Genomic DNA, 55,388 nt, shown 5'->3' with positions numbered 1-55,388 from the left:
TCGTTCTTGTTCGTGTCCACCGAGGACGCCGTGAACGTGTCGCCCATGGTCTTGAGCGCCGAGCGCACCACCGTGCCGGGCTCGCCCATCTTCGTGCCTTCCGGCAGCTTGCGCACCGGCGAGGCGAGCGAATACACGACGAGATCGACCTTACCGCCCATTTCCTCGCGGATGATCTCGATCGCCTTCGCGCGCGTCTCGTTCGCGAACGCGTCGCCGTTGATCGACTTCGCGAAGAGACCCGCCTCGCCTGCGGCCTTGTCGAACGCGTAGGCGTTGTACCAGCCGGCCGTGCCGGTCTTGGTCTCGCTCGAGGGCTTCTCGAAGAACACGCCGAGCGTGGCGGCACCATGGCCGAACGCGGCGGTGATGCGCGAGGCCAGGCCGTAGCCCGTCGAGGCGCCGATCACGAGCACGTTCTTCGGACCGGCGGCGAACGTGCCGCTGGCCTTCGTGATGGCGATCTGTTCTTCGACGTTCTTCGCGCAGCCGACCGGATGAGCGGTGGTGCAGATGAAGCCACGGACCTTGGGCTGGATGATCACGGGTTATCCCTTCGACGCAATGAAGGGCCCATTGTAATAAAGGTCGTGGACCATGCGCTTCCGCATGGAGCGCGGGACGACCCGCATAAAAAAAAACCCCTCCGAAGAGGGGTTTTTTGTTACATGCGGTCCTGGGCGATCTTTATCTCGGTACGCTTCTTGAGCGCCTCGATGTATTCGAGCGTGGCGGCCTGGGCCATCGCGTCCATCATCTGGCCGCGGAGCGCGTCGCGCTGCGCCTTCTCGACCTTCGACGGATCGCCGTCCACGACCTTGTTCACGGCGACCAGCGCGTAGGTGCCGTTGCCGGTCTGGACGGTCGTCCAGGCGGGCTTCCCGTCGACCGGATGCGGCAGCGTGAAGGCCTGCTGCAGGATCGCCGGCGACACGTCGGTGATCGACGCGAGCTTGCTGCGCTCGAGACCGGCCAGCGTGCGCACCGGCGCCTTGGCCAGCGCGGCCACATCGCCACCCTTGGCGAGCTGCGCGGCGATGTCCTCGGCCTGCTTCTTCGCCTGCGCGTCGACGCGCTCGTCGAGGATGCGCTGGCGAACGGCGTCCTTCACGTCGGCCAGCGCCTTCGGCGCGGCCGCGTTGTGCTTCGCCAGATGCATGACGACCGCGTCGCCCTTGCCGAGCTGCACGAGCGAGGAGTTGTTGCCCTGCGCCAGGACGTCGTCCTGGAACGCGGCCAGCGCGAACTTCGGATCCGACGGAATGCCCTCGCCACCCTCGCGACCGAACAGCGGCGAGGTCTTGATCTCGAGACCGAGCTCCTTCGCGGCCGGCTCCAGCGAGCCCGGATTGCGCTCCGTGAGATCGGCGAGCTGACCGGCGCGCTCGTTGTACAGACGCTCGCCCTCGTTCTTCGCCCAGTCGGACGCGAGCTGGCCGCGCACTTCGGCGAACGGCTTCGCATCGCCCTCGCGGGCGTCGCGCAGCCAGATGATGTGGTAGCCCTCTTCCGGCGAAAGGACGGGTTCCTTCGTGACTTCGCCCTTCTTCATGCCGAACAGCGCGGTATCGAACGCCGCGTTCGCGACGCCCTTCTCGAGCCAGCCGAGGTCGCCACCCGTGCGCTTCGAACCCAGGTCGTCCGAGTTTTCCGCGGCGAGCTTGGCGAAGTTTTCCGGCGTCGCTTCGGCGGCGATCTTCTTCGCCTTGTCGAGCGCGGCCTTCTGCTGCTCCGGCGTGGCGTTCTTCGGCACGTTGATGAGGATGTGCGACGCCTCGCGCTGCTCGGGCTGCGCGTAGCGTTGCTTGAACTTGTCGTAATAGGCGTGCAGCTGCTCGTCGGTAGGCTCGCCCACCTTCAGCTCCGACTGCTTCACTTCGAGGTATTGCACCGACACCTGTTCGGGCGCCGTGTAATCGGCGATGTGCGACTTGTAGAAGGCGTCGATGTCGGCATCGGATACCGTGGCGTCCGTCAGCGAGGGACGCGGCAGTTCGACGAAGCTCAGGTCGCGCTGCTGGAGACGGAGGCGGAAGAACGCGTCGACGTCGGCATCGCTGACCAGCGTGGTGTTCGAGATCGCCTCGGGAATGAGCTGCGTCGCGAGCGACGCGCGCACCTTCTGCTCGTACATGCCCGGGCTCATGCCCTGCATCGAGAGGATGGCGCGATAGGCCTCGGGGCTGAACTGGCCGTTGACCTGGAAACCCGGATCGCTGCCGATCGCGCTGCGCACGCTGGCATCGGCGACCGTGAGGCCGAGGTCGATGTTCGCCTGCTGCAGCAGCTGCTGGCTGATCATGCCGTCGAGCACGCGCTGCTTCAGTTCCGGCTTTTCGAGATCCGCCGCCGTGAACGGCGACTGCGGATTCTGCGCCGCCTGCTGGCGCAGCTCGTTCATGCGATTCTGCCAGTCCTGCTGCGAGATCTCGTGATCGCCTACCTTCGCCACGTACGTGTCGACGTGCGAGACGAAATACGACTCGATGCCGAAGAACGCGACGGCAAACACGCAGACACCGAGGACGATGGCGGCAGGCCATCCATGGATCTTGTTGCGCAGGGCTTGCAGCATGATGCGACTCGCGATGGTTGCACCGGTAACCCTTACCGGCGATCGATAAAACAAAGGCGCCACGCGGGCGCCTTTGTGGATGACTGGCGGAGTGGACGGGACTCGAACCCGCGACCTCCGGCGTGACAGGCCAGCATTCTAACCGACTGAACTACCACTCCACTTTCCGTTGGTGGGTGCTGAGGGGATCGAACCCCCGACCAGCGCCGTGTAAAGGCGACGCTCTACCGCTGAGCTAAGCACCCCCGACGGCAAGACGGATTAGTTTACGTGATCCTTGAGCGCCTTGCCAGCGGTGAAGGCCGGGACCTTCGACGCCGGGATCTTGATCTCTTCGTTCGTGCGCGGGTTGCGGCCGGTGCGCGCGGCGCGGCTGCGCAGCTTGAAGGTACCGAAGCCGACGAGGGCAACGTCTTCGCCCTTCTTCAGAGTCTCGGACACCACCTTGATCAGGGCATCGAGCGCCTTGCCGGCGTCAGCCTTCGAGAGCTCTGCCATTTCTGCGATGGCGGCGGTCAGGTCGGTCTTATTCATTACGTAACTCCCTTCATAGGTAATTCGAAGCGCCGGTCGGCGATTCATGGCGAAGACGTCAGGTCGCAGGTGCCGCGCCGATTCGGCATGGCGAATGCAACCCCGCGATCCAGCGCGCCCTTGCGGCGCGGGCGAAGGCGGAGCCGACTTTATACCAGCGCCCTCCCCCCATCGCAATACAAGGAATACCAAGGCTTTCAGGCCATATGCATGGTCTTTGGAGGCTTGCGCGCGACGTCGAAAAGGATTATCGCGGCGTATCGATGACAGGACGACGAAAACGAAAAGGGCGCACTTGCGTGCGCCCTTGTTCGTGACACGAAACGATGCGGTGTCGTTACGTCAATGCGTCAGCGACGGCGATGCCTTGCCCTTGCCACGCTTGCCCTGCGTGCGCGGCACATCGACCTTCTCGCCGCCGTTGCCGGTTTTCGCCTGTCCGATCGGGCGCTCCAGCGCGAGATCGAGTACCTCGTCGATCCACTTCACCGCGTGGATGTCGAGCGAGCCGGTGATGTTTTCCGGCAGGTCGACCAGATCCTTGCGATTCTCCTCAGGGATGATCACCGTGGTGATGCCGCCGCGATGCGCCGCCAGCAGCTTCTCCTTCAGGCCACCGATGGGCAACACGCGACCGCGCAAGGTGATCTCGCCCGTCATCGCGACCTCGGATCGCACCGGCACCTTCGTCAGGGCCGACACGAGCGCCGTGCACATCGCGATACCCGCGCTCGGACCGTCCTTCGGTGTCGCACCCTCCGGCACGTGGATGTGGATGTCGAGCTTCTCGTGGAAGTCCGGCTCGATACCCAGGCCCGCGGCGCGAGCGCGAACGACGCTGAGCGCGGCCTGGATGGATTCCTTCATCACGTCGCCCAGCTGGCCCGTGTGGACCAGGCGACCCTTGCCCGGCACCACGGAGGCCTCGATGCTCAACAGGTCGCCGCCGACCTGCGTCCAGGCGAGGCCGGTGACGAGACCGACTTCGTTCTGCTGCTCCGCGCGACCGAAGTCGAAGCGGCGCACGCCCAGGTAATGATCGAGGTTGCCGCCGTCGACGTGCACGTGGTCGGGCGCGAGCGCCTTGCCCTTCGCCGCCTTCGCCGGCTTCTTCACCTTGGCCTTCGCCTGCGCGGGCACCGTGCCCAGCGCGATCTCCTTCACCACCTTACGGCAGATCTTCGAGATTTCGCGCTCGAGGTTGCGGACGCCCGACTCGCGCGTGTAGTAACGCACGATGTCGCGCAGCGCGTCTTCGCCCACCACCAGCTCGTCGGCCTTAAGACCGTTGGCCTTCAGCTGCTTCGGCAACAGGTACTTCTGCGCGATGTTGAGCTTCTCGTCCTCGGTGTAACCGGGGATGCGGATGACCTCCATGCGATCGAGCAGCGGACCCGGAATGTTCAGCGAGTTCGCGGTGGCGATCCACATCACTTCCGAAAGGTCGAGGTCGACCTCGAGGTAGTGATCGTTGAACGCGTTGTTCTGCTCGGGATCGAGCACTTCGAGCAACGCCGACGACGGATCGCCGCGGAAGTCCATCGACATCTTGTCGATCTCGTCCAGCACGAACAGCGGGTTCTTGCTGCCGACCTTGTTGAGGTTCTGCACGATGCGACCCGGCATCGAACCGATGTAGGTGCGGCGATGACCGCGAATCTCGGCCTCGTCGCGCACGCCACCCAGGCTCATGCGGACGAACTTGCGGTTCGTCGCCTTCGCGATCGACTGGCCGAGCGACGTCTTGCCCACGCCGGGCGGACCGACGAGGCACAGGATCGGGCCCTTCATCGTGTTCACGCGCTGCTGGACCGCGAGGTATTCGAGGATGCGCTCCTTGACCTTCTCCAGCCCGAAGTGATCGGCGTCGAGGGTTTCCTGCGCGAGCGCGAGGTCCTTGCGCACCTTCGTGCGCTTCTTCCACGGCACGCCCACCACCCAGTCGAGGTAGTTGCGCACCACCGTGGCCTCGGCGGACATCGGCGACATCTGCTTGAGCTTGTTGAACTCCTGGCGCGCCTTCGCGAGCACGGCCTTGGGCATGCCGGCGCCGTCGATCTTCTTCTGGAGTTCCTCGATCTCGTTCGCGCCCTCCTCGCCCTCACCCAGTTCCTTCTGGATGGCCTTCATCTGCTCGTTGAGGTAGTACTCGCGCTGGCTCTTCTCCATCTGCGACTTCACGCGGCCGCGGATGCGCTTTTCGACCTGCTGCAGGTCCATCTCGCCGTCGACCAGGCCGATGAGGAGCTCGAGGCGCTGACCGACGTCCGCGGTTTCAAGCACGCGCTGCTTGTCGGCCATGCGGACCGAAAGATGGGCGGCGATCGAGTCGGCCAGGCGCGACGGATCGTCGATGCCCGAGAGCGTCGCCAGGATCTCCGGCGGCAGCTTGCGGCTCTGCTTGACCAGCTGTTCGAACAGCGAGACGAGCGAACGCGACACGACATCGAGTTCGCGCTCGTTGTTGCTGTAGATCGGCTCGATGACGTGCGCGCGGCCGCTCATCATGCCGGCCTCGTCTTCGAACGCGTCGATCTGTACGCGCGACTGCCCTTCGACGAGCACCTTCACGGTACCGTCCGGCAGCTTCAGCAGCTGCAGAACGCCCGCGAGCGTGCCGACGTTGTGCAGGTCGGCGATGGCCGGATCGTCGATGTCGGGGCTCTTCTGCGCGACGAGCAGGATCTGCCGTTCGCCTTCCATCGCGCGTTCGAGCGCGCGCATGGACTTGTCGCGCCCGACGAACAACGGGATGACCATGTGCGGATAGACGACGACATCGCGCAAGGGCAGGACCGGCAACAGGTCCAGCTCGGATCCGCTCGTGGTTTGGCTGCGATTCTTCGCCATGTTCTTGGGGTTTCCCTCGGATGGATGGGGCTCGCCCCGACACTGCGCCGGAGCCGCCATACACGTCAAGTGGTGGTTCGCGAAGGAACGATCAAGGGAGACGCGAGAGCGCCCTCGCAAAGAAAAACGGCCCCGGCGCCGAGTGGACGCCGGGGCCGCCATAAGGGGCCTTGGACGACGCGATCAGGCCGCGTCGCCACCCTCGCCCGCGATGCGCTGCTGCTGAAGGTTGCCGCGGTAGATAAGGTAAGGCTCAGCCTGACCATCGATCACGGCGTCGTCGACCACGACCTTGCTGACATGCTCCAGCGAGGGCAGTTCGAACATCGTGTCGAGCAGCACCTGCTCCAGGATCGTGCGCAGGCCGCGCGCGCCGGTCTTGCGCTTGAGCGCGCGACGGGCGATGGCGGACAACGCTTCCGGACGGAACTCCAGCTCGGCGCCTTCCATGTCGAAGAGCTTGCGGAACTGCTTGGTGACCGCGTTCTTCGGCTCGGTGAGGATCTGCACCAGGGCGGCCTCGTCGAGCTCGTCGAGCGTGGCGACCACTGGCAGGCGGCCGACGAACTCCGGAATCAGGCCGAAACGGACCAGATCGGCGGGCTCGACTTCCGAAAGCGTCTTGCCGACGTTCTCCGTGCGCTCCTTCGAGCGGACTTCGGCCTTGAAGCCGATGCCCGTGGTCTCCGAACGCTGCTGGATCACCTTGTCGAGGCCCGCGAACGCGCCGCCGCAGATGAACAGGATGTTGCGCGTGTCGACCTGCAGGAATTCCTGCTGCGGGTGCTTGCGACCGCCCTGCGGCGGCACGGAAGCCAGCGTGCCTTCGATCAGCTTCAGAAGCGCCTGCTGCACGCCTTCGCCGGACACGTCGCGGGTGATCGACGGGTTCTCGCTCTTGCGCGAGATCTTGTCGATTTCATCGATGTAGACGATGCCGCTCTGCGCCTTTTCGACGTCGTAGTCGCACTTCTGCAGAAGCTTCTGGATGATGTTCTCGACGTCCTCGCCCACGTAACCGGCTTCGGTCAGCGTGGTGGCATCCGCGATCGTGAACGGCACGTTGAGCAGGCGCGCCAGCGTCTCGGCCAGCAGAGTCTTGCCCGAACCGGTCGGACCGATCAGGAGGATGTTCGACTTGCCGAGTTCGACCTCGTCGTTCTTCTGGCGCGATTCCATGCGCTTGTAGTGGTTGTAGACCGCGACGGAGAGCGCCTTCTTGGCGCGCGTCTGGCCGACCACGTACTGATCGAGGGCTTCCATGATCTCGCGCGGCTTCGGAAGGTGCGTGCGACCGGAGGCCGCCTTTTCTTCCAGTTCCTCGCGGATGATGTCGTTGCACAGTTCAACGCACTCATCGCAGATGAACACGCTGGGGCCTGCGATCAGCTTTCGCACTTCATGCTGGCTCTTGCCGCAGAAAGAGCAGTAAAGAATCTTGCCGCCGTCGTTGGAACGGCTCTGCCGCTCGTCGCTCATGCTTTGGGCCCTACTGAGAATCCAGGTGCGCTTTGAGAATAGCACAGCGCTCCGCCCCGGGAATGAGGGGCGAAGTGCCGGTTTTCACAAGCGAAAAGTACAATCAAGCTGAACGGACGGTATCGACCAGACGCTTGTCGAGCACCGAGTCGATCAGGCCATAGGCCTGGGCTTCCGCGCCGCTCATGAAGCGGTCGCGCTCGGTGTCGCGGGCGATCTCTTCCACCGTCTTGCCGCTGTGGTGGGCGAGGATCGCGTTGAGACGCTCACGCATGGTGAGGATCTCGCGCGCGTGGATCTCGATGTCCGTCGCCTGGCCGGAAATACCGCCCGCCCACGGCTGATGGATCATGATGCGCGAATGCGGCAGCGAGTAACGCTTGCCGGCCGCGCCCGCGGCGAGCAGGAGCGCGCCCATCGAGGCCGCCTGGCCGATGCACATCGTGCTGACGTCCGGCTTCACGAACTGCATCGTGTCGTAGATCGCCATGCCCGCGGTGACGGAACCACCGGGGCTGTTGATGTACAGGCTGATGTCCTTGTCCGGGTTCTCCGACTCGAGGAACAGCAGCTGGGCGACGATCACATTGGCCATGTAATCGTCGACCGGGCCGACGGCGAAGATCACGCGCTCCTTGAGGAGGCGCGAGTAGATATCGTACGAACGCTCGCCACGCGAGGTCTGTTCGACGACGATGGGCACCAGGTTGAGGTTCTGGATCGGAGCCATGGACATGGGGTCTCTCCTTCGTGTGGGGCCCGGTTATTGCCAGCGAACGGCGCTCAGGCGCCGATCGGCCGCATCACTTCGTCGAAGCTCAGGTTCTGGTCCGTGGTCTTGGCGTTGTCGGCCACCCACTCCGCCACCTGGTCTTCCATCACGCGGTTCTGCAGTCCCTGCATCAGTTGGGGGTCGCTGTTATACAGTTCAATGACCTTTTCCGGCTCTTCATAGGTGGAGGCAATCGCCGCCAGCATGTCGCCGGTGCGCTTGCGGTCCAGACGGAGCTCGTTCTTGCGGGCGATCTCGCCCATCAGGAGCGCGGCGATCACGCGCTTGCGCGCGAACGGCAGGGCCTCGGCCACCATCTCCGGCGACGGCTGCTGGCCGCGCGGGAGGTTGCCGGCGGCGAGGCTCTGGGCCTCGGCGTTGGCCATGAGTTCCGGCACGTCGAGGTCCGGGAAGGCGCCGGCCAGCTTTTCGGCCACTTCGGACTTCAGGCGGGCCATCACCGTCGCCTTGAGCTCGCGCTCGAGGTTGGCGCGGACTTCCTTGCGGAAGGTCTCGATGTCGCCGTCGGCGACACCGAACATCTTCACGAAGTCGGCGTCGACGGCCGGCAGGTTCGGCTCCTGCACCTTCACGATCTTCAGGGTGACCTTCGCGGTCTTGCCGGCGAGGTCCGGATTGCGGAAGTCTTCCGGGAAGGCGACGTCCTGGACCAGGTCGTCACCCGCGGTGCGGCCGGTCAGGGCGTCGTCGAGCGCCTTGAACAGGGTGCCCGAACCCAGCACGCTACCGGCGCGCTCGAGGCCTTCGGCCGGGAAGCGGTAGTCACCCGCCTCGGCGGAGTATTCGAACATCACGAAGTCGCCTTCCTTCGAGGCGCGGCTGACTTCGTCGAAGCTGCGACGCTGCGTGCGCAGGGTCTCGATCATCTTGTCGATGTCGGCGTCGGTCACTTCGGCCTTCGGACGGGAGATCTCGAGGGCGGCGACGTCGATCGCCGGGAATTCCGGCATCACCTCGAAGGTGGCCGTGTAGGCGATCTCGCCGTTCTCGGCGTTGCCCGTGGTGTCGACGGACGGGTTGGCGATCGGCTGGAGCTTCTCCTGCGTGAAGGCCTCGCGCAGCGTGCTGCCGATCAGGTCCGACAGCGCCTCGCCACGGACCTGCGCGCCGAAGCGCTGCTTGATCACGTTGGTGGGCACCTTGCCCGGACGGAAGCCCTTCAGGCGCACCGTGCGGCCCATTTCCGCGATGCGCTCGCTGACCTGCGTCTCCAGACGCTCAGCCGGGAACTTCACCGTGAGCTTGCGCCCGAGCTTGCCGACATTCTCAACCGAAACCTGCATGACCTCTCCTGAAACCACCACGGACGTGGCGCGATGGCGACCATCCGTCGCCGTAACCGAACACAAGGGCTCCACCGCATGGGCCGGGGCGATGGCCGCGACCTGCCTCCCGGCGGTGAAAAACCCCGCAAATGACTGCCCATTCTACGTTTTGCCTTCACGCCGCCGCAACCTGCCTCAGCCGGGTGCCAGGCGCCTCGGACCGGCCCCTTCGACCGCCAGCCGATCTTCCGGATTGGCGAGGGCGCAGGCCTTGAGGGACAGGCAGCCGCAGCCGATGCACCCGGTCAGCCGATCCCTCAGTTCGGTCAGCTGGGCGATCCGCTCCTCCAGCTCCGCACGCCAGGCGGCGGACATCGTGGCCCAGTCCTCCACCGAGGGCGTACGCTGGTCCGGCAGGCACGCTAGCGCCTGTCGGACCGATTCCAGCGGCATGCCGACACGTTGCGCGACCCGGATGACGGCGATCCGGCGGAGCACGTCCGCCGCGTAGCGTCGCTGGTTCCCGGCCGTCCTGAGACTGCGGATCAACCCCTTGCGCTCATAGAAATGGAGAGCGGACACCGCAACCCCGGAGCGCTTCGCCACCTCGCCCACGCTGAATTCCCTCATCGCTTGACCTGAACATTAGTTGAGGTTGCATCGTGCCCCTTCCGGAGTCGATGGGCAACCGTGCGAGACTCCCCCTCCCCCAAGGAACCCGAATGAACGTGGGCACGTCCGATCCAGACCTCCTCGCCGACGCCGGCGCCGCGCGCGCTCCGGGCATCCTCTCGCCTCCCTACCGGGCCGCGACGGTCGGCATGGTCGCGTTGATCTCCCTGATCGCCTTCGAGGCGCTGGCGGTGACGACGGCCATGCCGACCGTCGCCCGTGAGCTCGACGGCCTGCGCGCCTACGCGCTCGCGTTCGGCGGCGTCCTCGCGACGAGCGTGATCGGCATGACCCTGTCCGGCCGCTGGAGCGACAGGAAGGGGCCGGCGCCCGCCATGTGGACGGGGTTGGCCGGCTTCGTGATCGGGCTGCTCATCGCCGGCTTCGCCCGCGACATGCCGACGCTGCTCATCGGCCGGCTGGTCCAGGGACTCGGCGCCGGCTGTCTCTCGCCCGCGCTGTACGTCATCGTCGGGCGCCTTTATCCGGACGCACTGCGGCCGAAGGTCTTCGCGGCCTTCTCCGCGGGATGGGTCGTCCCTGCCCTGATCGGTCCTGCCGTCAGCGGCGCGATCGTCGAGCACGTCGGCTGGCGCTGGGTATTCCTGGGCGTGCCGCTTCTCGCGGTGCCGGCCGCGGTCGCCCTGCGCGGTGCCCTGCGTTCGCTCGCCTCCCCGGAGGGCGCGGACGCGGACGCACCCGGCCGCATGGCGTACTCGATCGGGGCGGCGGTCGGCGCCTGCCTGCTCTTCGTCGCGGGCCAGGAACAGGGGTGGAAAGTCGCGGCCATTCTCTTGCCGGCCCTGGTCCTGCTCCTTTACTGCGGCCGCCGTCTTCTGCCGGCCGGTACGCTTCGCGCCGCGCGCGGGCTTCCGGCCGTCGTCGCGCTGCGAGGTGTCGCCGCCTCCGCGTTCTTCGGCACGGAGGCCTTCCTGCCCCTCGCGTTCTCGACGCAACACGGCCTCTCGCCGATGTGGGCGGGCGTCGCGATCAGCGTCGGCGCGATCGGCTGGTTCTCCGGCTCCTGGTATCAGGGGCACTACGCGAAAGTGTCGCGGCGAACGCTGCTCGTGCGCGGCACGGCGCTCATGGTGATCGGCAGCACGATCGCCGCGCTCTGCACGTTCGCGTGGATGCCGGTGATCGCCTCCGTCGCGGGCTGGCTGCTGACCGGTCTCGGCATGGGCATGCTCTACGGCACCGTCGCGGTGCTCGCGCTGTCGATGTCGGAGGAACACGAGCAGGGCAGGAACAGTTCGGCGTTGCAGCTGTGCGAATCGCTGATGGTCGCGACCACGCTCGCCATCGGCGGCTCGTTGTTCGCCGCGCTGCTCGCGACATCGCACACCGCGGCCTTCGTCGCGAACTTCGCGATCACCGTGCTGCTCGCGGTGCTCGGCACCGTGGTGGCGCGGCGCGCGGTGACCTGAGCGCCGCCGACCTCGGGCCCGCGTGTTTCGCGATGGTGCTCCAGAACCAAGGATGCCCCTGACTCCGAATCAACACACATGCGCACACACATGTCAGGGCGGCATGGCATCGGACCGACAGCCTCGCATCGCTAAACTAGCGCGCCACGCAGTTTGCCTGCGGTGCAACCGCTGGAAAGAGTTGGTAGGCTAGGAGCGACCACATGGAAGAGACACGAGCAATGAATGCCGACGACATCGACGAGATCCACGCGAACATTTCGAAGACCATGGCCGAGACGATGAAAATCGGCGCCGAAACCGCGAAGATCCAGGCAGAGTCCCGTTACTACCCGGTCGTCGCCTTCGGCGCGATCATCGTCAGCGCCGTCGGCGCCGCCACCGCCATCATCGTCAAGCTTTTCTTTTACGCGGATTCGTAAGGGATGGTGCGAGAGGCGGGACTCGAACCCGCACGGGTTGCCCCGTCAGAACCTAAATCTGGTGCGTCTACCAATTCCGCCACTCTCGCGCGCCGCGTCATTCTAGGCGCGTGGGCCGCACCGGTCCACTGCGCCGGCTGGCGGGAGCGTCAGGCCCGGCAACCCGCCAGAAGATCCAGATCCGGCTTGTAGAGCGTCGTCCTCACGTCGAAGAAGCCCAGCAACGTGTGGAACAGATTGTCCTGGCTCGCGGGCTGGGTGCGTCGCCGCTCCATGCAGTCCAGGCGCACGCCGCTGTCGCGCACCCAGCCGGGAGAAAGCCACATCAGCATCGGCACATGCTTCTGCTGGCTGGGCGCCGTGTCCCAGTCCGCGCCGTGCAGGTAGATGTCGTGCTCGCCGAGCGATTCGCCGTGGTCGGAGAGGTACATCATCGCGCTGTCGACGTCGGGCACCGCCTTGAGGGTGTCCACGACGCGCCCGAGGATGTGATCCGTGTAGAGGATCGTGTTGTCGTAGCTCGCCACCGCCTGCGCGTACGTGCAGGTCTGGACCTCGCCCGTATCGCAGCCCGGGCCGAACACGTTGAACGCCGCCGGATAGCGCTGAAAATAATCCGGGCCATGACTGCCCTTCAGGTGCAGCACCAGCAGCGCCGGCGAGCGCATGCGCGCGAGGCGCTCCGGAAGGTCGGTCAGGAGGACATCGTCGAAGCAGCCCTCGGCGTCGCACAGGCCCGCGACCCTGGCGTTGGTGAGGTCGTCGTTCGGTACGCGAGCGCAGACGTCCTTGCAGCCTTCGTCGTTGTCGCGCCAGAAGACGTCGACGCCGGCGTGCTGGAGCACGTCCAGCGCGTTCCAGTGCGATTTGGCTACCGGCTTGTCGAACTTCGCACGCGTCATGTCCGAGAACATGCAGGGCACCGAGATCGTCGTCGCCGTGCCGCACGACCAGGTATCGCTGAAATAGATGGCGCCGGCGCGCTTCATCTCCGGATTCGTCTCGCGCCCGTATCCCTGCAGCGACTGATTCTCCGCCCTCGCCGTCTCGCCCACCACGAGCACGACGACGCGCTTGCGGCCGCTGGTCGTCGGCGCGAGCGTCGCATCGGTGCCGATCGGCGTCATGCTGCGCTTCGGCCGGAAGACGTCGCGCTGCAGGTAATGAAAGGTGCCGCTGAGCGCCGCATACGGATTGAACACTTCATACAACGCGCGATGGTTGCGCTCGAAGTACACGTAGTTGCGGCCGGCCAGCATCGACGGCACCACCATCAGCAACGCGGCGCCAAGCACGATGGCGGCGCGCTGACCGAGGCTGCGCCACATCGGCGGAAAACGCACCGGCACGAGGAGGACGAGCACCGCCGGCAGCACGCCGAACGCGAGCATCCAGCCGACGGAGCCGAACGTGACCAGCGCGAGCGCTTCCGCGCGCTGCGTCTCGAAGATGCTCTGGATGACTTCTTCGTTGAGGTGCACGCCGAACGCGTCGGCATAGTAAGCGCTCGCGGTCGCGACGAGGATGAGCAACGCGAGGATGGGCTTGCCGATGCGCGGCCACGTCACCAGGGCGAGGGTCAGCACCAGGTTGCCGACGAGCCGACAGCAAACGGTCACACTCAGCAGCCAGAATCCTGGGGTGCCGCGCGATGCGGCCAGCGCGTCATGGACCTGCGTCCACAGCTCCCGGTTGAGCACCGTGAGCATGTAGAGGGCCACGATGGCCCCAAGCGCCCAGGCGGGCACGCCACGCCGCGCGGCGCGCATACGGCTTCGCCCTGCCGACAGGGCGGGCGAATGGGTGTGGATCGACATCGGGCAACTCGTTCGCCCGGCACGTTCGCGGGCAGGTCAAAGGCGTGGAATAAAGGGGCCATCATGGGCTCGCACGCCTTTCCGGGAACTGTCCTGCGCCCGTGCGTATCCGCCTCAAAAAGAAAAGGCGCTCAGGTTTCCCTGAGCGCCTTCGAATTGGTGGGCCGTGTAAGATTCGAACTTACGACCAATTGATTAAGAGTCAACTGCTCTACCAACTGAGCTAACGGCCCGTTTGAAACTTGCGTTGTAAGTGGGGTGGACGATGGGACTCGAACCCACGACATCCGGAATCACAATCCGGTACTCTAACCAGCTGAGCTACGCCCACCATAAAACACCATCTGGCGCGCCCGACAGGAATCGAACCTGCAACCGTCGGCTTAGAAGGCCGATGCTCTATCCGGTTGAGCTACAGGCGCAGGCACTGTACGTAGAACGCCAATTGGTCGGGGCAGAGGGATTCGAACCCCCGACATCCAGCTCCCAAAGCTGGCGCTCTACCAGACTGAGCTATACCCCGAACTTCAAGCACCATCCCGATTTACCGGGGTGTAGCCTTCAAATGTTACGGGTCAAACTCAAGCCCGTCAATCCGTATGAACACACCACACTTTCAACTACCGCGACCGAAGCGTTACCGCCGCGGCCTTGCTTAAAGATGGTGCGCCCGGAGAGATTCGAACTCCCGACCACCAAGTTCGTAGCCTGGTACTCTATCCAACTGAGCTACGGGCGCACACTTTAAACCTTTGACCCGGTGACTAATGCCGCGAAGCGTTAGCGCCGTGCCGAGAAGCGGAATTATTCAGATATCGAGGGTGTGCGTCAACACTTTTCTGAAACTTTTTTTCTCGCGGATGTAACAAGCGTTGCGAATAGCCGTCCGAATGGATGCATTCGCGAGGTCGCATTGCCGCGATGTCGTCGCGAGCCTGCCCGCTGCCGCGGGATCTCCGATGCGATCGGCTCCCACCGGGCTGGGGCGAGTCTCCGCTCCATAACTAAGAAGGGCGGCCCGTGGCCGCCCTTCCCGTTTACAGCTGCGTGGCCGGCTTGCCGACCTTGTCCGGCGCCGAGCCGGCGTCACCGCGCGGGGGCGGCGGCGGGGTCGGACCCGGCTTCTGCCAGTCGACCGGCGGCCCCGGCTCACGACCGTTCATGATGTCGTCGATCTGACGTGCGTCGATCGTCTCGTACTGCAGCAGCGCGTCGGCCATCACGTGCAGCTTGTCGATGTTGGTGGTGAGCAGGTCCTTGCTGCGCGCGTAAGCGCGATCGAGGATCGTGCGCACCACTTCGTCGATCTTGCGCGCCGTCTCGTTGGACACGCTCTTGTGCTGCGTCACGGAGCGGCCGATGAAGACCTCGTCTTCCTCCTCGCCGTACGTGACCGGACCCAGTTCGTCGGACAGGCCCCACTTCGTGGCCATGTTGCGGGCCATCTTCGTGGCGCGCTCGATGTCGTTCGACGCGCCCGTCGTGACCTTGTCGTGACCGAAGATCAGTTCCTCCGCCACGCGACCGCCATACAGCGAGCACAGCTGCGATTCGATGGCGACCTTGTTCATGCTGTAACGGTCGCCCTCGGGCAGGTACATCGTCACGCCCAGCGCGCGGCCGCGCGGGATGATGGTGACCTTGTACACGGGGTCGTGTTCCGGCACCAGGCGGCCGATGATCGCGTGGCCCGCCTCGTGATACGCCGTCAGTCGCTTCTCTTCGTCGTTCATGGCCATCGAGCGGCGCTCGGTGCCCATCAGGATCTTGTCGCGCGCACGGTCGAGGTGGCTCATGCGCACTTCGCGGGCGTTCTCACGCGCGGCGAACAACGCGGCCTCGTTCACGAGGTTCGCCAGGTCGGCACCCGAGAAGCCGGGCGTGCCGCGCGCGATCGTCATCGGTTCGACGTCCGTCGCGGTGGGCACCTTGCGCATGTGCACCTTGAGGATCTGCTCACGGCCCTTCACGTCCGGCAGGCCGACCACGACCTGGCGGTCGAAACGGCCCGGACGCAGCAGCGCGGGGTCGAGCACGTCGGGACGGTTCGTCGCCGCGATGACGATGATGCCCTCGGTGCCTTCGAAACCGTCCATCTCGACGAGCAGCTGGTTGAGCGTCTGCTCGCGTTCGTCGTGACCGCCGCCCATGCCGGCGCCGCGATGGCGGCCGACGGCGTCGATCTCGTCGATGAAGATGATGCAGGGCGCGTGCTTCTTCGCCTGCTCGAACATGTCGCGAACGCGGCTCGCACCGACGCCCACGAACATCTCGACGAAGTCGGAACCGGAGATCGAGAAGAACGGCACCTTGGCCTCGCCCGCGATCGCCTTGGCGAGCAGGGTCTTGCCAGTACCGGGCGGGCCGACCATCAGCACGCCGCGCGGAATCTTGCCGCCCAGCTTCTGGAACTTGCCGGGATCGCGGAGGAATTCGACGAGCTCGCCGACCTCTTCCTTGGCTTCGTCGCAGCCGGCGACGTCGGTGAAATTGACCTTGACCTGGTCTTCGCCCTGCAGCTTGGCGCGCGAGCGACCGAAGCTCATGGCGCCGCGGCCGCCGGAACCGGCCTGCATCTGGCGCATGAACCAGATCAGCACCGCCACGAAGATGATGATGGGCAGCCAGTTGAAGACGAGGCCCAGCAGCGAGAAGCCGTTGTCGGCGGGCTCCTGGCGAAGTTCGACGCCCTTGTCGCGCATCTGCTTGACCAGATCGCTCGTGGACAGGCCCACCACCGGCACCACGGTGCGGTAGGAGCCGCCGTCCTTCAGCTTGCCGGTGATTGTCGGCGGTGCCGTCGAGGTGATCGTGCCGCTCGCGACGTTGCCGTTGTCCACCTGCTGCGCGAAGGTCGTGTAGGACATGTCCTGCGACGAGCCGCTATGCGGGTTGAAGGTCTGGAACACGGTCAGCAGGACCACCGCGATGATCAGCCAGAGCAACAGGTTTTTTGCCATCTCGTTCATGCGCGGTTCTCGCCAGGTTGCCGGGACGCGGACTTCAGGCCGGTCGCCAGCGCATAGACCTCTCGCGAACGGGCGCGGGAGGCCTTCGGTTTACGCATCGTCACGCGACTGAAGTCCGCGCGCAAGTTCTTCAGGTACTCGTCGAACCCCGCCCCCTGGAACAGTTTCACCAGGAACGACCCGCCCGGCTTCAGCCAGTCGAGGCTGAACTGACGGGCCAGGTCGCAAAGGTCCATGGCGCGGATCTGGTCGGCGAGTGCCACACCGGACATATTGGGGGCCATGTCCGACAGGACAAGATCGACCTTCTGGCCTCCGAGCATCGCTTCGAGCTCTCGAAGCACCGATTCTTCGCGGAAGTCGCCCTGCATGAATTCCACGCCGGCGAGGCTGGCCATGGGCAGGATGTCCAGGGCGATCACCTTGCCGGTGTCGCCGAGCCGCTGGCGGGCCAGCTGGGACCAGCCGCCGGGGGCGGCGCCGAGGTCGACGATCGTCATGCCGGGCTTGAGCAGCCGGTCGCGGTCGATCAGCTCCTCCAGCTTGAAGACGGCGCGGGAGCGCATGCCCTCCGCCTGGGCCTTCTTGACGTAGGGATCGTCGAAATGCTCCCGCAGCCAACGGGAACTGCTCTTGCTGCGTGCCATGGGCTTTCGACCATCGATAAGTAAGGTGCCGGCCGTTGATGATACCCTTTGCCGCCTGTCAGCCGCACATCGAACCTGAACGCAATGTCGCTCTCCCCTACACAGCGCCGTTACCTGCGCAGCCTCGCCCACGACCTTCGCCCGGTGATCCTCCTCGGCAACAAGGGCGCCACCGAGGCCGTGGCCAAGGAACTGGGCCAGGCCCTCGACATCCACGAGCTCGTCAAGGTGAAGCTCTCCGGGGGCGACAAGGACGAGCGCCAGGCGCAGATCGCCTTCCTTACCGGCCAGACGGGCGCCGAAAACGTCCAGGAAATCGGCCACATCGTGGTCCTGTTCCGCCGGAACGAGCAGGACCCGAAGCTCGCCCTGCCCCGCTGAGCCCATGGATCTCTCGTTCGAGCACCAGGGCGAATACCTCTTCGTGCGGCGGGTCGGGCCGTCGACGGTCACGATCGTCGACCGCGACTTCCACAAGAGCCTGCTGGTCACGCCGAACGAGGTGGTCGAGGACTGGCCGATCACCGACGCCGCGCAACTCACCCTCGCCGACGTCGAGACCATCGCGGCCCTGAAGCCCGAGGTCGTGCTGCTGGGCACCGGTGAGCGCCAGGTCTTCCCGCCGGCCGAGGTCATGGCTGCGTTCCTGCGCCGCGGCATCGGCATCGAAGCCATGACCAACGGCTCGGCCGCCCGCACCTACAGCCTCCTGGCCGCGGAGGGCCGGAAGGTCCTGGCGGCCTTCATCCTGCCCTGAGAAACCTCTCCATGCGCATCCTCGTCCTCGGCGCCGGCGGAACCGGTGGTTACTTCGGCGGACGCCTTGCCGAGGCGGGTATCGACACGACGTTCCTCGTCCGCCCGGAACGCGCGCGCACGCTGGACGACAAGGGACTGGTGATCCGCAGCCCGTTCGGCGACGCGCACCTGCGCGTGAAGCACGTCACCGCGGACACCGTCGGGGATGCCGGGTCCTTCGACCTCGTCCTCCTCTCGTGCAAGGCCTACGACCTGCACTCCGCGATCGAAGCGATCGATCCGGCCGTGGGCGACGGCACCGCCATCCTTCCGATCCTCAACGGTCTGGCGCACTACCCCTCGCTCGACCGCCGCTTCGGACCCGACCGCATCATCGGCGGCATGTGCGTGATCAGTGCCGGCAAGGGGCCGGACGGCGAGATCGTCCATTACGGCAACGGCGCCTCGATCACCTTCGGCGAACGCGACGGCGGCACGCACGGCGGTCGCTGCGACGCCATCGCGGCGACCCTCGCCAGCGCGCGGATCGACCACACGCACGCCGAGGACATCCACCGCGACCTCTGGGCCAAGTTCACCTTCCTCGCCACCCTGGCGGGGGCGACTTGCCTGTTCCGCGGCAGCGTCGGCGACATCATCGCCACCGACGACGGCCGGCTGCTCGTCGAGCGCATGTACGAGGAGTGCCTCGGCGTGGCTCGCGCCTGCGGCCATCCGGTACCCGACAAGGCGCGTTCGTTCGCCTGGAAGACGCTGACCCAGGAAGGCTCGCCGCTCACGGCGTCGATGCTGCGCGACCTGGAATCGGGCCAGCGCATCGAAGGCGACCACATCGTCGGCGACATGCTCCGCCGCGCGCGCGACGCCGACGTGCCTGCGCCCCTGTTGCAGGTCGCGCTGACGCACCTGCAGGCCTACGAGGCGCGCAAGGCCCGCGGCGGGCTCTGAGTCGCCCGCCGGGTTATTTCGGCGGCAGGTATTGCAGCGGATCGACCGGGTTGCCGTCGCGACGGATCTGGAACTGGAGTTCGTCGCGGGTGGCCCCGGACGAGCCCATCTCGGCCACCGTCTGACCGGCCTTCACCTTCTCGCCTTCCTTTACCAGGCGCTTGCGGTTGTGCCCGTACGCGGAGAGGAAGCTGTCGCTGTGCTTGATGATCACGAGTTCGCCGTAGCCGACGAGACCGTTGCCGCTGTACACCACGACGCCATCTGCCGCGGCGCGGATCGGATCGCCCGCCTTGCCGCCGACCTCGATGCCGGGGATCGCGTCGCCCGACGAGAACTTCTTGATGAGCGCACCATCGGCCGGCCAGCGCCAGGTGATGCCACCCGCGCTACGCGTGGCGCCACTGGCGACGATCGGCGTGGACGCCGGCGGATTCTCGACCGGCGGAGGCGGCTGCGTCGCGGGCGCCGAGGGCGCGGGCGGCGGCGGGACCACCGATTCGGCCGGCTTGCCGGCGACGACGACGGGCGTGTTCGTGGTGGTCGCCGGCGCGGGAGCCGACACGACGGCCGGCGGCGGTGCGCTCTCCGCCTCGGTCACGGGCGCGAAGCCCGGCTGCGCGCCGGCTGGCGGTGGCGCCGCATGGGGCGCAGGCGTAGCTGACGGAGGCGGCGTCGCGGCCGCGACCGGTGCCGGCGTCGCCGTGTGCGACGCGCGGCCCGGCGGCGACAGACGCAGCTCCTGGCCGGGCCAGATCGTGTAAGGCGAGGCGATGCCGTTCCAGCTGGCGAGGTCGCGGAAGTCGACCTTGTTGCGGAAGGCGATGCTGTAGAGCGTATCGCCCTTGCTGACGCGATAGCTGCCGCCCGGTGGGGGCGGCGGCGTGGCGGCGCGGGCCGGTTGATACGACCCCGGGCTTCGGGTCACCACGACGGAACTGCGCTCGATGCCGCAACCGCTCAGGACGAGGACGGCCGCCAGGGTGGCGGCCAGCGGCAGCGCTCGGGTCATGAGCATCGCGGATCTCCTTTCACGGTCACTCATCGCAACAGGAACCACCAGGCGGCCAGCAGGACGATGGCTACGATAACAGCCCACCCGATCCATTCGATGTGTTTGCGCAGCATCTGCTCCGCGCGCTCACCGAAGATGCGCACCAGCAGCGCCAGCAGCCAGACGCGCTTGCCACGGCCGATGAGCATGCACAGCAGGAACGGCAGCAGCGGCACGCCGACGATGCCCGCGGCCCAGGTGACGAACTTCATCGGCACGACAGGCTGCAGCGCGGCCATCGCCAGCACGATGTACAGGCCGAGCGCATGCGCCTGCATGTCCTTCTGCAGGTTCTCCACGCCCTTCAGGATCGGCGCGAGCAGGTGCAGCGAGTCGAGCAACGGCTTCAGCGCCTCGAAGGCGAAATGCCCCAGCGCGTAACCGACCACGGAGCCCAGCAGCGAAAACAGCAGGCTCCAGTTGGCGAAACGGAACGCCTTGCGCGGCTCGGCGAGCATCATCGGCGCCAGCATCACCTCCGGCATCACCGGGAAGATGAAGGCTTCGACGAAGGAGAGGCCGGCGAGATAGCGCACCGCATGGCGATGGCGTGCCCAGGTGATGGCGCGCTCGTAGAGCGAAGCGAACAGCCGCATTCAGCGGTTTTCCTTTTGAGGGGACGGCATCAGCCGATGCCGCCGAGTAGCGGGACGAAACTCACGGCGCCAAGGTCTTCGCGAAGCACCTCGCCGTTGGCCTCCTTGCGCAGGCGGATGAGCACCTGCTGGCTGGGACTGCCGACGGGCGCCACGAGCACGCCCCCGGGCTTCAGCTGGTCGAGTAGCTTCGCCGGCACGCGGTCGCCCGCGGCGGTGAGGATGATCCCGTCGAAGGGCGCGTCCGATTCCCAGCCCAGCTTGCCGTCGTCGTGACGCGAGCGGAGGTTCTCGATGCCGAGCTGACGGAAGCGGCGACGTGCCTGGCGCAGGAGTTCCTCGATGCGCTCGACGGTGTAGACCGTCGGGACGACGCCCGCCAGCACGGCGGCCTGGTAACCGGAACCGGTGCCGATCTCCAGCACCCGTTCCGGCACGCCGTGCTCGATCAGGGCTTCGGTCATGCGCGCCACGATCCATGGCTGGGAGATCGTCTGGCCGTGGCCGATCGGCAGCGCGGTGTTCTCGTAGGCGCGCGAATGCAGCGCCTGGTCGATGAAGTGGTGGCGCGGCAACTGGCGGATGACCTCGAGCACGCGCTCGTCGCGGATGCCCTCCTCGGCGAGCCGCGCCACGAGGCGGTCGCGCGCGCGCTGCGAGGTCATGCCTTCGCCGCGCAAGGCCGATGGTGGAAGCGCATGGAGGTTCACCACGTCAGGCGGCCTCCTCGTTGCCCATGCCGGGGGTCAGCGAAAGCATCCAGCTGCCGACCTTCTCCAGCGCCTGCACGCGCGTGAGGTCGGTGTGGATCGGGGTCACCGAGACGTAGCCGCGGCGCACCGCGTCGAAATCGGTACCCGGACCATCGTCGTCGATCTCGCCCGGCGGCCCGATCCACCACATCTCGCGGCCGCGCGGGTCGTGCGCGCGGATGGCCGGCGCGGAACGATGGCGCTTGCCGAGGCGCGTCACCTCGAAGCCGCGAATCTCGCCCCACGGAAGATCGGGCACGTTGACGTTGAGGATCGTGTCGGCCGGCAGCGGGTCGACGATCAGGCGGCGCATCAGCATCAGCACGGCGCTGGCGGCCGAAGCGTAATGACGCCCGGAATCCTCGCGCGTCGCGAGCGAGACGGCGATGGCCGGCAGGCCGAGGAAGCGCCCTTCCATCGCGGCGGACACCGTGCCGGAATAGATGACGTCGTCCCCAAGATTGGAGACGCTGTTGATGCCCGAGACCACGATGTCGGTGTCGTGATCGAGCAGCCCGGACAGCGCGAGATGGACGCAGTCCGTCGGCGTACCGGCGACGCGGTACGTGCCGTTGTCGAGACGTTTCACGCGGATCGGCGCGTCGAGGGTAAGCGAGTTGCTCGCGCCGGAACGATCGCGATCGGGGGCGACCACGGTCACCGTACCGAACTCGGCCAGACGCTCGGCCAGCACCTGGATGCCAGGGGCCTCCACGCCGTCGTCGTTGCTAACCAGAACTTGCATGCTGATCCAGATCGAAAAACGGGTGCGGCGGCCCCATCTGAAGGGAACCGCCCGACCGCCCAAGTCTACCGGACCGGCACGCGGGATTCACGACGACCAGGTCTCGCGCCCATCGCGACCCCGGCCACCGTTACGCCGATCCGGCGCATCCCGTAGGATCACGCTCATGACGCGACGCCCGCCGAAAATCCACGAGGACGATAGCCGGCTCTTCCGCGAGGCGATCGGCGATGTACGTCCGGTGACGGCGAGCCACGCGCCGCCGGAACGGCCTCGCCCCGAGCCGCACCCGCACATGCGCGACGCCGACGAGGCCGCCGTTCCCGCCGAATCGATGCTCTTCGACTACGATCCCGCGGACCTCGAGGTGGGCGAGGAACTGTCGTTCCTGCGCGACGGCTACCCACCCAAACTCCTCAAGCAGCTGAAGCGTGGCCAGTTCAGCATCCAGGCCGACGTCGATCTCCATCAGATGAACGCGGCCGCCGCGCAACTGACGATCGCGGAGTTCCTGGCGGAGTGCCGCCACGACGGCCTCCGCTGCGTACGGATCATCCACGGCAAGGGACTCCGCTCGAAGGCGGCCGGGCCGGTATTGAAGGGGCTGACCGATCGTCTGCTCCGGCGGCGCGACGACGTCGTGGCGTTCGCGTCGGCGCGGCCGATGCAGGGCGGCACCGGCGCGGTGGTGGTGTTGCTGAAGGGTTGAACGGGCCTGGACGTCTCGTAACCGTCACGACCGTAGGAGCGCGCCCTGCGCGCGACATTTTTTCGCGAAGAGCGCCAGGACCTGCGGCTCAAGGCGCCAAGAGCTGTCGCGCGCAGGGCGCGCTCCTACGGCGCCCGGTCAGCCCGTAAGAGCGACCTCGCGCAGTACCGTCGTGGCGTACGCGCCCGCCGGCAGACCGAACGCGACCTCGAGCGCGCCGTCGTCGAGCCAGCGCCAGGCGAGATCGCGCGGACGCAAGCGCAGCGCCCTGCGCTCCTGGTCCATGCGCGCCCCGGCGAGGCCTTTCGCGAGATCCTCGTCGCGCGCGGCGACCGCGCGCTCCAGTTCGCCGGCCGCGCCGACCGCCGGTGTGTCGCCGCTGCCCCACAACGGTCCCGACGGGTGGATGTCGAAACGCGCGAGTCGTTCGGCGAGCGTCGCGTCGAACGCTTCCGGACCGAACCACGAGCGGGAACCTTCCAGCGACCAGATCTCGCCGTCCATCGGCGAATCCCACCGCCCCGCCGCGACACGCTCGGCCAGCACGCCGTTGAAAATGTGGGACCGCGCCGCGGAGAGCAGGATCGAACGCTTGTCGCGGTCGACGCGGCGGCCGGCGAACATCGCCTTCGCCTGCGCGACGTTGTTCCCGCCCAGGCCGAAGCGCTGCTCGCCGAAATAATTCGGCACGCCACGCGCCGCGATAGCCGCCAGACGACCTTCCGCTTCGTCGCGGTCGCCTTCCACCTCGCGCAGCACCAGCACGAAGCGGTTGCCGCGCAGCGCGCCGCGTTTGATCTTGCGCGAATGACGCGCCGACGAAAGGATCGTCACGCCCTCGGCCGGGAACGCGGACCAGTCCGGATCCGCCTTGCCGGGCAGGTGCACGGTGAACACCTGCCGGGTCACGGCGTGCCGGTCCTTCATGCCGGCGTAGCCGACGTTCATCGCCTGGACGCCGGCGAACTTCGCCAGTTCGCGGGCCACCCACTCCGTGTTCGCCCCGCGCTTCTCCACCACGAGGAAGGCATGCTCGCCCGTGCCGTCGGCCTCGTAGCCCGACACCTCTTCGACGAAGAAATCGTCGGGCGCCGAACGCAGGCGGCCTTTCAGCGGTGGCGCGCCGAAAGCGAAGGGAAGTTCGTTGTCGCTCATGGATAGACCTACAGCAGGAACAGCGTGGCGAGACCGAGGAAGATGAAGAAACCGCCGCTATCGGTCATGGCGGTGATGAGCACGCTGGAGCCGAGCGCGGGATCGCGGCCGAGCTTGACCATCAGCATCGGGATACCGACGCCCATGAACGCGGCCAGCAAAAGGTTCAGCGTCATCGCGGCGGTCATCACGAGGCCGAGCGACACGCTGCCGTAGAGCAGCCACGCGACGATGCCGATGGCGCCACCCCAGACGATGCCGTTGACGAGGGAGACGCCGAGCTCCTTGCGCCACAGGCGCTTGGCCTGCGACACGCCGACCTGTTCGAGCGCCATCGCGCGCACGATCATGGTGATGGTCTGGTTGCCCGAATTGCCGCCGATACCCGCGACGATCGGCATCAGCGCGGCGAGCGCGACGAGCTTCTCGATCGAATGCTCGAACAGGCCGATCACGCGCGAGGCGATGAACGCCGTGACGAGGTTGATCGCCAGCCACGCCCAGCGGTTACGCACCGACTTCCACACGGAGGCGAAGATGTCTTCTTCCTCGCGCAGACCGCCACGCGACAGCGCCTCGGTCTCGCTTTCCTCGCGGATGAAATCGAGCATCGCGTCCACCGCGATACGCCCGATGAGGCGCTGCTGCGAATCGACGACCGGCGCCGTGACGAGGTCGTAGCGTTCGAATGCCTGCGCCACGTCGTACGCGTCATCCTCGGGCCGGAACGTGTTCACGTCCGGCGCCATGATCTCGTGGACCATCTTCTCGGGCGAATTCACCAGCAGCCAGTGCAGCGGAAGCACGCCCGTCAGCACGCTCTCGGCATTGACCACGAAGAGCTTGTCCGTCTGCGCGGGAAGTTCCTCGAACCGGCGCAGGTAGCGCAGCACCACCTCGAGGCTGATGTCCTCGCGGATGGTGACCATGTCGAAGTCCATCAACGCGCCGACCTGGTCGTCCTCGTAGGACATCGCGGCCTGCACGCGTTCGCGTTCCGTCGCGTCGAGGCTCGCCATCAGTTCCGGTAGCACCTCGGTCGGCAGGTCGTCGACGAGATCGGCGAGTTCGTCCGCGTCCAGCGGCTCGACCGCCGCGAGGATCTCGCGGTCGTCCATGTCCGCGATCAGCGATTCGCGGACGGAGTCCGAGACTTCGAGGAGGATCTCGCCGTCGCGATCGGAGCGCACGCGCTGCCAGACCGCGAGTCGATCTTCGAGCGGCAGCGATTCGAGGACGTCGGCGAGGTCCGCGGGATGCAGTTCGTCGAGGCGCGCCTGGAGCTCCGCGTCGGTGGCTTCGAGCGCGGCGTCGTCGCCGTCCGGCGCACCGCCCGCGAACTCGAGCAGGCCTTCACGACGGCGCAGCAACTCCGTGATGGCCTCGAGCCTGTCGTGCAGGCGTGGCGTCGAGGCCCGCGGTTCGTTGTCGCTCATGCGCGCAGCACCAGCACCGTCGCGAGCGCGGCGATGCCTTCGCGGCGCCCCGTGAAGCCGAGCGTCTCGGTGGTGGTGGCCTTGATGCTGATGCGGTCGATGTCGACGCCGAGGTCGTCGGCGACGATCGTGCGCATGGCCTGGGCGTGCGGGCCGACCTTCGGCGCCTCGCAGATCACCGTGATGTCGGCGTTGCCGAGCTCGTAACCGCGCTCGGCCAGCATGGCGGCGACCTCGCGCACGAACACGCGGCTGTCGGCACCGCGCCACTTCTCGTCCGACGGCGGGAAGTGCTTGCCGATGTCGCCGAGCGCGAGCGCGCCGAGCAGCGCGTCGCAGAGCGCGTGCAGCACGACGTCGCCGTCCGAGTGCGCCAGCACCCCCTGCCCGTGCGGCACGCGCACGCCACCCAGCATGACGTGGTCGCCTTCGCCGAACGCGTGGACGTCGAATCCCTGGCCGATGCGCATTACCGTGTCCTCTCCAGCAGGAATTCCGCCAGCGCGAAATCCGCCGGCGTCGTGACCTTGATGTTGTCTTCCGATCCTTCCACCAGGAGCGGCGCGATGCCCGCCCGCTCCATGGCCATCGCCTCGTCGCTCACCACGATACCCGCGCCGGCGGCAAGGCGGAGTGCACGGGTCAGCTCGCCACGCCGGAACATCTGCGGCGTGAAGGCCCGCCAGCGACCTTCGCGCGGTTCGGTGGCGACGCTGTGACAGTCCGCGTCCGCGCGCTTGAGCGTGTCGCGCAAGGGCGCTCCCAGCAGGCCGCCGTCGCGTTGCGAGGCGTCCTCGATCAAGCGCGTGATGTCGGCCGCGCGCACGCACGGACGCGCGGCGTCGTGCACCAGCACGAACGCGTCGTCGGGCACGGACGCGGGCAACGCCAGCAGTCCGGCCAGCACGGAGTCGCTGCGTTCGCCGCCCCCGGTCGCGGTGCGCAGCGGTTTGCCGCCGACCGCCTCGACGCCCTCGAACGCGGTATCGGCCGCCGCCAGCGCGACGACGATCCCGGCGATGCGCGGATGGGCCGCCAGCCGCTCGAGCGTGTGCCGGATCATCGGCTTGCCGCCGATCGGCTGGTATTGCTTCGGCCGGTCGCCGCCGGCCCGGACGCCGCGACCGGCGGCCGGAATCACACACCAGAGCGCGTCCATCACTGGTCGCCGGCGGTGACGGGCGGCGGAGGCGGCGGCGCGCTCGTCGCGGCGCCCGGCTCCACCACCTGATAAAACGTTTCGCCCGGTTTCACGAGCCCCAGCTCCTGACGCGCGCGCGCTTCCGTCGCCTGTTCGCCGTGCTTGAGGTCTTCGACGTCGGCGGCGAGCGCCTGGTTACGCTTCTGCAGCCCCTCGTTCTCTTCGGTCTGTTTCGCGACCGAGGCACGCAGCGATTCGACCTCGGCGACGCCCCCACCGCCGACCCACAGCTTCAGCTGCAGCGCGATGAGGACGACGACGAGGATCAGTCCGATCCAGCGCAGGATGGCCGCGTTGCTCAAGACAAGGCTCAGCCAGGCAGCTTGGACAGGTTCGGGAACGCGTTGCGGCCGGCGTACGTCGCCTTCGCGCCGAGGGCCTCCTCGATGCGCAGCAGCTGGTTGTACTTGGCCACGCGATCCGTCCGGCAGAGCGAACCGGTCTTGATCTGCGTCGCGGTGGTGGCCACGGCGATGTCGGAGATCGTGGTGTCCTCGGTCTCGCCCGAGCGGTGCGAGACGATCGCGGCGTACTTCGCGCGGTGGGCCATCGCGATGGCTTCGAGCGTCTCGGACAGCGTGCCGATCTGGTTGACCTTGATCAGGATGGCGTTGGCGATCTTCTTGTCGATGCCTTCCTGGAAGATCTTCGGATTGGTCACGAACAGATCGTCGCCGACGAGCTGGATGCCGCCGTCCACGACCTTCGTGAGGTGCGCCCAGCCGTCCCAGTCGCCCTCGGCCATGCCGTCCTCGATCGTGACGATCGGATACTGCTTCGCCCACGACGCCAGCGTGTCGACCCACTGCTCCGGCGTGAACACCTTGCCCTCGCCTTCGAGGTCGTACTTGCCGTTCTTGAAGAATTCCGAACTGGCGACGTCGAGTCCGAGGAGGATGTCGCTACCGACCTTGTAGCCGGCCTTGTTCACGGCTTCGAGGATCGTGTCGAGCGCCTCGACGTTCGACTTCAGGTTCGGCGCGAAGCCGCCCTCGTCGCCCACCGCCGTGTTGAGGCCGCGGCCCTTGAGCACCGCCTTCAGCGCGTGGAAGATCTCGGCGCCGTAACGCAGCGCCTCCGCGAAGCTCGGCGCGCCGACGGGCAGCACCATGAACTCCTGGACGTCGACGTTGTTGTCCGCGTGGGCGCCACCGTTGATGATGTTCATCATCGGCACCGGCAGCGAACCGCCGCCGTCGACCATCAGGTACTGCCACAGGGCCTGCTTCTTCGACGCGGCCACGGCGTGCGCGGCGGCCATCGACACACCGAGTAGCGCGTTCGCGCCGAGCTTGCCCTTGTTGTCCGTGCCGTCGAGGGCGATGAGCTTGTCGTCGAGGCCCTTCTGGTCGGCCGCGTCGTAGCCCGCGAGCGCCTTCGCGATCTCGCCGTTGACGTTGGCGACCGCCTTCGTCACGCCCTTGCCGCCGTAGCGGCTCTTGTCGCCGTCGCGCAGTTCGACGGCCTCGCGCGTGCCGGTCGAGGCGCCGCTGGGAACGGCCGCGCGGCCGAACGAACCGTCGGCAAGGGTCACCTCGGCTTCGAGGGTCGGATTGCCGCGGGAATCCAGGATTTCGCGGGCGTGGATCTTGGTGATGGACGTGGTCATGCGGTTCCCGTTACGAGTTGGAATGACTGAAGAAGGTACCGACCAGCACGAGGCCGGCGGTCCCGACGAGGATGAGCGTGTTTAGCCCGAAGCCGATCGCGCCGAACGTGCGGCGGCGATCCTGCCTGCGCAGGGCGATGAAGCCGAGCACCAGGCCGACGAGCGAGAGGATGAGGAAGGCGCAGATGACGAGCCCGATGACACCGAACACCGGCAGGTGCTGGTCCGACTCGCCCGACGCGATCATGAGCGCGGAAAAGCCGATGCCGGCGACGACGACGAGGCCGGAGACGATGGCGATGACGAACGACGCGATGCCGTGACCCGACTGCGGCAGACGCGCCGCACGCTGGCGCCCCGCGCCCGCGTCGTGGATCCCGTTGTCGTCGCTCATCCAGCCCGTCTCCCCGGGGCACGTGGCCCCACCGTTGGCATGGCCGGCGCAGGCGCGCCGGATCCCGTCAATCATACCGTTCCCGGGAGCGATCGGACGCCGCTCCCGGTGCGGCGTATTACGCCGCGGACTCTTCGGAGCGGACGGCGAGCTTTTCGCCCTCGCGGACCGCCTTGTACTCGCGCGCGGCGCGCACGAAGCCGATGAACAGCGGATGGCCTTCGCGCGGCGTGGAGGTGAACTCCGGATGCGCCTGGCAACCGAGGAACCACGGGTGGACCTGGCGCGGCAGCTCGACGATCTCCACCAGCAGGTCGTCCATCGACTTGCCCGAGATCACGAGGCCGAGGTCCTCGAACGACTGGCGGTAGCGATTGTTGAACTCGTAGCGGTGACGGTGACGCTCGCGCACGACGTCCTCGCCGTAGAGCTCGCGGGCCAGCGTGCCGGACTTCAGACGGCATTCCTGCGCGCCGAGGCGCATGGTGCCGCCGAGATCGGAGCGCTCGCTGCGCACTTCGGTCTCGCCCGTGGCCGTGGTCCATTCGGTGATCAGCGCGATGACCGGATCCGGCGTGTTGCGATCGTTCTCGCTCGAATCCGCCTGCGTCAGGCCGGCGGTGTTTCGCGCGAACTCAACGACCGCGGCGTGCATGCCGTAGCAGATGCCGAAGTACGGCACGCCGGCTTCGCGGGCGAACTGCGCGGCGAGGATCTTGCCCTCGAAGCCGCGCTTGCCGAAGCCGCCGGGGACGAGGATGGCGTCCGCGCCACCGAGCACCGCGCGGGCGCCGCGCGCCTCGACGTCCTCGGAATCGACCCATTCCAGGTTGACGCGCGTCGACTGCTTGATGCCGCCGTGACGCAGCGCTTCGCCAAGCGACTTGTAGGCGTCCTTGTGCTCGACGTACTTGCCGACGATCGCGACGGTGATCTCGTCGCGCGGATGCTCCACGGCCTCGACCGTGCGCGTCCAGCTCGTGAGGTCGGCCGGACCGGCGTCGAGGCCGAGGCGCTTGATGACGAGCTCGTCGAGACCCTGCTCGTGCAGCCACATCGGCAGCTTGTAGATGACGTCGACGTCGACCGTACTGATGACGGCGTTCTTCGGCACGTTGGTGAACAGCGCGATCTTGTGGCGCTCGCCGTCGGGCAGCGGCTCTTCGCAGCGGCACAGGAGGACGTCGGGCTGGATACCGATCGAGCGCAGCTCCTTCACGGAGTGCTGCGTCGGCTTCGTCTTGATCTCGCCCGCGGCCTTGATGAACGGCACGAGCGTGAGGTGCACGAACATGCACTTCTCGGGGCCGTGCTCGATGCGCAGCTGACGGATGGCCTCGAGGAACGGCAGCGATTCGATGTCGCCGACGGTGCCGCCGATCTCGACCAGCGCGACGTCGAAGCCGCGGGTGGCCTCGTGGATGGAGTGCTTGATCTCGTCGGTGATGTGCGGGATCACCTGCACGGTGGCGCCGAGGTAATCGCCGCGGCGCTCCTTGCGGATCACCGATTCGTAGATCTTGCCGGCGGTGATCGAATTCTTGCCCGTCAGGCGCGTGCGGACGAAGCGCTCGTAGTGGCCGAGGTCGAGGTCGGTCTCCGCGCCGTCGTCGGTGACGTACACCTCGCCGTGCTGGAAGGGACTCATGGTGCCCGGATCCACGTTGATGTACGGATCGAGCTTCATCATGGTCACGGAAAGACCGCGCGCCTCGAGAATGGACGCAAGCGAAGCCGCTGCGATGCCTTTCCCGAGGGAAGACACCACACCGCCGGTGACGAAAATCAGGGGAGTCATGCGAGCAGCCAGTGCTGGAAATTTGTATTTTACCTAAGTGTGCGGCGGCCCGCGAGTAGCGGGGCGCGTGGACGTGGGAGTCGGGGGATGGGAAGCGGGGGCGCAAGTACGATCGCCCGAGGGCGCCGCAGGCGTCCGGAACGCGCACCGCCAGCGCGAAGCCGCCCGCTCCCTCAACCGCCCGCCGCGCTTGCACCCCCATTTCCCTTCCCCCGCCCCCGCTTCCCGTACCATTGCGCCATGAGCCCTTCCCCCATCCCCGCCCGCCTCCAGGCCTTGCGCGCCGCCATGGCACGCGAAGGCGTCGCCGCCGTCGTCGTCCCGACCGCCGACCCCCACCTCTCCGAATACCTGCCGGCCCGCTGGCAGGCCCGGGAGTGGTATTCGGGCTTCACCGGTTCGGCCGGCACGCTCATCGTCACCGCCGACGGCGGCGGGCTGTGGACCGACTCGCGCTATTTCTCGCAGGCCGAGGCCGAACTGGCCGGCAGCGGGCTCCCCCTCATGAAGCTGAACGTGGCGCACACGCCCGAGCACGTGGCGTGGCTGGCGGAGCGGTTCGGCGACGGCGACACCGTCGCCATCGCCGGGGACAGCCTCTCGGTCGCGGGCGCCGAGGGCCTCCAGAAGCGCCTCGGTCCCACCGGCGCCCGCCTGCGCACCGACCTCGACCTCGCCGGCTCGGCGTGGGCCGATCGCCCCGCGCCGCCTTTGGCGGCCGTTTTCGCCCATGCAGCGCCGTTCGCGACCATCGGGCGCCCGGACAAGCTCCGCCACGTCCGCAGCGCGATGCGCCGCGCCGGCGCCACCCATCACCTGCTCTCCAGCCTCGACGACATCGCCTGGCTGACGAACCTGCGCGGTGCCGATGTCGACTTCAATCCGGTCTTCGTGGCCCACCTGCTGGTCGGCGAGACGGCGGCGACGCTGTTCATCGACGCGTCCAAGGTGCCGGCGGACGTCAGGACGGCGCTCGCATCGGACGGAATCGCGCTGGCGGATTACGGCACCGCCGCCTCCGCCATCGCCGCCCTGCCCGACGAGGCGGCCCTGATGTACGACCCCGCACGCGTCGTCGTCGCTCTGCTGGAAGGCCTGCCGGCGGGCGTCACCTCCATCCGGGCCGCGAGCCCGTCCACCGCGCAGAAGGCGCGCAAGACGACGGAGGAGCTGGACCACATCCGCGACGTGATGCGCCGGGACGGCGCGGCGCTCGTGCGCGCCTTCCGCCGGATCGAAACCGGCCTGGCCGCTGGCGAGCCCCTCACGGAACTCGACGTGGACACGATCGTCCGCGATGCGCGTGCCGCCCAGACGGGCTTTGTCGGTGAGAGTTTCTCCACCATCGCCGGCTACCAGGCGAACGGCGCGCTGCCGCACTATCGCGCCACGCCCGATGGCTTCAGCCCGCTGGCCGCACGCGGCCTGCTCCTGGTCGATTCGGGCGGCCAGTATCTGGGCGGCACGACCGACATCACGCGCGTGCTCGCCCTCGGCCCGGTGACCGACGAGCAGCGGCGCGATTCCACGCTGGTGCTCAAGGGCATGATCGCCCTGTCACGGGCCCGCTTTCCCAAGGGCGCGAGCGGTCCGCAGCTCGACGCGCTGGCGCGGGCGCCGCTGTGGGCCGCCGGCATGGACTTCGGCCATGGCACCGGACACGGCGTAGGTTACTTCCTGAACGTGCACGAAGGTCCGCACGGGATCCGGCCACCGGTGGCGGGTGGCGCGCTCGTTCCGCTGGAGACGGGCATGATCACCTCGATCGAACCGGGTCTCTACAAACCGGGCCGTTACGGCATTCGCCACGAGAACCTGGCCGTGGTGACGCAGGCGGACAGCACCGAGTTCGGCGAGTTCTACGCCTTCGAGACCCTCACGCTCTGCCCCTTCGACCGGCGCGGCCTCGAGCCCCGCCTGCTCGAACGGTCCGAGCGCGCGTGGCTGGACGATTACCACGCCACCGTACGAGCCGCCCTGTCGCCCCTGCTCGATGGCGCGGACCGCGAATGGCTGGAGTGGCACTGCGCTCCGCTGTGACCGACCGTGTGGGAGCGGACCTGGCCGCGACCGCTCTTCGCGATACCCCGGAGCTGGCGCGCCGGGGTCGCCCCCATCCGCCGTCTCACCCCGTGATACGACGACGCCGCAGGCTTGACCATTCCGGTCCGCAAACCCCATCCTGCCCGGCTACGAACGGCCTCGATACCTCATGAATACTCGCTACAACGCCTCAGACATCGAAGTCCTCAGCGGTCTCGACCCCGTCAAGCGCCGTCCCGGCATGTACACGGACACCGCGCGGCCGAACCATCTCGCGCAGGAGGTCATCGACAACTCGGTCGACGAGGCGCTCGCCGGTCACGCGAAGACGATCGAGGTCACCGTGTTCAACGACGGCTCGGTCGAAGTCACCGACGACGGTCGCGGCATGCCGGTCGACATCCACCCGGAAGAGAAGGTGCCGGGCGTCGAGCTGATCCTCACGCGCCTGCACGCGGGCGGCAAGTTCTCGAACAAGAACTACGCGTTCTCGGGCGGCCTGCACGGCGTCGGCGTCTCGGTGGTCAACGCGCTGTCGACGCGCGTCGACGTCACGATCCGTCGCGACGCGCAGGAATACCGCATGAGCTTCGCCAACGGCGACCGCGCCAGCGAGCTCGAAGTCATCGGCAGCGTGCCCAAGAAGAAGACCGGCACGACGCTGCGCTTCTGGCCCGATCCGAAATACTTCGACACGCCGAAGATCCTCGTCTCGCGCCTGAAGCACCTGCTCCGCGCCAAGGCCGTACTCTGCGCGGGCCTGACGGTGCGCCTGCTCGACGAGTCCACCGGCGAGACGACCGAGTGGTATTTCGAGGACGGCCTGCCCGATTACCTGCGCGGCGAACTGCAGGGCGCCGAGGCGCTACCCGCCGATCTCTTCGTCAAGCACTTCGCGCGCGAAACCGACGCGGTCGACGTCGCGCTGGCCTGGCTGCCCGAAGGCGAGCTGGTGCAGGAGAGCTACGTCAACCTCATCCCGACGGCCCAGGGCGGCACGCACGTGAACGGCCTGCGCTCCGGCCTGACCAACGCCATCCGCGAATTCTGCGACCTGCGCAACCTGCTGCCGCGCGGCGTGAAGCTGGCACCGGAAGACGTCTGGGAGCGTCTCGCGTTCGTGCTGAGCATCAAGCTGCAGGACGCCCAGTTCGCCGGCCAGACGAAGGAACGCCTGTCCTCGCGCAACGCCGCCGGCATCGTCGAGGGCGTGGTGCACGACGCGTTCAGCCTCTGGCTCAACCAGCACGTCGACCTCGGCGAGAAGATCGCCCAGCTGGCGATTGAGCGCGCGAGCGCGCGCCTGAAGGCGGCCAAGCAGGTCGTGCGCAAGAAGATCACCCAGGGACCCGCCCTGCCCGGCAAGCTCGCCGATTGCGCGGCGACCGACCTCACGCGCACCGAGCTCTTCCTCGTCGAAGGCGATTCCGCGGGCGGTTCCGCGAAGCAGGCCCGCGACAAGGATTTCCAGGCGATCCTCCCCTTGCGCGGCAAGATCCTCAACACCTGGGAAGTCGAATCCGGCGCGGTGCTCGCCTCGCAGGAAGTGCACGACCTCGCGGTGGCGATCGGTTGCGATCCCGGCAAGGATGACCTCACCGGCCTGCGCTACGGCAAGGTGGTGATCCTCGCCGACGCCGACTCGGACGGCCTGCACATCGCCACGCTGCTCTCCGCGCTGTTCCTCCGTCACTTCCCGGCGCTGGTCCGCGAGGGCCACGTGTTCGTCGCCATGCCGCCGCTGTTCCGCGTCGACGTGGGCAAGCAGGTGTTCTACTGCCTGGACGAGGAAGAAAAGCGCCTGATGCTGGAGAAAGTCGAGCGCGAAAAGATGAAGGGCGCCGTCTCGGTCACGCGCTTCAAGGGCCTCGGCGAGATGAACCCCGCCCAGCTGCGCGAGTCGACCATCCATCCCGACACGCGCCGCCTCGTGCAGCTCACGGTCGATCCGGACGACGGCACGCAGAAACTCATGGACATGCTGCTGGCGAAGAAGCGCGCCGGCGATCGCAAGCAGTGGCTCGAAGACAAGGGCGACCTGGCGACCCTCGAGGTCTGACGGTACGCCTCTGTCCCGGCAGAGACCCCTCCCCTGAGTGTCCGGCGACCGCCAGCGCCGGGAGACGCTAAGATCGGCGAGGGACGCCGCGAGCAAGGGGATGCGACCATGGATCTGCGCAACCTTCGGATTGCTGTTTTCGGGCTACTTGTCGGCGTCGCGATACTGCCGACGGGCGCGTTCGCGGACTGCATCGACGACGCCGCACGGTACCAGCGCGTCGACCCGCTGGTGCTCCGGGCCATCGCCTATCACGAATCCCGCATGCGCCCGGCCACGCTCAACCGCAATCTCAATGGAAGCGTCGACGTCGGCGTGATGGGCATCAATTCGGTGCACTTCGGCGAGCTTGCGGGCTACGGCATACGGCCGACCCACCTCCGCGACGGCTGTACCAACGCCTACATTGGCGCCTATTACCTGCGCCGGAAGATCGACAAATACGGCAACACCTGGCGCGCGGTGGCCGCCTATCATTCGGAAACGCCGGCTCTCGGGGCGGCCTATGCCAACGCTATCCGCTCGGTGCTCGCCCGCTGGGGCGTGCTCGACCCCACGCTACGCGCGCCTGTCAGCCGATAGCCTCGGCAACGCAGGCGCGACAGAGCGCCCAAGCCTCGGCATCCTGCTCGAGCGCCTGCACTACCTGGCTCAGGACAAACTGAAAGTCGGCACCCTGGGCGTTCTCGCCGAACTCCTCCAGCATCAGTCCCTCGACGAGGCGACCGACCAGCACCTTCTCATCCGACACCCCGGCATCGTGGAGACGCCGGACCCTGGCCAACGGGGACACCGAACCGCCACGCGGCTCGCCGGCCGACGCCGCCGGCGTCTTTACGGTAGGCGCCGCTGCGGACGCCCCTCGGTCCGCCTTGACCCGAAGACGCAGGTCATCGAGCAGTCGCGAAGTGCGGGTGATGTCCGTCATGCGAATGTCGTCATGGCTGGAGGGGGCGTGGACAGGGAGATTGCGGTAAGTATAGAGCGCACGCTGGCGCAGAGAGCACCCATTGCGCCCGGGACTGCCCCCCAAGGCAACGTCGATGCAGTGAACGGCCCGCCTTCCGGAGGCGCCACTGACAGACGTTTGCCGCAGCAGGTCTTTTCCCGGGCGAAGTCGAATGCACTCTTGGAACCCCCGCCGCCTTCCCCGAAAGCACTCAGTCTCGTCGCACGTGCGAGCCCAGGGCCAGAGCCGCGCGGAGACGTTCGCTAGCCGGTCCAATCGCCCACGCTTCCCGCCGTAGCTAGGATCGCCCCCGCCAACACGTCCTGACAAGAATTGGCCAGGCAGCAGGCATAGACAGCGAGGGATGACACGGTATGTTCGTCGAACCCCACAGGATTGCCGAAGCACGCGCTGTCGGCCGGCGTGACCCGATCTGCGATCAAGTGTCGCAGCGAGTAAACGATTGGCCTACCTGCAGTTCCCATATCCACGTATACGAGTTCGACGCCGTCAAAACTCACAGTGAAGTCCAGGGCAAAATCTGCATCTCGCAGCGCAGCTTCGGTTGCATCTGACTGAGGTGTAGCTCGGAGTTAGCACCCTTAGGGATTCCGCGAAGATTCTCTAAAGAATGGACCTCTGCTTCAGTGACCATACCGGGGCAGCGATGATGCAAACGGTCAGTGAGGTGCCGGTGCGTACCACGCACGGACCAGCCGGCCGTAGAGCACCTGGGCGCGCGTGATCACGGCACGGTCGCCTGCCTGGACGGCGCGGATATCGTCACGCAATTGGTCAAGCATACCTTCCAGGTCGGCCAGGCGCCGCGCATCGGGCTGGCTGCACGACTTCTCCTGATGGACCTCGCCCAGGAGCTTGCCACGGCACAGGTAGAGGATCTCGCGGGCGCTCGACATGTCGGCATCGTCGGTGGCATAGCTCATCAACTTCTCCGTGCGTGACATCGGTAGCGGATCATCGCGCTACCGATGTCACGTGCTCGTCGTGGGCCATCGGCTCAACCAACGTAGCCGGACTCGAAGGATTGGATGTAGCCCAGCAGGTCATCGGTGCGGCCTTCGGCGACAAGCTCTAAAGGAGTCTTGCCGCCGAACGTCGCAATCGGTTCCTGCAGCCAGGCAACCGCTTTATCGCGATCGCCCGATATTGCTTCTACAGCAGCGATGACTCGGCTCTTGCCGTCGGCCATTTCGACATCGGTCATCATGATCACGGACCTGGTCGACAAAGGGTTCAGCCGCGCTCCACGCGGATAAGATCCTCATACCTACCAAACACAGGCACCGGCGCGTAATTTGCGCTCACATCTGCAGATGACGAGGCCGTTTCGAGACGGTGCGAATTGAAAAACTCTCTCCTAATCCGAACCTGGCCATCGCGACTAAAGATGTAGGACGAGCCACTAACCACCGTATCAGTATCGCCCTCAAATTCTCGATGAGTGCCCATGGTCAAAAATAACACCCCCGGCTCGACTTCTTGAAAGTCGTACGACAAGGATTCGCGAAGGAACTCGTCGAGAAAGCCAACACCCACGGCCTTTTGCGTGATCTCGAGAAAACAAAAGGGGCGCTCTATCGAGTCCACAAGCGCAACGTAAGCCTGCCCACTTTCGTGAGCAGCCTTCGCATCCGCTTCCGACCAAAGCTCAGTCGGGCGCTTCTTGGCACGGAACCAAGATTTGCAATAGAAAACCTGCCTACTCATCAGTACACCCTGCCATTAATGTCACGAATCAAAACGCCCTGCCGGTTAGCAGCATCCAATACCGGCTGAGGAATTGGGCGAGCTTGCACCGGTACCTCTAGGTAATACTGACCGCGCAACAACTGTCCGGATAGATCACCACTCGACGGAACATCAGCTATGACGCCGTTGACCGGGTACTTCGCTGAAATCTCGTTGATATAACGAACAGCGGTGTTCTCTTGCACATCCGACAGCTGAGTGAATTTGCGCGATACGATCTCACCCGCAGCCGGATCATACGAGTCCAGCCGATAGTAACCCAAGCCATCCGCCTTATTGACGTAAACCTCGTTATACGGGTAGGCCGATGCGCGTTCCGTGTTGAAATCATTTCCGGCATCAAGGCGCTGCAGCCACTGGGGTCGACTACTTACACGAACATCAGCGCCTGCAGTCAAAGCATCTTCTGTGTCTGGAACGATACCCGATGTAGGCTCTAGAGTTAACCGACGTGTATCACTGACCTCATCAAGTAACCGCACCTCTCTCGCTACAGCCCCCAACTCACCGGCCTTCGTCGCTCCGGCCCCCAGGGTCACAAGCGCCGAACCTGCAGCTATCAACTGGTCTTCCGTCGACATTTCGCGCCAGTGATCCCATGCGACCGATGCCGTCGTTCGAGGATCGGTCGTGACGAGCACCCCCATACCTTGAAGGAACTGGTTTCTTACCCCGCCGTTAGTGAAGATTCGTCCGCCCGCCACGGCTCCACCGACAACCGCCGAGGTGAGCGAATTGACTGCATAGACGCCCGAGTTGAACGCTGCCTCGACTGCAGAGCTAGAGTTTCCGATGTTCCCCCGCGATTGTTCGCGAAGACCTTCGAACCATTTGGTCCCACCAATCAGAAGTCGATCGATTGCGGTGCCTTGCTCCGGGGGCGGCTCGGTAAGCGCCAGGTTGGTCATCAGCGCGCGTTGCTCGTCGGGCGCCCGGAACGTATAGGTGAAATTCAGCCCGGTAGCCTGACCGCCGTTCCGATCAGCCGCATAGGAATCAACGTAGTTGAAATACCGTGCCGCATAGCTCGCGAACGGCCTTTCCCCGGCCGTCGAGAGTTCGATCTCGGACTCACTGGCCCCGCCCGATAGGTCAAGCGGCGGAACGATGTCGCCCGCCACAGGCAGCTGCGAGGTTCCTGTACCCGAGAACCGGAACGCTTCGGCGTCCATCTCATCGAGCATATCGCGGCGCGCTTGCGGGTCCACGCGACTGAAGTCCGACCGACTTCTGAGGGTGCTAGCGATCGTATTGCCAATCGTGTTACCCGCCGCATTGGTCGCGATGTTCTGCCAGTTCTGCGAGAAATTCCCGTAGACGGCCGCGCTCGACGCACCCGAGGCGAAGGAGGTCGCCGCACGTTGCGCGGCGATGCTGCACCTGCTGGAGGGCGATCCCGTCTCAGCCCGTCGGCGCCTCGAAACGGCGCGCAGCCGTGAATCCGGCGCCGCCGTCCGCGATCACATCGAAAAACTGCTGAGCAACCTTGGCGAGCCAGAGAACACGTCGGCAGCGCCCGACGCAAACATGACCCATTTCCTGCTGTCCGATTACCTGTCAGGCCAGACTCGACACTGAAGGAAAACATGTCTCGTTTGTTACCCTCGGCGAAAAGTCCAGGCAAAGCGCTCATGGCTCGTCATCTTGCTCGGGTTTCATCATGGCCCACCCGTGCGTGGTATATCGCTGCCAGTTGCACCTTCCATCAATGGCGCTCGTTGGCGATCCGCCATGGGCGTAGGCGTCAGGCGTCATTCCGGCATGAAGAAAGAAACCGGCCGAAGCCGATTTCTCTTGTTGCACGGCGACGCGCGGTGCGGGCCGCTGACGCCTGTTCCTTTCACGACGCCATCAATAGACGCGTCGTCTTTCCATTCACTCGGCGATGGCCTGATCGGCCTCGATGAATTCGAATGTCGCTCTCTCGCCGACGGCAGGCGCCGGCATCCAGCGGATGAGCGGGACCCACCGCCCGACCGTCTCGCGGAAGTCGACCTGGTCTTTCTGCGCACTGTCGAGACCGCTGCCGAGCGAATCGACGTAATAGAAGAACGCTTCGACGGGCATGGCGTCACCGACGTCGTCATACGGAGCCACGATCACCTCGTCGATGCCCCCGTAGGCATAGATGCGCCGCACCCCGACCATCTGCATCCAGGCGTGGGCCGGCCGGTCCTCCATCAATGGACGCGCGACCGCGCGGAAGGCGCAACCGTAGGTCTGCACGGGGAAGCGCTCGACGAACTGCTCGGCGGTCATCACGCCCCACTCGTCGCACTGCGTGCGGCAACGGTCGACCGTCTCACCGCTGGTCACCGCGTTGATGTAATAGACGCAACGGGAAACGAGGGGCGCATAGCCCAGCGCAGCCGCGACCTGCGCCGGATGCACGATGAAACCGTTCACGGCATACGCGCCGGTGAAGTTCGCATCCTGGCGCAGCCACGAGAACGAGACGCCCGCCGGTCGGCCCGGAGCGAGCCACGAGTGCTCGCCGGGCTTCCATGCGGTCGCCCGCAGGAGCACGCCGGAGCATTCGACGGGCGCGGCCGTCGGCGAGCCACAGTCTTCTCGCAGGTCGTCGTAACGGCGTTGCAGTTCCGCGGCGACGGCCTGGCCGTCGCGCGTCGACATGCTGGCGGCGTTCGTACGTGGAAAAGCCTCCGGCGAGGTCGCCGACGCGAGGACGTGGAAGGGGAAAAGCAAGGCTGCGGCGAGCGGCAGCAGCGAACGGGGATGCAGGTGGCGCATGAATCATTCCTCCCTGGAATGTGAGTCCGGCCTCATTGGCCGCGCGCATCCTAGCAGCGCGCCTCTCACTTCCCGCGAGGTGCCGCCGCAAGTTGGCACACTATCCAACGCCGGCGCGGCATGCGTCGACCGCACAAAAAAAAACCGGCCGAAGCCGGTTTTTTCTCGTGCAGGACAAACAGTGTCAGCGGCGGTCGCGAATCGCCTTGATGAGACCCTGCGTGGCGCCGTCGAACTGCGACAGGTCGCCGGGATCCTTGTCGTTCGCGAGGGACGGATAGATCTGCTTGGCGATCACCTTGCCGAGCTCCACGCCCCACTGGTCGAACGCGTTGATGCCCCACAGGTGACCGAGCATGAACACCTTGTGCTCGTAGAGGGCGATCAGCGCGCCGAGCGAATGCGGGGTCAGCGCATCGAGCATGAAGACCGTGCTCGGACGATCGCCCTTGAACGTGCGCTGCGCGGCGAGCGCGCGACGCTCGGTTTCCGTACCCGTCTTCGCTTCGGCGAGTGCTTCCTCGAACGTCTTGCCGAGCGAAAGCGCGGCGGCCTGCGCGAGCAGGTTCGAAAGCAGGACGTCCTGGTTCTCGCGTAGCGGATGCGCCGGCTTCACCACGCCGATGAACTCCAGCGGCACGGTGTCGGTGCCCTGGTGCAGCGCCTGGAAGTAGGCGTGCTGCGCGTTCGTGCCGATGCTGCCCCAGACCACGGGCACCGTCGACTGCGCGACTTCGCTGCCATCGTCCGGATGCACGTGCTTGCCGAGGCTTTCCATCTCCAGCTGCTGCAGGTACGACGGGAGGTCGGCGAGGTAATCGACGTACGGAACGACGGCGCGGCTGCTGCGCCCGAGGATGTTACGGTTCCAGAACTCCGCGATGGCCAGGAGCACCGGCACGTTGTCCTGCCACTCCGCCGTGCGGAAGTGATCGTCGGCCTCCGCGGCGCCGGCCAGCAGATCGCGGAAGCCCTGCATGCCGATGGAGAACGCGATCGAGGCGCCCACCGCGGACCAGAGCGAGAAACGGCCGCCGACGTAATCCCACATCGGCAGCACCTGCGAGGCGCCCCACTTGTTGACGGCCTCGACGTTCGAGCTCACGGCGATGAAGTGCTTCGAGGTCTTCGCCTCGTCGCCGCCGTTCGCCTTGAGGATCCAGTTGCGGAAGACGCCGCCGTTGAGGAGGGTCTCCTGCGTGTTGAAGCTCTTGGAAACGAGGATCACCAGCGTGCGCGTGGGATCGAGTTTCTTCATCAGGTCGTTGGCGGCCTGGCCGTCGACGTTGGTGAGGAAGTGGCTCGTGATGCCCTTGACGTGGAACTGCTCGAGCGCGTGCACCGCGAGACGCGGGCCGAGGTCCGATCCGCCGATGCCGATGTTGACGACGTCCGTGACGCCGCCGATCAGGCCGACCGACTCGCCCTCGCCCTTGTGCACCGCGTTGACGAGCTGCTCGAGCTTGTCCAGGGCGTCGGCGACGTCCTTGCGGACATCGGCCGGCGCGGCGGGATGACGCGACGCACCACCACGCAGCGCGGTATGCAGCACGGCGCGATCTTCGGAGGTGTTGATGTGCTTGCCTTCGAACATCGCATCGCGGGCGGCCTTCCAGCCGGTGCCGTCGATGTAGGCGCCGACGGCGTCCAGCGCCGCGATGTCGAGCTTCTGACGCGTGATGTCGAGGAGGATGGGGCCGACGCGACGACGCAGGCGTTCACCGCGCGCTTCGTCCTGGACGAGGGCGCGAAGATGGGTCTTTGCGAGACGGGCGGCGTGCTCTGCGAACGAGGGCAACGGTGCGTGCTTTGATTCCATGGCTTCCACGTGGCTGCAACGGAGGGGAAGCGGCCATGGTACCGCAGTGCAGCGTAAGTGGATTGTATGGATGACGCCTTCGGACCGGCGGCGGGTGGCTTCTTGCCGCCCGCCGCGCGAAAGCAGGCGTTACGCCGCCTGCTTCGGGATCGAGTGGTTCGTGTGGGTGATGCGGTTGTTCGCATCGACGTACACGAGGTCCGGCTGGTACTTCGCCATCTCGGCTTCCGAGAGGCCGACGAACGCGGCGATGATCACGAGGTCGCCCGTCGAGACGCGGCGGGCCGCGCTGCCGTTCACCGAGATGATGCCCGAGCCCTCATCCGCACGCAGCGCGTACGTGACGAAGCGTTCGCCATTGTTGATGTTCCACGCGTGGATCTGTTCGTACTCGCGGATGCCCGCGGCGTCGAGCAGGTTGCCGTCGATGGCGATCGAACCTTCGTAGTTCAGCTCGGCGTGAGTCACCGTGGCCCGGTGGATCTTGCACTTGAGCATGTTGAGGTGCATGGCGGTCTCTGGGGTGTGCGGGTTGCAAAAACGCCCATTCTAACGGAGGCAGGCCCGTCCGTCGCGTGGGCTCCTTCCGTCGGTGCGCTTTATGGGGGACGGCGCCGGGAAACGCAAGTCCCCGTTCGTGAAGGGATTCAGTCGAGCGGCAGGTTGTCGATCAACCGCGTCGAACCGAGCCGGGCCGCGACCAGGGCCACCAGGCCTTCGCGCTCGTCGCCGGCCGGTTCGCCCAGGTCGTCGGCGCGCCGGATCGCGACGTAGTCGGGCGCGAACCCCGCCCGCTCCAGGCGCGCCCTGGCGGCCTGCTCGAGCGCCTGCCAGGCGTGCCCCTGGCGGAACAGCTCGCGCATCTGGGTCAGCGTGGCGTAGATCTGCGGCGCCCTCGCCCGCTCCTGCGGCGACAGGTACTGGTTGCGAGAACTCATGGCCAGGCCGTCCTCGTCGCGCAGGGTCGGCGCGGACATCACCTTCACCGAGAGCGAGAGGTCGGCGACCATCCGCTCGATCACCTTCAGCTGCTGGAAATCCTTCTGGCCGAACACGGCGATGTCCGGCTGGACCAGGCTGAAGAGCTTGGCGACGACCGTCGCCACGCCGTCGAAATGGCCGGGGCGATGGGCGCCTTCCAGCGTATCGGTGATCACCGGCACGTGGATGCTGACGCTGGCGGCCGGCCCGAACGGGTACATGGTGGCCACCTCGGGCGCGAAGAGGATGTCGCACCCGGCTTCGGCCAGCCCCGCCTGGTCCTGCGCGAGAGTGCGGGGGTAGCGCTCGAAATCCTCGCCCGGGCCGAACTGCGTCGGGTTGACGAAGACGCTCGCGACCACGCGATCGGCACGGGCACGGGCGAGTTTCAGCAGCGAGTGGTGACCCGCGTGCAGGTTGCCCATGGTCGGCACGAAGCCGACGTTCTGGCCGGCGCTGCGCCAGCCGCGGATGGTGGCCCGGAGGGCCGCGGCGTCGGTGACGGTCTGCATCGTGCTGCCCTCAGGTGAAGCTGTGCTCGGCGGCGGGAAAACGCTTCTCGCGCACGTCGCCGACATAGGCGCCGATGGCGCCCTGGATGGAATCGCGTCCGGCGAGGAAGTCCTTGGAGAACTTCGGTCGCTTGCCCGGGGTCAGGCCCAGCAGGTCGTAGACCACCAGCACCTGGCCGTCGCAATCGACGCCGGCGCCGATGCCGATGGTCGGGATCGAAAGCTCCGCGGTGATGCGCGCGGCGAGCGCCGAGGGCACGCATTCGAGCACGAGCAGGTCGGCGCCGGCGGCCTCGACGGCCTTCGCGTCGGCCAGCAGCTTTTCGGCCGCTTCCTGCGTCTTGCCCTGCACCTTGTAGCCGCCGAACTTGTTGACCGACTGCGGCGTCAGGCCCAGGTGCGCGCAGACCGGGATGTCGCGTTCGGCCAGCGCCGAGATCACCTCGCAGATCCGGCCCGCGCCCTCGATCTTGACCATGGCGGCACCGCCTTCGGCCACGAGCCGCGTCGCGGCGGCCAGGGCGGACGGGACGTCGCGGTCGCTCATGAAGGGCAGGTCCGCCACCAGCAGCGTCGCGGACAGGCCGCGGGCCGCGGCGGCGGTGTGGTAGACCATGTCGTCGACCGTGACGGGCAACGTGCTCGAACGCCCCTGCACCACCATGCCGAGCGAATCGCCCACGAGGGCCACGTCGACCCCGGCGGCTTCCAGTTGCGCGGCGAAACTCGCGTCGTAGGCGGTGAGCATCACGATCTTCCGGCCGTCGGCTTTCATCGCCTTCAGGCCCGGCACGGTCACCGGCTTGCGCGCCGGCGCACTCGTATTTTCGACGTACACGCTCAAGTCGCCTTGTTGGGTGAAACCGGAATTGTCCCCCTGTCTGAGCGGTATCTCAAGGAATTCGCGGAGCCGGCAGAAGCCGGGCCACCCAGGCCGCCTCGTCCAGCCGCAGGTCGTCGTCGCGGGGCTCGATGTGGCAAAGCGCCTCCGCGGTGGCCGCGCGACGGGCGAAGCTGAGCCCCGCGAAGCGTTCGTAGTCGTGGAGGCTGCGCCGCCGGCCCATCCAGTGGACCACTCGGGGGATGCCCTCCATACCCAGCGCCTGCCGGGCGTCGGCCAGTGCCCGCATGCCGAGTTTCGCTCCGTCGAGCGTCGTTTCGCCGCGCGCCAACGCCGCCGCCTGATCTTCCCAGACCTTCGGAGCCGTCGGCCGGCCGTAGTAGTGCCAGACGACGTGGCGGTGGGGGTGGAACAGATCGTACCCTTGGGTATAGGCGCGGACGGCGAGCGTGATCTCCTCGGTGTTGAAGTAGTGATCGGGATCGGCGGGGACGTCGCGGACGAAACTTCCGTCGGCGAACGCGAATCCGCCGCTGAAGAAGCGCGCGCGGATCGGTGCCGGTGGACCGGGCGGATACATGATGGTCGTGGATCGCGTCGCGACCACGCCGGGGCCGCCGAAGGCGACGAAATCGATCTGGTAACCCTCCTCGCATCGCCCGGGCACCGGCTGGCCGGGCTCGTACGCCGGCGGGTGCGCCACGAGCACCGGCCGGAGACTGCGCTCGCGCAGCGCCTCCAGCTGCGCGATGAGTTCGGCGTCCCAATCCGGCGCGAACCGATGATGGGAATCGAGCTGCAGCGTATAGGCTTCGTCGCGGAACGCCTGCTGCGCGATCGCGCGGGCCCAGCCGCACCCACGCGACTCGCCCATGGCGTAGTCGAAGACCCTCACCGATGCGCCGCGCAGGGCGAGGCGATGATGCAGGCGTCCACCCAGCACGCCTGTGTCGACCCTGAAGCCGGCGTGGGAGAACAGCTCCGCCCCCTCCCCCTCGTCATGCTGCCAGCACACGCCCACGCGAAGGCGTCGTGGCGCCTGCGCCTTCTCGATCAGGTCGACCAGCGTCGGGACGAGTTCGGGATCCCGATACGCGGGAATCTGCACGAAGATCGTGTCGTAGCGCTCCCCGTCCATGAGTGTCCATCGATCGCCGTCCTGGCGTCGGAGACGATGCTACGCCGCGTTGTCCGGCTTAAGGAAGCACCGTGCAATCGCGGGTATCGAGCGTTTCCAGCAACAGGGACACAGTCCGCTGTCCGTCCACGACAAAGTCCGCATCGAGATCGGCCAGCGGAAGCAGCACGAAGGCGCGTTCGGCCATGCGCGGATGTGGCACGGTGAGCCGTTCGTCGTGGATCCGGGCGTCTCCATAAACGAGCAGGTCGAGGTCGAGCGTGCGCGGCCCCCAGCGCTCGCCGTCGCGCACCCTGCCGAACGCGCGCTCCGTGGCGAGAAGCACGTCGAGCAGGTCGTGAGGCGGCAGCGAGGTGTCGACCGCGATGGCGGCATTGACGAAATCCGGCTGCGGCACCGGACCCCAGGGTGGCGTCCGGTAGAACCGCGAGCGCGCCAGCACTGTGATGTCCGGGTGCTCGTCGAGCCGCGCGATGGCTGCTTCAAGGATGTCCCGGGTATCGCCGAGATTGCCACCCAGCCCGATGAACGCGCGAACGCTCACGCGCCGCCCGAGTCGCCCTTGCCGCGTCCGGCCGGCTTGCGCCGCCGGCGGCGCTTGCGAGCCGGAGCGCCGCCGGCCGCGGGCGCCGCTTCGTGGGGCGGGACGCCACCGCCGCCGAGGGCGGCGGCGAGCATCTCGGGCGGGAGCTGCTGGGCATGCGCCCACCACTCGCCGAGCTCGCGCATGCGCGCCGACTCGTGCGCGCGCAGGAGCAGGAAATCGAAAGCCGCACGGAAACGCGGGTGCGACATGAGGCGGAAGACACGCTTGCGATGGATCTGCTCGAAGCGTGGCTGCAGCGCCCAGATCTCTTCCATCGTGAAGGTGAAACGACGCGGGATGGCGACGCGCTGGCACTGCTCGCCGACGACGTGCACCGCGGCGCGCTGCCATGCCTCGTTCGCGTCGTAACCCTGTGCGATCCAGCCATGCGCCTGATCGCGCACTTCGCCCCACAGCAGCACGGCATACAGGAAGGCCGGGGTGACGGACTTGCCCTCGGCGATCCGCGCGTCGGTGTTCGCCAGACCCTGCTCGACCAGCGCGCGCAACGCGTGATCGCCACGCTCGAGGGCGCGGGCCGTCGCCGGGAAAAGGAACCTGAGCAGCCCGCAGGCCTCGAGCATCTTGAAGCTCTTCAGGCCGTGACCGGCAAGGAACAGCTTGAGCGATTCGTCGAACAGGCGCGCAGGCGCCGCCTCACCCAGCAGGTGGCCCAGCGTGGCGAACGGGGCGGCGGTCTCCGGGTCGATGGTGAAGCCGAGCTTCGCCGCGAGACGCGCGGCGCGGAGCATGCGGACCGGATCTTCGCGATAACGCGTTTCCGGGTCGCCGATCAGGCGCATCGTGCTGTCTTCGAGATCCTGCATGCCGCCGACGTAGTCGCGCACGCTGAAGTCGGCGATGTCGTAATACAGCGCGTTGACGCGGAAATCGCGGCGTACCGCGTCTTCCTCGATCGTGCCCCAGATGTTGTCGCGGACGATCCGGCCCTCGACGATGTGGCGGTCGCCCTCGCCGTTGTCTTCCCCCGTGCCGCGGAAGGTGGCGACCTCGATGATCTCGGGCCCGAACACGACGTGGGCGAGACGGAAACGCCGGCCGATCAGGCGGCAGTTGCGGAACAGCCCTTTCACTTCGTCCGGCGTGGCGTTGGTCGCCACATCGAAGTCCTTCGGATGCCCGCCCAGCAGCAGGTCGCGCACCGCGCCGCCGACGAGGTACGCGGCGAAACCGGCGTCGTGCAGGCGATACAGCACGCGCAGGGCGGCCTTGCTGATGTTCTTGCGGGAAATGGAGTGCTGATCGCGCGGGATGATACGCACTGCCGGCGAGAGCTCACTCCTGGTTTCGGGATTCAAGCGGTCGGGATCCTGGCGAGCGCTCCGGCGCCCGTTCAAGTGGCTGCCCCCACCGGACGGCCGGTGTCGGGATGAATGGGCCAAATGTAACGAATTCGACCCAATTCGACGAGCGGCGTGCAAAACCGTTGCCGAGCGTCCGAATTTGGATATACTAGCGCGCTCCGTACATCCAGTACGACCCGCTCCCTTCGTCTAGTGGTCCAGGACACCGCCCTCTCAAGGCGGGAACACGAGTTCGAACCTCGTAGGGAGCGCCATCTTTACCCCGGCGCCGAACCGTTCGCATGACCTTTGTCGTTACCGACAACTGCATCAAGTGCAAATACACGGACTGCGTCGAGGTCTGCCCGGTGGACGCCTTCCACGAGGGCCCCAACTTCCTCGTGATCAATCCGGACGAGTGCATCGACTGCACCCTCTGCGAACCGGAATGCCCCATCAACGCGATCTACCCCGAGGACGACGTCCCCGCGGGCCAGGAGTCGTTCGTGGCGCTTAACGCCGAACTCTCGAAGGAGTGGCCGGTGATCACCGAGCGCAAGGACGGCTTGCCGGATTCCAAAGAATGGGAAAACAAGCCGGGCAAGATCGACCTGCTGCAGCGCTGATGCTCCTCGCGGGCTGATATTCGCCCCCTCTCCCGTTCGTACCCTGGCCGCTTATGAGCACCCTACACCGTAGGGGCTATTGGGTCATGAGGGCTCCTGCGCGAAGCTGCGCGCAGTCACCGGGGTTTGGATCCGCTCCCCCGGGACGGAGGTCGGTGGGTGGCAGCGTCTGAACCGCCAGCCGCCGACCCGCACCCGCAAGGAAGTTCGTCCGCCAGGAGGCCACGATGAATTCGCCCACTTACCGGATCGCTCGCATATTTCTGTTCGGGCTCTGCATCGCGTCCGCGGGATGCGCCGTGAACCCGCGACGGACGCCGTCGGAGGAGGTGCGCGCCGCGCACACGGCTGAGGGAGAGGCCACCGCGGCGGCGATGCAGGCACGTTTCGATGCCGTGCTGGACAGCGATCCACTGAACGCCAGTTGTGACGGACCGCGAACGCCGGTCTTCCTGTGCAGCGGCATCCTGCTGCGAGGCACGGGGAAATTCAGCGAGGCCTACCATGCCTGGAATCCCAACCCGAACAGCACCAAACCGGGTGGCGTTTCATTCTCGTTCCTTCGTCGGGACGCGTCGTACATAAAGCTTGCGTACGGCTACAACCATGGGTTCACGGTGTGGCCGGTCTTCCACCTGCCCCAGGGCAAGTTCGAGATGGAAGTGCTGTGCTACTTCCCCATGGACGGCGCCACGGACCTGCGCTCGGATGCCGGCTGCGGACCGCACCGCGACCATCCGACCGAAAGCGTGCCTTGCCAGCAGAAGGATCCGCCGATCCTGACCGGTGCGGCGTGGCTCGCAGACTACAACGACGCGCCCGCCGGGACGAGCAAGCGCGATCAGTCGTGCGGATTCACGATGGTGAGCGGCACCTCGAATTCGGCGGCCCTGTTCAAGGAGGCGATGCACGTCCAGCACCTCTACCGCGGGGCGTTCTTCGAAAGTCAGGACGAGGCCATCATCGCCACGTGGGAAACCGGACTGGAAAAGACCATACCGCTGGAGTCCTTCATCTTCCTCGCCGGGACGGATGGGCATCTGGACTCGAAAGGCGACCAGAACGACTTCTATGTCACCAGCAAAGGCATCTGGCGACCCATCATCCGCGTCACCCTTCCGCGGGAGCCGAACGGCGAAGCCCATTTCGAGTACCACGAATCCGATCAGGCGATCCCGTGATCCGGCCAGGGCGGCGCGCCGGAAACGCGCCGAGGGCACGGACGCCCGATCGGACGAGACGATACTCAGGGAGGAGTCATGTCACGGAAGCGCTTCCGCTCGCTGTGGTCGGCGACGCCGCTACTGCTCGCCATCCTCGTCACCGCCCTTGCCACGTCGGGCTGCCTGCCCCGGCACGCGGCCGAGCGAGTTCACCCCGGCTGGGTGCGAGCCAACGGCGACGAGCCGGTGAGCCAGGACGATGCCTATGGCGAGAAAATCGCCACCGATCTCCAAGAGCGTTACGACGACTCGCAGATCGATTGCGGCGGACCGAACCGCCCCGTGGTCCTTTGCTCGGGAATACTGTTCCGGGCCACGGTGTACAGCCCGGACTATCACGCCTGGAATCCGAACCCCAACAACCCGAAGGGCACGGTGTCTTTCTCATGGCTGCGACACGATGCGCAGTTCCATAGCCTCTTTCTCGCCCGCTACACCCACGGTTTCGTTCTGATCCCGTTGTTCTACGCGGACCGCGCGGCGCGTCTCGATCCGTACCACAAGATGGAGGTCGTATGCGTCTACCCGATCGATGCGCAGACGGATCGCCGCGACCGGAACGGCTGCGGCGCGCATGTCAGTTATCCAGACACCAGCGCACCCTGCTTCGAAATAGGGGTCGATTCCGCTGCCGCCTACGTGGAGCACTATCGGGCGGAGCCGCCCTACGCGTATTCGTGCAGCATCCCTGTCGCGATCGGCGACGCGAACACCGCGGCGAACTTCACGATGTTCATCGACACCATCCGCGGCCTTGGCGACACGTCGTTCAACCAGTGGAACGAGTTGCTCATCCGCCAGTGGCCGCAGGACATCCACACGACGATCCCGCTGGAGGCCTTCTTCTACCAGTCCGGAACATCCGGACGCGACAGCGCCCGCCTCGATCAGGCCGATTTCCGCGAGGCGTCCGGCAAGTGGCTGCCGATCATTCGCTTCGACATGCCCGAATCGATCGACGCACGCGCGACCTTCCACTACGAACCATCGGACCAGAACCCCGACATTCCATGACCCCTGACGCGAAAACGCCGCCCGAAGGCGGCGTTTTCGTCGCGCGACGAACGACGCGTCGCTTACTTGCTACCCATGCGCGACTTCAGCGCGTCGATCACGCGACGCACGCCATCGGCATCGCCCTGTGCGCGCACTTCGCTCCCCGTGCCGCTGGCGTTGATCGTGAGCAAGACCGCATGCGTGCCGCCCTGCGTCGCCGAGGAACCGTTGCCGGCATCCTGCGGCGCATTCTTGCCGCCGCCGAACATGCGACGGAACAGGCCCGGGCGGCCTTCCGGCTTGCCGCGGTTCACGGCCAGCTGATAGGTGTGCGTCGCGTCGTCATGGGCGGTGACCTTGCCCAGGTCGCCGACGCTCAGCAGTTCGCCGATGCGGCGGTAGGCGGCATCGGCGTCGTCGGCGAGCACGAAGCCGTCCGAGACGGGTGCGGCCGCCGGAGCGGTCGACGCGCCACCGGCAGCACCGGAACCGACATCGGGAATCACGAGCGCGGCGCTGGTCGACGGGGTATCGAGGCCCGGCGGGATCTCCAGCGGAGCTTCCTGCTGCGCCCTTTCCCAATCCTTCTTGGAGCGGAACGCGCCGCAACCGGAAACGACCAGGACGGAGAGGAGCAGTGCCGGGACGACCAGCGCGTACGAGGTTTTCTTCATGAACTTTCGGTTCCGTTGGGAAGATTGTTTCAGGCAGCGGAGGCCAATGGTGCCAGAGCCGCGAGGGTTTCGCGCAGCGTCGCCAGCGCCGGGCCGGATTCCAGCTCGACCAGCGGCAGCCGCGGCGCGGCCGAACCCAGCCCCAGAGCGGCCAGGCCGGCCTTGACCGGGATGGGGTTCGGGGCGCAGTTCAGGGCCTCGATCAACGGCGCGAGACGGGCGACCTCGATCGCCGTGCGCTGCGCGTCGCCCGAACGGGCGGCATCGCACATCGCGCGGAACGGACCAGGCACCAGGTTCGACACGACGGAGATCGTCCCCGCGGCGCCCGCCAGCATGGCCTCGTGGGCCGAGCCGTCGTCGCCGCTGAGGTAGACGAAATCGGCACGGATAAGTTCCGCGAGGGCCGCGATGCGGCCGGCATCGCCACGCGCTTCCTTGATGCCGATGATGCCCGGATGGTCGCGCAGCACCGCCACCGTTTCCGGCGCGATGTCGCAGCCGGTGCGCGGGGGCACGTTGTAGAGGATGACGGGGAGGCCGCCCTCGTCGGCCACGGCGACGAAGTGCCGGCGCATGCCTTCCTGCGTCGGACGCACGTAGAACGGCGCCACGACCAGCGCGGCGTCCGCGCCCAGCGCCTTCGCGCGGCGCGTCGCGGCGATCGTCTTCGCGGTGCCCGCCTCGCCCGTGCCGGCGATGACCGGGATGCGGCCGCTCACATGCTTCACGGCGAAGGCGAGCAGGCGGTCGTATTCGTCGTGCTCCAGGAAATGCGATTCGCCCGTCGAACCCGCGACGACCACCGCCTGCGTGCCGCCGGCCAGCTGCTGGTCGAGCAGGCGGCCGAAGGCGTCCAGGTCGAGGGACCCGTCGGCGGCGAACGGCGTCGCCAGCGCGGTGATGCTTCCTGAGATATCCAAGGTGGAACCCGTTGTGAAATCAGCCCTTCGCATGTTACCGGGGCGTTTCCGGGGAGTCCATTCGGCAGGATTCGCCGCCTCCGGGCGTCGGCGTCTTGCCTGTCCGCGATACGGGCAAGTAAGCTGCCCCCAAAGCGTTGGTTCCGCGCCCCGCGGGACGCGCCATGGGTAGTACGCCTTGAATCGTTCCGCAGCACGCAACGCCGCCACCGATAACCAGCTCCTCATATCGACGCTGTCGCCGGCGCACCGCGCGCCCATCCTCGCGCTGGCCAAGCGGATCGCCGATTCGGGCTGCAACCTGGCCGACGCGCGCGTCTCCACGATCGGCAACGACACGTCCGTGATGCTGCTCGCCGCGGGCGCCTGGGACGCCGTGGCGAAGCTGGAAACCTCGCTGGGCAAGCTCGCCCGCGACGAGGAATTGCAGATCGTCCACTACCGGACCACGCCGCGCGAGCCGACGGCGCACCTCCTGCCCTACCTCGTCGAGGTGATTGCGGCCGACCGGCCGGGCATCCTCGTGAAGATCATCGAGTTCTTCTCGCGCCGCGACATCAGCGTGGAGCAGCTCTCGTCGATGCGTTACCAGGCGATGCAGACCGGCGCCGAGATGTTCCAGGCGCAGATCACCATCGGCATCCCCGCGGAAACGCACATCGCCGCCCTGCGCGACGATTTCCTCGAACTGTGCGATGGCCTGAACCTCGACGCCATCATGGATCCCGTCAAGTTCTGAACACCCCGGCAAGGAGGAGCGGACGCAACGCATGACCGGCAAGGGCAAGAAGGTTCCGAATCTGAAAGGCGCACTCGGCGACGGCGGCACGCTGTCGCTGTCGTCACTGAAAGGCAGATGGGTCGTCGTGTTCTTCTATCCCAAGGACAACACGCCCGGCTGCACCAACGAGGCGAAGGACTTCCGCGATCTGTACGCGGCGTTCCAGGCCCGCGACGCCGAGGTGATCGGCGTCTCCCGCGACTCCGTGCGCTCGCACGCGAACTTCGCCACGAAGCACGAACTCCCCTTCCCGCTCGTCTCGGATGCCGACGAGGCGTGGTGCAAGGCGTTCGACGTCATCCACGAGAAAGTGCTCTACGGCAAGCGCTACATGGGCGTCGTACGCAGCACGTTCCTGATCGATCCCGACGGCAGGCTCGCCGCGGAGTGGCGGGGCATCAAGATCCCCGGCCACGCGCAGGCGGTGCTAGAGAGTGTTCCCACCGCGTGACGGATACCGCGTCCCGCGGCTCCCTCCCCCGGCCGTCGCCGTGCGGCCGGGTTTTGCAACCTCACCATGAGGTCACTTCCGCATGACCGGAAGCAAACGCATCTACGCCCTCGACACCAACGTGCTGCTGCACGACCCGACGTCGCTGTTCCGCTTCGAGGAGCATGACGTCTTCATACCGATGACGGTGCTGGAGGAACTGGACGAGAAGAAGAAAGGCGGCTCGGAAGTCTCGCGCAACGGCCGACAGGTCAGCCGCTTCCTCAACGAACTGATCGAGCGCGGCGGCGGCCAGGGCATCCGCGATGGCCTCGAACTGGTCAATCCGCAAGGCATCAAGCTCAAGCGCGGCGCGGTCGGGCGCCTGTTCTTCCAGCAGCGCACGAGCCACGGCAACGGCAAGGCCGACAACCAGATCCTCGCTTCCGTCATCGACCTTCGCGACCAGTTCCCCGACCGCCCGGTCATCCTGGTCACCAAGGACATCAACCTCCGCATCAAGGCGTCGATCTACGGCATCACCGCCGAGGATTACGAGAACGATCGCGCGCTCGACGATTTCGCCCTGCTCTTCACCGGCTCCGATGCGCTCCCCGAGGATTTCTGGAACAGGCATCCCGAAGTGCGCTCGTGGAACGAACGCGGCCGCACGTTCTACGAACTCGACGTGCACGACGACGAGTCGTGGTATCCGAACCAGTGCCTGTACATGCCGGGCGAGAACGACGTCGAATTGCGGGTGCTGGAGATCCGCGGCGACGAGGACGCGCGCAAGGCGAAGCTCGTGCTGCTCGACGACCACAGCCACGCGGCACACGGCGTCTGGGGCATCGCGGCGCGCAACCGCGAGCAGAACTTCGCCCTGAACCTGCTGATGGATCCCGACGTGGACTTCGTCACCCTGCTCGGCACCGCGGGCACCGGCAAGACGCTCCTCGCGCTCGCCGCCGGTCTCGCCCAGGTGATGGACCAGCAGCGCTACCGCGAGATCATCATGACGCGCGCCACCGTGTCCGTCGGCGAGGACATCGGCTTCCTCCCCGGCACGGAGGAAGAAAAGATGACGCCCTGGATGGGCGCGCTGACCGACAACCTGGAAGTGCTCGCCAATCCGGAAGAAGGCGGCTCGTGGGGACGGCAGGCGACGAACGACCTGCTCGCGTCGCGCGTGAAGATCCGCTCGCTGAACTTCATGCGCGGCCGCACGTTCCTCAGCCGCTACCTCATCATCGACGAGGCGCAGAACCTCACGCCGAAGCAGATGAAGACGCTGATCACGCGCGCCGGCCCGGGAACGAAGATCGTCTGCCTCGGCAACGTGGAGCAGATCGATACGCCCTACCTGACGGAAACCACCTCCGGCCTCACCTACGCGGTCGATCGCTTCAAGCTGTGGGCCCACTCGGGACACATCACGCTGAAGCGCGGCGAGCGATCCAGGCTGGCGGATTTCGCGTCCGAAGCGTTGTAAAAGGAAAGCCACGGCGCGGGCATGAAGCCCGCGCCGCACTGCATGGAGGCAGCGGGACGTGGAACGGCATCCTTGTGTGTACGTACTGGCAAGCGGATACCGCGGAACCCTGTATGTCGGCGTCACCAGCCGGCTCGTCCAGCGCATCTGGCAGCATCGACACGCCGACGTCGACGGGTTCACCCGTCGCTACGGGGTGACCCGGCTCGTCTGGTTCGAGCCGCACGTGACGATGGAATCGGCCATCCGCCGCGAAAAGGCATTGAAGCGCTGGCGGCGCGCATGGAAGCTGGAACTGATCGAAGCGGAAAATCCCGCCTGGGCCGATCTGTACGAAAGCCTCTTGTGAGAAAGACCGCCTGCCATGGACCGGGGACGTGGGTACCGGCGTACGCCGGTATCCACGGCGACCACCTGCATGAAACCCCGCGGCGCCCCGCTATGCTGTCCCACCATGCATCCCGCGAAACCCAACATTCTCACCATCGCAGGCTCCGACTCGGGCGGCGGTGCCGGGATCCAGGCCGACCTGAAGACGTTCCACGCGCTCGGCGCGCATGGCCTGACCGCCATCACCGCCGTCACGTCCCAGAACACCCGAGGGGTCACGGCGATCCATGCGCTACCGCTCGCGCACGTCCGCAGCCAGATCGAAACCGTTTTCGACGACTTCCCCATCGCCGCGGTGAAGACCGGCATGCTGGGGAGCGCCGCCGTCACACGCCACGTCGCGGCCCAGATTCGGCGGCGGAAGCCCGCCTGGCTCGTCGTCGACCCTGTGATGGTCGCCACCACCGGCGCGCGCCTGCTCGACGACGACGCCATGGAAACGCTGCTGACCCGCCTCATTCCTCTGGCGGACGTCCTGACCCCCAACCTGC

General features: G+C 66.6%; 56 protein-coding genes and 9 tRNA genes (2 of these 65 cut by a window edge). 19 read left to right on the top strand and 46 right to left on the bottom strand.

The features are described from left to right. From fabV to soxR, 10 genes are all read right to left on the bottom strand, one after another. Positions 1-545, bottom strand: the 5' portion of a protein-coding gene (fabV, locus tag J2X58_RS02445; RefSeq protein WP_310046236.1) for an enoyl-ACP reductase FabV. 673 nt of this gene lie to the left of the window's left edge; 545 of the gene's 1,218 nt are visible here — the first part of the coding sequence; it begins with the start codon at positions 543-545; its stop codon lies off the left edge, out of view. Positions 546-664: 119 nt separating this feature from the next. Then, positions 665-2,575 (bottom strand): SurA N-terminal domain-containing protein, encoded by a 1,911-nt coding sequence (locus tag J2X58_RS02440; RefSeq protein WP_310046234.1) that lies wholly within the window; start codon positions 2,573-2,575, stop codon positions 665-667. Between the two features lie 84 nt (positions 2,576-2,659). Continuing rightward, positions 2,660-2,736: transfer RNA gene (locus J2X58_RS02435), tRNA-Asp, on the bottom strand. A gap of 9 nt (positions 2,737-2,745) precedes the next feature. Next, positions 2,746-2,820: transfer RNA gene (locus tag J2X58_RS02430), tRNA-Val, on the bottom strand. A 16-nt stretch (positions 2,821-2,836) separates the two neighbouring features. After that, complete coding sequence (locus J2X58_RS02425; protein ID WP_090054255.1) at positions 2,837-3,109, bottom strand: HU family DNA-binding protein; 273 nt, start codon at positions 3,107-3,109, stop codon at positions 2,837-2,839. A 342-nt stretch (positions 3,110-3,451) separates the two neighbouring features. Then, positions 3,452-5,959 carry an endopeptidase La gene (gene lon / locus J2X58_RS02420; protein WP_090177688.1) on the bottom strand — a complete coding sequence of 836 codons (2,508 nt, stop codon included), beginning with the start codon at positions 5,957-5,959 and terminating at the stop codon, positions 3,452-3,454. A gap of 183 nt (positions 5,960-6,142) precedes the next feature. After that, complete coding sequence (gene clpX / locus J2X58_RS02415; protein ID WP_090054259.1) at positions 6,143-7,438, bottom strand: ATP-dependent Clp protease ATP-binding subunit ClpX; 1,296 nt, start codon at positions 7,436-7,438, stop codon at positions 6,143-6,145. A 103-nt stretch (positions 7,439-7,541) separates the two neighbouring features. Then, the gene (clpP, locus tag J2X58_RS02410; protein ID WP_090054261.1) at positions 7,542-8,174 is read right to left on the bottom strand and encodes an ATP-dependent Clp endopeptidase proteolytic subunit ClpP; all 633 of its coding nucleotides are present in this window, start codon (positions 8,172-8,174) and stop codon (positions 7,542-7,544) included. Between the two features lie 47 nt (positions 8,175-8,221). Next, the gene (tig, locus tag J2X58_RS02405) at positions 8,222-9,514 is read right to left on the bottom strand and encodes a trigger factor (RefSeq protein WP_090054263.1); all 1,293 of its coding nucleotides are present in this window, start codon (positions 9,512-9,514) and stop codon (positions 8,222-8,224) included. Positions 9,515-9,691: 177 nt separating this feature from the next. Then, entirely contained in the window at positions 9,692-10,126 is a 435-nt protein-coding gene (gene soxR / locus J2X58_RS02400; RefSeq protein ID WP_310046233.1) for a redox-sensitive transcriptional activator SoxR, read from the bottom strand. A gap of 191 nt (positions 10,127-10,317) precedes the next feature. Here soxR and J2X58_RS02395 point away from each other — a divergent pair, with 191 nt between their 5' ends. Both J2X58_RS02395 and J2X58_RS02390 read left to right on the top strand, forming a co-directional pair. Further along, positions 10,318-11,598, top strand: a complete 1,281-nt coding sequence (locus J2X58_RS02395) for an MFS transporter (RefSeq protein WP_310047882.1) — start codon at positions 10,318-10,320, stop codon at positions 11,596-11,598. A gap of 203 nt (positions 11,599-11,801) precedes the next feature. Next, on the top strand, positions 11,802-12,020 hold the full coding sequence (locus tag J2X58_RS02390; RefSeq protein ID WP_310046231.1) for a hypothetical protein: 219 nt from the start codon (positions 11,802-11,804) through the stop codon (positions 12,018-12,020). A 4-nt stretch (positions 12,021-12,024) separates the two neighbouring features. On the opposite strand, the gene J2X58_RS02385 is transcribed toward J2X58_RS02390, so the two are convergent. The 9 genes from J2X58_RS02385 to rlmE all read right to left on the bottom strand — a co-directional run bounded on the left by J2X58_RS02385 (position 12,025) and on the right by rlmE (position 17,453). Continuing rightward, positions 12,025-12,109 (bottom strand) — tRNA-Leu (locus tag J2X58_RS02385). A 60-nt stretch (positions 12,110-12,169) separates the two neighbouring features. Then, a complete protein-coding gene (locus tag J2X58_RS02380) occupies positions 12,170-13,837 on the bottom strand; it encodes a phosphoethanolamine--lipid A transferase (RefSeq protein ID WP_310046229.1) in 1,668 nt (555 codons plus the stop codon). Between the two features lie 157 nt (positions 13,838-13,994). Beyond that, positions 13,995-14,070, bottom strand: a tRNA-Lys gene (locus J2X58_RS02375). Between the two features lie 21 nt (positions 14,071-14,091). Continuing rightward, positions 14,092-14,168: transfer RNA gene (locus tag J2X58_RS02370), tRNA-His, on the bottom strand. Between the two features lie 14 nt (positions 14,169-14,182). Continuing rightward, positions 14,183-14,259, bottom strand: a tRNA-Arg gene (locus J2X58_RS02365). 24 nt (positions 14,260-14,283) lie between these two features. After that, positions 14,284-14,360, bottom strand: a tRNA-Pro gene (locus tag J2X58_RS02360). Positions 14,361-14,499: 139 nt separating this feature from the next. Further along, a tRNA-Arg gene (locus J2X58_RS02355) sits at positions 14,500-14,576 on the bottom strand. Positions 14,577-14,874: 298 nt separating this feature from the next. Continuing rightward, a complete protein-coding gene (ftsH, locus tag J2X58_RS02350) occupies positions 14,875-16,806 on the bottom strand; it encodes an ATP-dependent zinc metalloprotease FtsH (RefSeq protein WP_310046228.1) in 1,932 nt (643 codons plus the stop codon). Beyond that, a complete protein-coding gene (gene rlmE, locus J2X58_RS02345; RefSeq protein ID WP_090054272.1) occupies positions 16,803-17,453 on the bottom strand; it encodes a 23S rRNA (uridine(2552)-2'-O)-methyltransferase RlmE in 651 nt (216 codons plus the stop codon). The genes ftsH and rlmE overlap by 4 nt, the downstream gene beginning before the upstream one ends. 84 nt (positions 17,454-17,537) lie before the next feature. On the opposite strand from rlmE, the gene J2X58_RS02340 reads away from it, so the two are divergent. Genes J2X58_RS02340 through panE form a run of 3 tightly spaced genes read left to right on the top strand, consistent with a single transcriptional unit; the run spans position 17,538 to position 19,160 of the window. Then, positions 17,538-17,834: a YhbY family RNA-binding protein gene (locus J2X58_RS02340; protein ID WP_090054274.1), complete on the top strand. Its 297-nt coding sequence runs from the start codon at positions 17,538-17,540 to the stop codon at positions 17,832-17,834. 4 nt (positions 17,835-17,838) lie between these two features. Next, complete coding sequence (locus J2X58_RS02335) at positions 17,839-18,210, top strand: Mth938-like domain-containing protein (protein ID WP_310046226.1); 372 nt, start codon at positions 17,839-17,841, stop codon at positions 18,208-18,210. An 11-nt stretch (positions 18,211-18,221) separates the two neighbouring features. Next, positions 18,222-19,160, top strand: a complete 939-nt coding sequence (panE, locus tag J2X58_RS02330; protein ID WP_310046224.1) for a 2-dehydropantoate 2-reductase — start codon at positions 18,222-18,224, stop codon at positions 19,158-19,160. 13 nt (positions 19,161-19,173) lie between these two features. On the opposite strand, the gene J2X58_RS02325 is transcribed toward panE, so the two are convergent. From J2X58_RS02325 to surE, 4 genes are read right to left on the bottom strand one after another with little or no spacing between them, the layout of a single operon-like run. After that, complete coding sequence (locus J2X58_RS02325; protein ID WP_310047880.1) at positions 19,174-20,172, bottom strand: peptidoglycan DD-metalloendopeptidase family protein; 999 nt, start codon at positions 20,170-20,172, stop codon at positions 19,174-19,176. Between the two features lie 29 nt (positions 20,173-20,201). Further along, a complete protein-coding gene (locus tag J2X58_RS02320) occupies positions 20,202-20,810 on the bottom strand; it encodes a DedA family protein (protein ID WP_090054279.1) in 609 nt (202 codons plus the stop codon). 29 nt (positions 20,811-20,839) lie between these two features. Then, complete coding sequence (locus J2X58_RS02315) at positions 20,840-21,475, bottom strand: protein-L-isoaspartate(D-aspartate) O-methyltransferase (protein WP_090055804.1); 636 nt, start codon at positions 21,473-21,475, stop codon at positions 20,840-20,842. A 49-nt stretch (positions 21,476-21,524) separates the two neighbouring features. After that, on the bottom strand, positions 21,525-22,307 hold the full coding sequence (surE, locus tag J2X58_RS02310; protein ID WP_310046222.1) for a 5'/3'-nucleotidase SurE: 783 nt from the start codon (positions 22,305-22,307) through the stop codon (positions 21,525-21,527). Positions 22,308-22,473: 166 nt separating this feature from the next. Here surE and J2X58_RS02305 point away from each other — a divergent pair, with 166 nt between their 5' ends. Next, entirely contained in the window at positions 22,474-23,016 is a 543-nt protein-coding gene (locus J2X58_RS02305) for a Smr/MutS family protein (protein ID WP_310047879.1), read from the top strand. Positions 23,017-23,154: 138 nt separating this feature from the next. On the opposite strand, the gene truD is transcribed toward J2X58_RS02305, so the two are convergent. The 8 genes from truD to J2X58_RS02265 form a co-directional block, all read right to left on the bottom strand. Next, a complete protein-coding gene (truD, locus tag J2X58_RS02300) occupies positions 23,155-24,171 on the bottom strand; it encodes a tRNA pseudouridine(13) synthase TruD (RefSeq protein WP_310046221.1) in 1,017 nt (338 codons plus the stop codon). Positions 24,172-24,179: 8 nt separating this feature from the next. After that, a complete protein-coding gene (gene mgtE, locus J2X58_RS02295) occupies positions 24,180-25,607 on the bottom strand; it encodes a magnesium transporter (protein ID WP_310046220.1) in 1,428 nt (475 codons plus the stop codon). Beyond that, on the bottom strand, positions 25,604-26,077 hold the full coding sequence (gene ispF / locus J2X58_RS02290; RefSeq protein WP_310046219.1) for a 2-C-methyl-D-erythritol 2,4-cyclodiphosphate synthase: 474 nt from the start codon (positions 26,075-26,077) through the stop codon (positions 25,604-25,606). The genes mgtE and ispF overlap by 4 nt, the downstream gene beginning before the upstream one ends. Next, on the bottom strand, positions 26,077-26,766 hold the full coding sequence (gene ispD, locus J2X58_RS02285) for a 2-C-methyl-D-erythritol 4-phosphate cytidylyltransferase (RefSeq protein ID WP_310046218.1): 690 nt from the start codon (positions 26,764-26,766) through the stop codon (positions 26,077-26,079). Before ispD ends, ispF begins: the two co-directional genes overlap by 1 nt. After that, the gene (gene ftsB / locus J2X58_RS02280) at positions 26,766-27,095 is read right to left on the bottom strand and encodes a cell division protein FtsB (RefSeq protein WP_090055805.1); all 330 of its coding nucleotides are present in this window, start codon (positions 27,093-27,095) and stop codon (positions 26,766-26,768) included. The genes ispD and ftsB overlap by 1 nt, the downstream gene beginning before the upstream one ends. Before the next feature lie 23 nt (positions 27,096-27,118). After that, positions 27,119-28,417 carry a phosphopyruvate hydratase gene (gene eno / locus J2X58_RS02275; RefSeq protein ID WP_310046217.1) on the bottom strand — a complete coding sequence of 433 codons (1,299 nt, stop codon included), beginning with the start codon at positions 28,415-28,417 and terminating at the stop codon, positions 27,119-27,121. Between the two features lie 10 nt (positions 28,418-28,427). Continuing rightward, positions 28,428-28,811, bottom strand: a complete 384-nt coding sequence (locus J2X58_RS02270) for a hypothetical protein (RefSeq protein WP_090054296.1) — start codon at positions 28,809-28,811, stop codon at positions 28,428-28,430. Positions 28,812-28,929: 118 nt separating this feature from the next. After that, positions 28,930-30,609 (bottom strand): CTP synthase, encoded by a 1,680-nt coding sequence (locus tag J2X58_RS02265; RefSeq protein WP_090054299.1) that lies wholly within the window; start codon positions 30,607-30,609, stop codon positions 28,930-28,932. Positions 30,610-30,849: 240 nt separating this feature from the next. On the opposite strand from J2X58_RS02265, the gene J2X58_RS02260 reads away from it, so the two are divergent. The 3 genes from J2X58_RS02260 (at position 30,850) to J2X58_RS02250 (ending at position 35,293) form a co-directional block, all read left to right on the top strand. Then, positions 30,850-32,649, top strand: a complete 1,800-nt coding sequence (locus J2X58_RS02260; RefSeq protein ID WP_310046215.1) for an aminopeptidase P family protein — start codon at positions 30,850-30,852, stop codon at positions 32,647-32,649. Between the two features lie 172 nt (positions 32,650-32,821). Next, positions 32,822-34,711 carry a DNA topoisomerase IV subunit B gene (gene parE / locus J2X58_RS02255; protein ID WP_090054303.1) on the top strand — a complete coding sequence of 630 codons (1,890 nt, stop codon included), beginning with the start codon at positions 32,822-32,824 and terminating at the stop codon, positions 34,709-34,711. A gap of 108 nt (positions 34,712-34,819) precedes the next feature. Then, positions 34,820-35,293 (top strand): lytic transglycosylase domain-containing protein, encoded by a 474-nt coding sequence (locus J2X58_RS02250; RefSeq protein ID WP_090054305.1) that lies wholly within the window; start codon positions 34,820-34,822, stop codon positions 35,291-35,293. On the opposite strand, the gene J2X58_RS02245 is transcribed toward J2X58_RS02250, so the two are convergent. The 5 genes from J2X58_RS02245 to J2X58_RS02225 all read right to left on the bottom strand — a co-directional run bounded on the left by J2X58_RS02245 (position 35,283) and on the right by J2X58_RS02225 (position 38,638). After that, positions 35,283-35,639, bottom strand: coding sequence for a hypothetical protein (locus J2X58_RS02245; RefSeq protein ID WP_310046213.1), 357 nt, complete (start codon positions 35,637-35,639; stop codon positions 35,283-35,285). The genes J2X58_RS02250 and J2X58_RS02245 overlap by 11 nt on opposite strands. 701 nt (positions 35,640-36,340) lie before the next feature. Next, on the bottom strand, positions 36,341-36,604 hold the full coding sequence (locus J2X58_RS02240; protein WP_310046211.1) for a hypothetical protein: 264 nt from the start codon (positions 36,602-36,604) through the stop codon (positions 36,341-36,343). A 74-nt stretch (positions 36,605-36,678) separates the two neighbouring features. After that, positions 36,679-36,888 (bottom strand): MbcA/ParS/Xre antitoxin family protein, encoded by a 210-nt coding sequence (locus J2X58_RS02235; RefSeq protein ID WP_310046210.1) that lies wholly within the window; start codon positions 36,886-36,888, stop codon positions 36,679-36,681. 26 nt (positions 36,889-36,914) lie between these two features. Further along, a complete protein-coding gene (locus J2X58_RS02230; protein ID WP_310046208.1) occupies positions 36,915-37,388 on the bottom strand; it encodes a hypothetical protein in 474 nt (157 codons plus the stop codon). Continuing rightward, the gene (locus tag J2X58_RS02225; RefSeq protein WP_310046206.1) at positions 37,388-38,638 is read right to left on the bottom strand and encodes a hypothetical protein; all 1,251 of its coding nucleotides are present in this window, start codon (positions 38,636-38,638) and stop codon (positions 37,388-37,390) included. The genes J2X58_RS02230 and J2X58_RS02225 overlap by 1 nt, the downstream gene beginning before the upstream one ends. Before the next feature lie 163 nt (positions 38,639-38,801). On the opposite strand from J2X58_RS02225, the gene J2X58_RS02220 reads away from it, so the two are divergent. Next, entirely contained in the window at positions 38,802-39,008 is a 207-nt protein-coding gene (locus tag J2X58_RS02220; protein ID WP_310046204.1) for a hypothetical protein, read from the top strand. Between the two features lie 297 nt (positions 39,009-39,305). Here J2X58_RS02220 and J2X58_RS02215 read toward each other — a convergent pair whose 3' ends face one another. The 8 genes from J2X58_RS02215 to pcnB form a co-directional block, all read right to left on the bottom strand. After that, entirely contained in the window at positions 39,306-40,181 is an 876-nt protein-coding gene (locus J2X58_RS02215; RefSeq protein WP_310046202.1) for a hypothetical protein, read from the bottom strand. 184 nt (positions 40,182-40,365) lie between these two features. After that, positions 40,366-42,000, bottom strand: a complete 1,635-nt coding sequence (gene pgi / locus J2X58_RS02210) for a glucose-6-phosphate isomerase (RefSeq protein ID WP_310046200.1) — start codon at positions 41,998-42,000, stop codon at positions 40,366-40,368. Between the two features lie 129 nt (positions 42,001-42,129). Then, the gene (gene panD / locus J2X58_RS02205; RefSeq protein ID WP_090054324.1) at positions 42,130-42,510 is read right to left on the bottom strand and encodes an aspartate 1-decarboxylase; all 381 of its coding nucleotides are present in this window, start codon (positions 42,508-42,510) and stop codon (positions 42,130-42,132) included. 137 nt (positions 42,511-42,647) lie between these two features. After that, on the bottom strand, positions 42,648-43,493 hold the full coding sequence (gene panC, locus J2X58_RS02200) for a pantoate--beta-alanine ligase (RefSeq protein WP_310046199.1): 846 nt from the start codon (positions 43,491-43,493) through the stop codon (positions 42,648-42,650). 10 nt (positions 43,494-43,503) lie between these two features. Beyond that, positions 43,504-44,331 (bottom strand): 3-methyl-2-oxobutanoate hydroxymethyltransferase, encoded by an 828-nt coding sequence (panB, locus tag J2X58_RS02195; protein WP_090177735.1) that lies wholly within the window; start codon positions 44,329-44,331, stop codon positions 43,504-43,506. A gap of 55 nt (positions 44,332-44,386) precedes the next feature. Next, on the bottom strand, positions 44,387-45,472 hold the full coding sequence (locus J2X58_RS02190) for a GlcNAc-transferase family protein (protein ID WP_310046198.1): 1,086 nt from the start codon (positions 45,470-45,472) through the stop codon (positions 44,387-44,389). 58 nt (positions 45,473-45,530) lie between these two features. Continuing rightward, the gene (folK, locus tag J2X58_RS02185; protein WP_090054333.1) at positions 45,531-46,016 is read right to left on the bottom strand and encodes a 2-amino-4-hydroxy-6-hydroxymethyldihydropteridine diphosphokinase; all 486 of its coding nucleotides are present in this window, start codon (positions 46,014-46,016) and stop codon (positions 45,531-45,533) included. Then, positions 46,013-47,377: a polynucleotide adenylyltransferase PcnB gene (gene pcnB / locus J2X58_RS02180; RefSeq protein ID WP_310046196.1), complete on the bottom strand. Its 1,365-nt coding sequence runs from the start codon at positions 47,375-47,377 to the stop codon at positions 46,013-46,015. The genes folK and pcnB overlap by 4 nt, the downstream gene beginning before the upstream one ends. Positions 47,378-47,561: 184 nt before the next feature. Here pcnB and J2X58_RS02175 point away from each other — a divergent pair. The 4 genes from J2X58_RS02175 (at position 47,562) to J2X58_RS02160 (ending at position 50,225) form a co-directional block, all read left to right on the top strand. Beyond that, positions 47,562-47,637: transfer RNA gene (locus J2X58_RS02175), tRNA-Glu, on the top strand. A gap of 27 nt (positions 47,638-47,664) precedes the next feature. After that, on the top strand, positions 47,665-47,988 hold the full coding sequence (gene fdxA / locus J2X58_RS02170) for a ferredoxin FdxA (RefSeq protein ID WP_090054336.1): 324 nt from the start codon (positions 47,665-47,667) through the stop codon (positions 47,986-47,988). 227 nt (positions 47,989-48,215) lie between these two features. Then, entirely contained in the window at positions 48,216-49,169 is a 954-nt protein-coding gene (locus J2X58_RS02165) for a hypothetical protein (RefSeq protein ID WP_310046195.1), read from the top strand. Positions 49,170-49,247: 78 nt separating this feature from the next. Then, the gene (locus tag J2X58_RS02160; RefSeq protein WP_310046193.1) at positions 49,248-50,225 is read left to right on the top strand and encodes a hypothetical protein; all 978 of its coding nucleotides are present in this window, start codon (positions 49,248-49,250) and stop codon (positions 50,223-50,225) included. 62 nt (positions 50,226-50,287) lie between these two features. Here J2X58_RS02160 and J2X58_RS02155 read toward each other — a convergent pair whose 3' ends face one another. Together J2X58_RS02155 and dapA are read right to left on the bottom strand one after the other, a co-directional pair. Next, on the bottom strand, positions 50,288-50,881 hold the full coding sequence (locus tag J2X58_RS02155; protein ID WP_310046191.1) for a hypothetical protein: 594 nt from the start codon (positions 50,879-50,881) through the stop codon (positions 50,288-50,290). Positions 50,882-50,910: 29 nt separating this feature from the next. Further along, the gene (gene dapA, locus J2X58_RS02150; RefSeq protein WP_090054343.1) at positions 50,911-51,804 is read right to left on the bottom strand and encodes a 4-hydroxy-tetrahydrodipicolinate synthase; all 894 of its coding nucleotides are present in this window, start codon (positions 51,802-51,804) and stop codon (positions 50,911-50,913) included. A 178-nt stretch (positions 51,805-51,982) separates the two neighbouring features. On the opposite strand from dapA, the gene J2X58_RS02145 reads away from it, so the two are divergent. The 5 genes from J2X58_RS02145 to thiD form a co-directional block, all read left to right on the top strand. Then, on the top strand, positions 51,983-52,543 hold the full coding sequence (locus J2X58_RS02145; RefSeq protein WP_090054345.1) for an ACT domain-containing protein: 561 nt from the start codon (positions 51,983-51,985) through the stop codon (positions 52,541-52,543). Between the two features lie 31 nt (positions 52,544-52,574). Continuing rightward, complete coding sequence (locus J2X58_RS02140; RefSeq protein ID WP_310046187.1) at positions 52,575-53,036, top strand: peroxiredoxin; 462 nt, start codon at positions 52,575-52,577, stop codon at positions 53,034-53,036. Positions 53,037-53,118: 82 nt separating this feature from the next. Next, positions 53,119-54,507, top strand: coding sequence for a PhoH family protein (locus J2X58_RS02135; protein WP_310046185.1), 1,389 nt, complete (start codon positions 53,119-53,121; stop codon positions 54,505-54,507). 58 nt (positions 54,508-54,565) lie between these two features. Next, positions 54,566-54,856: a GIY-YIG nuclease family protein gene (locus tag J2X58_RS02130; RefSeq protein ID WP_090054351.1), complete on the top strand. Its 291-nt coding sequence runs from the start codon at positions 54,566-54,568 to the stop codon at positions 54,854-54,856. Between the two features lie 105 nt (positions 54,857-54,961). Continuing rightward, positions 54,962-55,388, top strand: the 5' portion of a protein-coding gene (thiD, locus tag J2X58_RS02125; protein WP_310046180.1) for a bifunctional hydroxymethylpyrimidine kinase/phosphomethylpyrimidine kinase. Its footprint extends 350 nt past the window's final position; 427 of the gene's 777 nt are visible here — the first part of the coding sequence; its start codon is at positions 54,962-54,964; its stop codon lies off the right edge, out of view.

It is taken from the genome of Luteibacter sp. 3190 (assembly GCF_031456385.1).
Taxonomy (GTDB): domain Bacteria; phylum Pseudomonadota; class Gammaproteobacteria; order Xanthomonadales; family Rhodanobacteraceae; genus Luteibacter.
The sequence above is the reverse complement of the archived record's forward strand: the minus strand, read 5'-3'. Positions and strand labels throughout refer to the sequence as shown.

Excerpts from the sequence above, each read along its gene's own strand:
- J2X58_RS02265 (WP_090054299.1), bottom strand. The coding sequence starts at position 30,609 with ATGACTCCCCTGATTTTCGTCACCGGCGGTGTGGTGTCTTCCCTCGGG.
- J2X58_RS02270 (WP_090054296.1), bottom strand. The coding sequence starts at position 28,811 with ATGAGCGACGACAACGGGATCCACGACGCGGGCGCGGGGCGCCAGCGT.
- panC (WP_310046199.1), bottom strand. The coding sequence starts at position 43,493 with ATGCAGACCGTCACCGACGCCGCGGCCCTCCGGGCCACCATCCGCGGC.
- J2X58_RS02220 (WP_310046204.1), top strand. The coding sequence starts at position 38,802 with ATGCTGCACCTGCTGGAGGGCGATCCCGTCTCAGCCCGTCGGCGCCTC.
- panE (WP_310046224.1), top strand. The coding sequence starts at position 18,222 with ATGCGCATCCTCGTCCTCGGCGCCGGCGGAACCGGTGGTTACTTCGGC.
- J2X58_RS02155 (WP_310046191.1), bottom strand. The coding sequence starts at position 50,881 with ATGAAGAAAACCTCGTACGCGCTGGTCGTCCCGGCACTGCTCCTCTCC.
- J2X58_RS02135 (WP_310046185.1), top strand. The coding sequence starts at position 53,119 with ATGACCGGAAGCAAACGCATCTACGCCCTCGACACCAACGTGCTGCTG.
- ftsH (WP_310046228.1), bottom strand. The coding sequence starts at position 16,806 with ATGAACGAGATGGCAAAAAACCTGTTGCTCTGGCTGATCATCGCGGTG.
- J2X58_RS02380 (WP_310046229.1), bottom strand. The coding sequence starts at position 13,837 with ATGTCGATCCACACCCATTCGCCCGCCCTGTCGGCAGGGCGAAGCCGT.
- ispD (WP_310046218.1), bottom strand. The coding sequence starts at position 26,766 with ATGGACGCGCTCTGGTGTGTGATTCCGGCCGCCGGTCGCGGCGTCCGG.
- J2X58_RS02230 (WP_310046208.1), bottom strand. The coding sequence starts at position 37,388 with ATGAGTAGGCAGGTTTTCTATTGCAAATCTTGGTTCCGTGCCAAGAAG.
- soxR (WP_310046233.1), bottom strand. The coding sequence starts at position 10,126 with ATGAGGGAATTCAGCGTGGGCGAGGTGGCGAAGCGCTCCGGGGTTGCG.
- J2X58_RS02215 (WP_310046202.1), bottom strand. The coding sequence starts at position 40,181 with ATGCGCCACCTGCATCCCCGTTCGCTGCTGCCGCTCGCCGCAGCCTTG.
- ispF (WP_310046219.1), bottom strand. The coding sequence starts at position 26,077 with ATGCGCATCGGCCAGGGATTCGACGTCCACGCGTTCGGCGAAGGCGAC.
- J2X58_RS02395 (WP_310047882.1), top strand. The coding sequence starts at position 10,318 with ATGGTCGCGTTGATCTCCCTGATCGCCTTCGAGGCGCTGGCGGTGACG.
- J2X58_RS02240 (WP_310046211.1), bottom strand. The coding sequence starts at position 36,604 with ATGAGCTATGCCACCGACGATGCCGACATGTCGAGCGCCCGCGAGATC.
- J2X58_RS02320 (WP_090054279.1), bottom strand. The coding sequence starts at position 20,810 with ATGCGGCTGTTCGCTTCGCTCTACGAGCGCGCCATCACCTGGGCACGC.
- J2X58_RS02245 (WP_310046213.1), bottom strand. The coding sequence starts at position 35,639 with ATGACGGACATCACCCGCACTTCGCGACTGCTCGATGACCTGCGTCTT.
- J2X58_RS02165 (WP_310046195.1), top strand. The coding sequence starts at position 48,216 with ATGAATTCGCCCACTTACCGGATCGCTCGCATATTTCTGTTCGGGCTC.
- tig (WP_090054263.1), bottom strand. The coding sequence starts at position 9,514 with ATGCAGGTTTCGGTTGAGAATGTCGGCAAGCTCGGGCGCAAGCTCACG.
- truD (WP_310046221.1), bottom strand. The coding sequence starts at position 24,171 with ATGAGCGACAACGAACTTCCCTTCGCTTTCGGCGCGCCACCGCTGAAA.
- J2X58_RS02425 (WP_090054255.1), bottom strand. The coding sequence starts at position 3,109 with ATGAATAAGACCGACCTGACCGCCGCCATCGCAGAAATGGCAGAGCTC.
- pgi (WP_310046200.1), bottom strand. The coding sequence starts at position 42,000 with ATGGAATCAAAGCACGCACCGTTGCCCTCGTTCGCAGAGCACGCCGCC.
- J2X58_RS02335 (WP_310046226.1), top strand. The coding sequence starts at position 17,839 with ATGGATCTCTCGTTCGAGCACCAGGGCGAATACCTCTTCGTGCGGCGG.
- J2X58_RS02440 (WP_310046234.1), bottom strand. The coding sequence starts at position 2,575 with ATGCTGCAAGCCCTGCGCAACAAGATCCATGGATGGCCTGCCGCCATC.
- J2X58_RS02250 (WP_090054305.1), top strand. The coding sequence starts at position 34,820 with ATGGATCTGCGCAACCTTCGGATTGCTGTTTTCGGGCTACTTGTCGGC.
- fdxA (WP_090054336.1), top strand. The coding sequence starts at position 47,665 with ATGACCTTTGTCGTTACCGACAACTGCATCAAGTGCAAATACACGGAC.
- surE (WP_310046222.1), bottom strand. The coding sequence starts at position 22,307 with ATGCAAGTTCTGGTTAGCAACGACGACGGCGTGGAGGCCCCTGGCATC.
- J2X58_RS02340 (WP_090054274.1), top strand. The coding sequence starts at position 17,538 with ATGTCGCTCTCCCCTACACAGCGCCGTTACCTGCGCAGCCTCGCCCAC.
- J2X58_RS02390 (WP_310046231.1), top strand. The coding sequence starts at position 11,802 with ATGGAAGAGACACGAGCAATGAATGCCGACGACATCGACGAGATCCAC.
- J2X58_RS02260 (WP_310046215.1), top strand. The coding sequence starts at position 30,850 with ATGAGCCCTTCCCCCATCCCCGCCCGCCTCCAGGCCTTGCGCGCCGCC.
- clpX (WP_090054259.1), bottom strand. The coding sequence starts at position 7,438 with ATGAGCGACGAGCGGCAGAGCCGTTCCAACGACGGCGGCAAGATTCTT.
- J2X58_RS02140 (WP_310046187.1), top strand. The coding sequence starts at position 52,575 with ATGACCGGCAAGGGCAAGAAGGTTCCGAATCTGAAAGGCGCACTCGGC.
- eno (WP_310046217.1), bottom strand. The coding sequence starts at position 28,417 with ATGACCACGTCCATCACCAAGATCCACGCCCGCGAAATCCTGGATTCC.
- mgtE (WP_310046220.1), bottom strand. The coding sequence starts at position 25,607 with ATGAGCGACAACGAACCGCGGGCCTCGACGCCACGCCTGCACGACAGG.
- J2X58_RS02325 (WP_310047880.1), bottom strand. The coding sequence starts at position 20,172 with ATGACCCGAGCGCTGCCGCTGGCCGCCACCCTGGCGGCCGTCCTCGTC.
- lon (WP_090177688.1), bottom strand. The coding sequence starts at position 5,959 with ATGGCGAAGAATCGCAGCCAAACCACGAGCGGATCCGAGCTGGACCTG.
- J2X58_RS02160 (WP_310046193.1), top strand. The coding sequence starts at position 49,248 with ATGTCACGGAAGCGCTTCCGCTCGCTGTGGTCGGCGACGCCGCTACTG.
- panD (WP_090054324.1), bottom strand. The coding sequence starts at position 42,510 with ATGCACCTCAACATGCTCAAGTGCAAGATCCACCGGGCCACGGTGACT.
- parE (WP_090054303.1), top strand. The coding sequence starts at position 32,822 with ATGAATACTCGCTACAACGCCTCAGACATCGAAGTCCTCAGCGGTCTC.
- J2X58_RS02305 (WP_310047879.1), top strand. The coding sequence starts at position 22,474 with ATGACGCGACGCCCGCCGAAAATCCACGAGGACGATAGCCGGCTCTTC.
- rlmE (WP_090054272.1), bottom strand. The coding sequence starts at position 17,453 with ATGGCACGCAGCAAGAGCAGTTCCCGTTGGCTGCGGGAGCATTTCGAC.
- J2X58_RS02235 (WP_310046210.1), bottom strand. The coding sequence starts at position 36,888 with ATGATGACCGATGTCGAAATGGCCGACGGCAAGAGCCGAGTCATCGCT.
- J2X58_RS02315 (WP_090055804.1), bottom strand. The coding sequence starts at position 21,475 with ATGACCTCGCAGCGCGCGCGCGACCGCCTCGTGGCGCGGCTCGCCGAG.
- clpP (WP_090054261.1), bottom strand. The coding sequence starts at position 8,174 with ATGTCCATGGCTCCGATCCAGAACCTCAACCTGGTGCCCATCGTCGTC.
- J2X58_RS02190 (WP_310046198.1), bottom strand. The coding sequence starts at position 45,472 with ATGGACGGGGAGCGCTACGACACGATCTTCGTGCAGATTCCCGCGTAT.